This is a genomic window from Hymenobacter bucti, from assembly GCF_042681145.1.
Lineage (GTDB): Bacteria > Bacteroidota > Bacteroidia > Cytophagales > Hymenobacteraceae > Hymenobacter > Hymenobacter bucti.
Map to the genome: position 1 here is coordinate 1 of NZ_JBHUFD010000017.1, position 43,925 is coordinate 43,925.

Here is a 43,925-nt window from a genome sequence, read left to right on the forward strand (position 1 = left end):
CAGTTTAGCGACTCGTTTTCTTGCCGTTTGCAAGCCCTGTTTGTGATTGGGAGTGCAAAGGTAGCTAATTTTTCTGACTTTCCAAATTTGAAGTGAAAAAATTTTAAGCTTTTCTTTTCTTGTTTTTCGATCTAATCGCCTCCTGTTGAAGCGGGGTGCAAAGGTAAGGTAGCTTTTTCCGACTTTGCAAGAGGTTAAGAAAATTTCTTTTTTTAACCTCTTATGTGAGGGGCAAGGTGAGTAAGACACGTTGGCCAGCCGGGGAGTTCCGTAAGTTTTGCTTTTACTAGGAGACTTGCATTTTTCCAGGTTTCCAGTGGGCCGATTGCCGTTTGGGACTGCAAAGGTAAGGAGACTTTTTAGGCGGGCAAGCGGTGGATTACGAAATAAAACGGGCGAGGGTTGTAAGTGGCTGAGAATGGAAGAGAAAATTTTATATCATCTCCTACTTCCACTTTGAGAGCTCAACAATTCTCTAGCTCTTCCTCTAAATCAGCTCTAAACTTGTCTGATGAAACAACGAAACCAGTTTTACTTGGCTTCGAGAACACGTTTATCAAGAAGCCATTTTTCTCAAACGACTCTAAACGAGTCGATAGCAACTCATTGAGAGATATTACTAGTGTTTGGTAGTTCGCCCAAACGCCGGTTGCGTTAGCTTGTGCATATACCGCTGCTGGCCACAAGGCAACGATAGTTTTTCTTTCAACCTTTGCTAGTGCCCAAGTTCCATCTTCGTGAACGAGCGTATAGACTAGCTTAAAGTCAGCCACCTTCTTAGCAGTGTATTTGTACCTGTCAAACGGCTTTAGGGCTGATACCTTATCAACTTCTATCGGATTGGGATTATACTCCATTATGCCTGACTTGGCTACTAGGCTTCTAAATTAGAGGAAAAGCTAAAACGAATGTCATGCTGAGCGTGATGAAGCATCTCTACCGCTCCGCCGAACGTGCGGCAAAAGCGACCAAGATGCTTCACTACGTTCAGCATGACAATTGTTTACCAGACGCCTGATTTGAAGCCAGGCTGCTTATCGAAATAGCGTGCTCACTCTATCTGGGCCGACGCTGACGATGCGGATGGGCACTTGCAGCTCCTTTTCGAGGAAGGCTAGGTAGTCTTGAAGGGGCTGGGGGAATTGGGCAGCGTCGGTGACCTGGGTGAGGTCGGTATTCCAACCGGGGATGGCGACGTACTCGGGGGTGATGGTTTCGAGCTGGCCAGGGTCGGGGAGGTTGGGGGTGCTATCGCCGGTGGCGGTGCGGTAGTGCGTGCAGGCCTGGATTTCGGCGAAACCATCGAGCACGTCGGCTTTCATGAGGTGCAGCTCGGTGACGCCATTGAGCATGATGGCGTAGCGGAGCGCGGGCAGGTCTATCCAGCCGGTGCGTCGGGGGCGGCCTGTGGTAGAGCCGAACTCGCGGCCGGCTTGGCGGATTTGCTCGCCGACTTCGTCGTGGAGCTCCGTGGGGAAGGGGCCGCTGCCGACGCGGGTGCAATAGGCTTTGGTGATACCGTATACCTTATCTATATGACGGGGGGCGATGCCGAGGCCGGTGCAGGCGCCAGCGGCGATAGTGCTCGACGACGTGACGTAGGGATACGTGCCGAAATCAATATCTAGTAAGGAGCCCTGGGCGCCTTCGGCCAGGATGCGTTTGCCCTGGCGGAGGAGGTCGTTGAGCAAATATTCAGTGTCGATGAGCTGGAGCGTGCGCAGAAACTCAACGGCAGAAAAGAAGTCGGCTTCGAACTCGCCAATTTCCAACTCTTTATTATAGTGAGCGGCGATGCTAGCGTGATGGGCTACGGCTTCCTTATAACGCTCCTGAAAATCGGGGAGCAGGATGTGGCTGACGCGCAGGCCCACGCGGCCGATTTTGTCGGAGTACGTGGGGCCGATGCCTTTGAGGGTGCTGCCGATTTTGGTGTTGCCACGGGCTTCTTCGCTGATGCGGTCGAGGGCGCGGTGCGAGGGCAGGATGAGCTGGGCCTTCTTTGAAATGTAGAGGTTTTGGCTCCAATCCACTCCCCTATCGGTCAGTTTTTGCAGCTCGCCGCGGAAGACGACGGGGTCGAGGACGACGCCATTGCCCACTACGTTGAGGATGTGGGGGTGGAAAATGCCGCTCGGCACCTGGTGCAGCACGTGCTTCATGCCGTCGAAGGTGAGGGTGTGGCCGGCGTTGGGGCCACCCTGGAAGCGGGCTACGGCATCGTAGGTGGGGGCGAGCACATCCACGATTTTACCTTTTCCTTCGTCGCCCCACTGGAGGCCTACTAGTACGTCTACGGGCATTTTTTCAATTATCAATGAGCAATTAGCAATTATCAGGTTCTGCTTGATAACAGCTAACAGCTCGGGGATTGAGGTATTCTGATGGTTGGCAGCGGAAGCTACCGGCTATTTAGGGCAAAAAAACAGCCGCCTAGGAGGCGGCTGTGGTGAACTGTTGGCGGGCGTCGGCTTGGTCGGCGGCTACGGTGAAGATATTGCTTAGCTTGGTGAGGGCCAGCATTTTGCGGGGATGGTCGGCGGGATTGATGAGGACCATTTCGCCGCCGCGGCTGCGGAACTTGGTGAGCAGCGACACCAGCACGCCGATGCCGGTGCTGTTGATGTAGCGAATGCCCGAAAGGTCGACGGCGCAGTTGGTGACGGCGTCGCCTAGGTAGTCATTTACCGAATCGAGGAGCTGCTGGGTGTCGGGGCTGCCGATGAGGTCGCCGGTGAGGGTAAGGTAGAGAACGCCGTCGGCGAGGGTGCTGGTGGTGGTCATCTACTTAGTGGGCGCGGGGGCGGAGTGGGCGGCGGCTTTGGCGCGGCAGTCGCCGCAAATGCCGTACAAATTTAGGGAATGATGCAGAATATGAAAATTCAGCAGGTCGCCCACCATCGTTTGGATGCCGTGGATGCGGGGGTCGCAGAACTCGACCACCTTATGGCACTCGGTGCAGATGACGTGGTCGTGCTGGCGGTAGCCGTAGCTTTTTTCGTACTGCGCGAGGTTGCGGCCGAACTGGTGCTTGCTCACAAGACCTTGCTCGACAAGCAAATCCAGGGTATTGTAGACCGTGGCGCGACTCACCTGGAGGTTGCGCTCCTTCATGCCGGCGTACAGCTCCTCGACATCGAAGTGACCCGAGCGGGCGTAGATTTCTTCGAGGATGGCGTAGCGCTCGGCAGTTTTGCGGAGGCCTTTATTTTCGAGGTGGGCGGTGAAGATTTTCTTGACTTCTTCAAGGCGGTCGGTATTGAGCGTGGCCTGACTGGCGGCGCTGGGCGCATGGCGCGCGGCGTAGCCGGTTTCGGTCGAGCCGCCGAGGCTGGAGCCGGGGCCGCTGGTGGGCACCGGCATGGGTGGGGCGTGGAGGTCGGTTTTCACGAAATATCAGACGTTATATGTAGTATAAATTTCTGTTTGATTACTACAAAGCTACTACCGCTAAGATTCCTACCTAGGGCGCAGCTAATCGGCCGTGGCCGGGCGGGCCAGGGCGGCCACGGCCAGGCCCATCACGGCGATAATGGCGAACGACACCCGCAGGCTAGTCGCGCCCGCCACCAGCCCGATGAGCGGCGGCCCCAGCAAAAAGCCCGCAAAGCCTACCGTGGACACGGCCGCCAGCGCTACCCCGGCCGGCATGGTGCGCGACTTGCCGGCCGCGCTATACACCAGCGGCACTACCGACGATACGCCCAACCCCACCAGCATAAAGCCGATGGAAGCAATAAGCAGCGTTGGAAACGCCACGGCTAGCGCCAAGCCCACCGTGGTCAGTGTACCACTAAACTGTAAGGTGCGCGCCCGGCCAAACTTGTCGGTAAACCAATCGGCGAAGAAGCGGCCGGTGGCCATCATAGCCATGAAAGCCGAGAAACCGAGGCCGACCTGCGCTTTTTCGGCGAGAACTATCTTTTTGAAGTACACGCCGCTCCAGTCGAACATGGTGCCTTCGGAGAGCAGCGAGCAGAAGGCTAGCACCCCTAGGAGCATCAGGCTTTTATCGGGTAGCACGAACAGCGGCTGGTCGGCGGGGCTGGGGGCATCGGCGGGCACCAGGTAGGGGCGCATCAGGGCCACGCCCAGCCAGATGACGAGGGCCATAATGGTGAAATGCTGGAGCGGAGCAATGCCCCAGCCTATCATGGCCGTGCCTAGGGCGGCGCCCACGAAGCCCGCTAAGCTCCAGATACCGTGAAAGGTCGCCAGGATGGACTTGCCATAAATGGCCTCCACCCCTACCCCCTGGGTATTAACGCTAATATTGGCCATGTTGCTGCCGAAGCCAAATATCACCAGCGCGGCCAGCAGTTGCGGCACGTTTTGGGCCAAGCCTAGCAAGGGCAGCGCGCCCGAGTAGAGCAGCACGGCCAGCACCGTCATAGTGCGGCTCCCGTGCTTGGCCACCAGCCAGCCCGTGATGGGCAGCGACACGATGAGACCCACTGGCACCGCCAGCAGCACGCCACCCAGCTCGGTTTCGGAGAGGTGCAGCTTTTGCTGCACCGTGGGAATGCGCGAGGCCCAGGTTGAAAAACACAGGCCCTGCAGTAGAAAAGAGGCACTCACGGCCAGCCGATGAATGTGACGGGGCCGCGAGGCAACAACGGAAGCTTGCATACGGGGACTACGCCCGGCGGGCGCAGTGGCCTAGGTGCCGAAGCAACCTGAGGCTTTAAATAAACGGACTAATACAGGCTGAGAACGTGAGGGATGGGAATTCCTGCTACTGCCGAGCACTAGCGGGGGATGCGGCTACATTTCGAAATACAATGGGTAGTGGTTGGCGCAGCCGGGATTGAAAGCGGCCTGGCACGCCGGGCAGGTATTGTCGCAAGCTAAGTACTCCGCAATTGACAGCTGATTATGGCAATTACCGCACAGAATGGCCTCGGCGTCGCGCTCAGTTTTTGGCCATACAACCGGCGCGTGGTCGGCTAGTTCGGTGTGACACTGGATGCAGGCGTAAAACGTGCCGCAACACTTGTGCTTAATGGCGATAATATCGCGCTCAGAATGATAGTGGGCGCACTGCGTGCGAGCGTTGACGCCGAAACCATGGACTGAAAGATTTTCGTTACTCATTTACGAATCAAATCGCTCTACTTGCAGCACGCCGTTGACCCGGACCAGCCGCTGAATGAGCTTATTCAGGTGGTCGGTATCGTTAACAAAAACCAGGATTTGGCCTTCGAAAAAGCCATCGTTAGCTTCTACCGTGATGGAGCGCATATTTACTTTCAGGGCCGTTGAGATGATGCGCGTTATATCGTTTACGATACCTACGCGGTCGGAGCCTTTGAAGCGGATGCCGGCTAGGAAGGCTAGTTCGAGCTGGTCGGTCCACTTGGCGCGCACGATGCGGTTGCCGTAGTTCGACATGAGGTCGACGGCGCGGTGGCAACTGGTGCGGTGGATGATGAGGCCGGTTTCGGTTTCGAAGCCGAATACATCGTCGCCGGGGATAGGGTTGCAGCAGCGCGCCAGGCTGTGGTTGAACTTGTCGGTGCGCTCGCCGACTACCAGCATATTAGGGTGCAAGCCCCTGATTTTCTGAATTTCGCTGTCGAATTTCTTCGGCTCCAGCACCGAGGGGCGCGGCGTAATGATACCTTCCTGACGAAACAGATTCTCCCGGATTTCGCGGCCGTCGAGCATCCCCATTGCCAGGCGAAAGTAGAATTCCTGGGCGGTGGGCACGTTGAAATACGTGAGCAGGCGCTGAAAATTCTCGGGCGTGTTCTCGACGCCAATCAGCTCCAGGCGCTTTTCCAGAATGAACTTCCCGTCGTCAGCTTTCGAGCGCTTGTCGTCGCGCAGGTAGTCCTTGATGCGGTTTTTGGCCTTGCTGGTAATCACGTAATTGAGCCAGTCGGCGGTGGGCTTTTGCTTGTGCGAGGTCAGGATTTCGACCTGGTCGCCGTTGCGCAGCTTGTAGCTGAAGGGTTCTAGCTTTTGGTTGACTTTGGCACCTAGGCAGCGTAGGCCAATGTGCGTGTGAATGTCAAAGGCAAAATCGAGCGCGGTGGCTTTTTCGGGCAGGATGATGAGTTTGCCCTTGGGCGTGAAGGTGTAGACCTCCTTCACGAAGAGGTTTTGCCGGAACTCGTCCATGAATTCCAGCGCGCTGGAATTGTTGCTTTCCAGCATTTCGCGCACGCGGTTCACCCAGGCTTCGAGCGTGCTTTCGGGCTGAAGACTGCCGGTATCCTTGTACTTCCAGTGGGCAGCGTAGCCTTTTTCAGCGATGTCGTCCATGCGCCGCGAGCGGATTTGCACCTCCACCCACTGGCCGGGATGCGACATGACGGTGGTGTGCAGGCTCTCATAGCCGTTGGCTTTGGGCGTGCTCACCCAGTCGCGCAGGCGGTCGGGGTTGGGCTGGTAGAAGTCAGTGACGATGCTGTACACCTGCCAACAGGCGGCCTTTTCCTGGTCGTGCGGCACGTCGAGAATCACGCGGATGGCAAACAGGTCGTACACCTCCTCGAAGGTCACGTTTTGCTTACGCATCTTCTTGAGAATCGAGTAAATACTCTTCGGCCGGCCTTTTATTTCGTAGCTAAAGCCCTGGGCTTTCAACTCGTCATCAATAGGCTGCACAAACTCCTTGATGAAGCGATTGCGAGCGCTCTGGCTCTGCTTGACCTTGCCTTTCAGGTCGGCATAAATCTCAGTGTCGGTGTACTTGAGGTGCAGGTCTTCGAGCTCCGTCTTGATGGCGTAGAGCCCTAGGCGGTGCGCCAGCGGCGCGTAGAGGTAGATGGTTTCGCTAGCGATTTTGAGCTGCTTGTGGCGCGGCATCGAGTCGAGCGTCCGCATATTGTGCAGACGGTCAGCGAGTTTTATCAAAATAACCCGCACGTCTTCGCTCAGGGTGAGCAGCATTTTGCGGAAGTTTTCAGCCTGCTCGCTGGTGCCTTGCTCGAAGACGCCCGAGATTTTTGTCAGGCCGTCTACAATGCGGGCCACTTTGGGGCCAAAATCGCGCTCTACGTCACTGATTTCGGTGGGCGTATCCTCTACCACGTCATGCAGCAGCGCCGCCACGATGCTGGTGGTACCTAGGCCGATTTCCTCTACCGCAATTTGGGCTACGGCCAGCGGGTGCAGGATGTAAGGCTCGCCCGACTTGCGGCGCATGTCTTTGTGCGCCTCCAGGCTTTGGTTGAAAGCTTTTTTAATTATCTTGGTATCACCGCTTTGCAAGTAAGGCTTGGCGGTGCGCAACAGGCGGCGGTACTGGCGCAGGATTTCCTGGCGCTCTGCTTCGAGGTCGATAACGGGGGACATAGTACTACAAATAACAACTTGGCGGGCGGAAAGGTGTGTGGCGCGGTCCCTGCGAGTCCGTGCCGGACGCGGCGTAAGTAACGTACATAAAGCTAGCTATTCGCGGGCTCACGGTATCCGAGCTACATTGTTTGCGTACTTCCAAAATAATATGTACCTTTGCGGCCCCGCAGCGAATGGCGACGGGCAGCCAAACAAGCGGATGTGGCGAAATTGGTAGACGCGCCAGATTTAGGCTCTGGTTCCTTACGGTGTGTGGGTTCGAGTCCCTCCATCCGCACTTGTTTTAACAAAACAGGCCCCTGGCTAAGTAGTTAGGGGCTTTTTTTTTAACCTTTCTCGACTGGCAAGCACCAGCTTGCTCCCACCGTTTTGAATATTACGCTTGACCGCAATGAGGAGCAGCTAACCGGGCTGCTGAACGTGCATCTGGAAGAGGCCGACTACACTGACGCTGTAGAAAAGCAAATCAAGGAAACCACCAAAAAAGCGCAGTTCAAGGGTTTCCGCCCCGGTAAGGTGCCGGCTGGTCTGGTGCGCAAAATGTACGGCAAAGGCATTTTGGCCGACGAAATCAACCGCCTGCTGGGCCAAAGCGTTGACTCGTACCTGAAAGACAACAACGTAAAAATCCTGGGCGAGCCGATTCCGGTAGCTAGCGATGTCGATTTTGACACCGCCAAGGCGTTCGACTTCCAGTTTGAGCTGGGCCTGCTGCCCGACTTCGAGCTGCCCGCCGATGGCCAGCTGGAAGTGAAGCGTTCGGCCGTGAGCATCGACGATGCCACGCTGGCCGAAACCAACGAGCAGATTACCCGCCAATTTGGCGAAACCACCAACCCCGAGGCTTCGGAGGCCGACGATTACCTGTTTGGCAAGCTGAAAAAGGCCGGTGCCGAAGGCGAAGGCCAGACAGTATTGTTGCCCATCAACAAGGTGAAAAATGGCCAGGAGCGCTTCATCGGCGTGAAAGGTGGTGACACGCTGACGTTTGATTTGAGCGATGCTTTTGCGGGCGATGCAGGTGCTATCCGTAGCTTCTCGGGCCTGAGCAAGGAAGAAGCCGCCGGTGCTACCGGCGACTACGAATTCGAGGTAGAGAAAATCAACCGCACGGCTGCCCCGGAGGAAAACCAGGAGCTGTTCGACAAAGTATTCGGCCCCGAGACGGTGGCTTCGAAAGAAGAATTCGACGCCAAGATTCGCGAGACGATTCAGCAGAACTACGACCGCGAGTCGGATAACCTGGTGAACCGCAAGCTCATTGACGCGCTGATTGACAACACCACGATTCAGATTCCGACCGAGTTCTTCAAGAAGTGGCTGGTGCGCGCCAACGAAGGCAAGCTCGACGCCGCTACGGTAGAAGAGCACTACTCGGACTACGAGCGCGAGTTGAAGTGGAGCCTCATCCGCAATAAAGTGGTGGAAGACATGGGCCTCAAAGTAGAGACCGAAGAAATCCGCAACCGCGTGCTGGACAAAATCCTAGGTCAATTTGGCGGTGGCATGGCGCTGACCGACGAGATGCGCCAGGGCATGGCTGGTTTTGCTGACAACTACCTGAAGCAGGAGAACGGCAAAAACTACGTACAGGAGTACGAGGCCATTCTGGCAGAGAAAGTAGTGGAAGCCCTGCGTGGCAAAGTTGTTGTTACGGATGAGCCCGTAACGGCTGAAGAATTCCGCAACCAGAACGAGGGCTAAACCTTCGGACTAGTTGCCAGTTAAAAAAGCCTTTACGCCCCGCGTAAAGGCTTTTTTGTTGTTTATCCGTACCGTTTGTCATTGCGAGCGCAGCGAAGCAATCGCACCAGAGCGAGTCCGTTCGGGCACTACCTGGATACGATTGCTTCGCTACGCTCGCAATGACAGAAGATAGCATTTACAACATTCAGCCGCTGGGCTCGTCTTTTGTTTTTGAACACGGGCAAGCTAGCGCTTACCCTACATTTTTACCCACATGCTGAATAAACAAGAGTTTCGCAAATTTGCTGTAAAGCATCAGGGCCTCAACGGTTTGGCCGTGGACCAATATATTCATAACGTAGAAGGTCAGACGCGCGGTGGGCTCATCATGCCGAGCAACATGACCCGTTCGGTCATCGAGGAGCGCCCCCAGAACTTCCGTGAAATCGACGTATTCTCGCGCCTCATCATGGACCGCATCGTGTTCCTAGGTACGGCCGTGGATGACTACATCGCCAACATCCTGACGGCGCAGATGCTGTTCCTGGAGTCGGCCGACTCGAAGAAAGATATTCTGCTGTATATCAACTCGCCCGGTGGTTCGGTGTACGCTGGCTTGGGTATCTACGACACCATGCAGTACGTGAACCCCGACGTGGCTACCATCTGCACGGGCCTCGCGGCTTCGATGGGTGCCGTGTTGCTGGCCGGTGGTGCCAAGGACAAGCGTTCGGCGCTACCCCACGCCCGCGTGATGATTCATCAGCCTTCGGGCGGCGCGCAAGGCCAGTCGACGGACATCGAAATCACGGCCCGCGAGATTCTGAAGCTCAAGAAGGAGTTGTATGACATTCTGGCAAAACACAGCGGCAAAACATACCAGGAAATCTACGACAACTCGGAGCGTGACTACTGGATGCGTGCTGATGAGGCCAAGGAATACGGCCTGATTGACGAGGTGCTGGAGAAGAAAGCGGCCGCCTAGACCGCAGATTCAAACGGATTTTTAGGATTTAACGGATACGCCCGCCTGCGGCGGGCTGACTAAGCGATAATAAGAAAAGCCCTGGCTATGTAGCTGGGGCTTTTTTATAGCCTCAAAATAAAGACAAAAACCTATATAATCTGAACATTACGCAAGTCGAGCTACTTAGGCAACTCATAAGCCCTCGTGGCTCGCTGCAGTTTGCAACGAAGCCCTACGTGCGTCATCATTGCCCTGCTGCGCGGCGTATCTTTGAACCCGTTTCGCCGAAAGCAGCTTCTTACTGCTTGCGTTCATTTAGTTTGACCCGATGCCGGAAATAGCCTGCTCCTTTTGTAATAAGCCTAAGCGTGATGTCGCGGTCATGATTTCGGGCATCAATGCCCACATCTGCGAGAAGTGCGTGGCGCAGGCCCAGCACATTCTGAGCGAAGAAACCAAGCTGCAAGCCGAGGCTCGCCAGCCCAAATTCAACCTCATCAAGCCCCGCGAAATCAAGCAGCACCTCGACCAGTACGTGGTGGGCCAGGACGAAGCCAAGCGCGTGATGTCGGTGGCCGTCTACAACCACTACAAGCGCTTGATGCAGAAGCCCCAGCACGACGAAGTGGTGATTGAGAAGTCGAACATCATCATGGTGGGCGAAACCGGCACCGGCAAAACCTTCCTGGCCAAAATGCTGGCTAAAATCCTGCAAGTGCCCTTCTGCATAGCCGATGCTACGGTGCTGACGGAGGCCGGCTACGTGGGTGAAGACGTGGAAAGCATCCTCACGCGCCTGCTGCAAGCGGCTGACTACAACCTCGAAGCCGCCGAGCGCGGCATCGTCTACATCGACGAGATTGACAAAATCGCCCGCAAGAGCGACAACCCCAGCATCACGCGCGACGTGAGCGGCGAGGGCGTGCAGCAGGCGTTGCTGAAGCTGCTCGAAGGCACCCACATCAACGTGCCGCCCCAGGGCGGCCGCAAGCACCCCGACCAAAAGATGATTTCGGTGAACACCGAAAACATCCTTTTCATGTGCGGCGGCGCCTTTTCGGGCATCGACCGCATCATCAAGAGCCGTCTGAATACCAAGCCGATGGGCTTCTCCAAAACTAATCTGGAGGAGAACGTGGACACGCAGAATTTCTTGCGCTACGTATCGGCCCAGGATATCAAGAGCTTCGGCCTCATCCCCGAACTCATCGGCCGCCTGCCCGTGCTCACGCACCTCAACCCGCTGGACAAGAGCACGCTACGCCTAATTCTGACCGAGCCCAAAAACTCGCTCGTGCGCCAGTACAAGCGCTTGTTCAACATGGAGAACATCCACCTCGATTTCACCGAGGAAGCGCTCGAATACATCGTAGAGCGCGCCGACGAGTACCGCCTGGGTGCCCGCGGCCTGCGCTCCATCTGCGAGAGCATCATGACCGACGCCATGTTCGAAATGCCCTCCGAAGTCGGCACCGGCGAGCTAATGATTACGGAGAGCTACGCCAGAAGCAAGTTTGAGAAGTCACCGCTGCGGCTGATGCGGGCCGCCTAGGGCCGCGCCTGTCATTGCGAGCGTAGCAAAGCGAAGCGCGGCAATGACAGATGGTGGTCTACTTCCCCGTCACTTTAAACTCGGTGCGGCGGTTGAGTTGGCGGCCGAGCTTGGTATCGTTGGGCGCCACGGGGCGGGTGTCGCCGTAGCCGGCGGCGGCGAGGCGGTCGGCGGCGATGCCGTGCTGCGTGAGGTACGCCACTACGGCCTGGGCGCGGCGCTGGCTGAGGTCCTGGTTAGCGGCGGGCTTGCCGATGTTATCGGTGTGGCCGGCCATTTCGAGGCGGATGGTGGGCTGGTCGGCGAGCAGCTTTTGGAGGCGCTCCAGCTCGGCGGTGCTTTCGGGGCGCAGGGTAGCTTTGCCGGTGTCGAAGAAGATGTTGCTCAGCACGATAACAACACCGACTTCCAGCTTCTTGAGTGGAATATCCTTGGTCACCTCGGCGTATGCCGCGTCGGCGGGTAGGTCGAAGTTTTCGGAGTGGAACAGGTAACCCTCCTGCCGCACCACGATGCCGTAGTTGGTGCCCGAGGGCAGGCTCACGAGGTAGCGGCCCGAGGTGGCGTTGCTGTGGAAGGTGGCAATGCTCTGGCCGGTCTTGTTGTCAATCAGGTCGATAAGGGCTTCCACGGGCATCTTGGTCAGGTCGTCGGTCACGGTGCCTTTCAGGATGGTGACCTGGGCCGTGGCCACGGCCACGGGTGGCGCCAGCACCGTCTGGGTAATCGGGGCGAGGCGCGAGGCCAGCAGCTGGTTTTCTTCGCTGAGCACGGGCGGCTTTTCGGGACCTAGGAAGGTGATGCGGTAGATGTCCTTGCCGCCTAGTCCGCCCGGCCGGTCACTGGCGTAGTAGCCGTGCCGGCCCGAGGCCGAGGCCACGAAAAACACGTCGTCGTCGGGCGTATTGATGGGCCAGCCCAGGTTTTCGGGCTCGCTCCACTTGCCGTTCTGGTACACCGACTTGAAAATGTCGTAGCCGCCCATCGAGTTGTGGCCCTCCGAGGAGAAGTACAGCGTCTTGCCATCGGGCATAATAAACACGGCCTCCTCGCCGTAGGGCGTGTTGATAATCAGCCCCAGGTTCTCGGCGGGCCGGTTGCCGGCCAGCTCCACCTTATAAATATCGTGGCCGCCGCGCCCGCCCTCGGGTTTGTCGCTCACGAAGTAGAGGTAGCGCCCATCGGGCGAGTACGCGGCCGACGACTCGTGGTATTTCGAGTTGATGCGGCTGCCCAGCCCCTTGGGCTTGTCCCAGGTGATGCCGCGTAGGTTCGATTCGAGCAGGTCGCCGCCGCTCTCGTCGGCGTACACGAGCAGGCGCTGGCCATCGGGAGCGAGGCCCACGGTCGCATCGTGGTTTTTGGTATTGACGGGCGCGCCGAGGTTGGCGGCCGAAGTCCACTTTTTGCCCTGCCACGCCGCCTGGTACACGTCCTCAAAGTAGCTGTCGCCCAGTGGGTCTTTAGCCACACTGGCCGAGTTAGGCCGCCGCGAGGTAAAGAGCAGCGTCGTCTCATCGGCCGCTACTACCGGGCCGTAATCAGAGTAGGCCGAGTTGATTTCGGGGCCGGCATTGTCGATGAATACCCTAGCAGGACGCTTTTGCAGCTCCATTCCATTGCGGCACTCCCGCACGCGGCGCGACAAGTCCTCGGCTGTCACGGTCAGGGCACCGTCGGCAGCCTTGCTGCCGCCCATCGGCGCGCTCTGCTGGTATTCCTTGATGGCAGCGGCCCATTTGGCATTCAGGTGCAGCGCTTGGCCCAGCAGGTAGTGCGTGCGCGCATCGTTGGCGGGCTCTAGCTTCTGTGCTTTCTGCAAATACGGCAGCGCCGCCGCCTTCGTGCCCGAATGCAGGTAGCAGTCGCCAATCTTGGCGTTCAGCTCCGCATTATCGGGGTTGAATTCCTGCGCGGCTAGGTAGTGCGGCAGCGCCACGAGGTAACGCGCCGGGTCAGCCAGGTAAGCCTCGTCGCCGGCTTTCAACTCGCGCTGGGCCTCCTTCAGCCCATCCTTATTTTCCTTAAATTGGTCTTTGGTAAACAGGATGCTCTGCGCGGCGCTCGGCAGGCTGGTGGCCAGCAGCAAAGCCAGTGGCAAGCGGCGCAACAAGTGCGAATAAGTAGCCATAAATGGAATAGCGGTACTACGGATAACTATAAACACTATCAATTACTTAACCCTATTCTTTATCAGCAGATTCCTCAGCGGCCTGACCGGTGCAGCCCGCCGCGGCCGCGTAGCGATTGCCAATCAGCATACCTAGGGAGGCGGCCCGGCGCCAGTCTTGGCAGGCCTCGTCGGCTTGGCGCAGCATTTCGCGGGCGTGGCCCCGGTTGAGGTAGGCCTCGGCGTACTTGGGGTTGAGGCGGATGGCCTCGGTAGCGTCGGCGCTGGCTTTGGCGTACTGCTCTAGCTTTAGCTCGGCGGCGGCGCGATTGTTCCAGGCGTAGGCGTAAGCAGCGTCTAGAGCGATGGCGCGACCGAAATCGGCCACGGCGCCGGCGTAGTCCTTGTTATCGAAGCGGGCGTTACCCCGGTTGCTAAATGCTAGGGCATTATCGGTCTTTTGCGCGAGGTAAGCGTCATAATCACGCAGGGCTTCGGTGAGTTTGCCGGCGCGGCGCTCGGCGGCGGCCCGGTTTAGTAGCGCCGGCAGTAGCGTGGGCTGCAAAGTCAGCGCCCGCGAGTAGTCGGGCACGGCGGCGGCGTAGTTGCCCAGCCGCAGGCTGGCGCTAGCCCGGTCGTGGTAGGCGTAGGCATAGGTCGAATCGGCTTTTACCGCACCGCTAAAATCGTCGTGCGCCGCCTGGTACTCGCCGTGCTCGAAGCGCAGCACGCCGCGGTTGTACCAGGCCGGCGCGTAGATGGGGTTGGCTTTGAGGGCGGCGGCGTAGTCGGCTTCGGCTTCTGCGGCCTGGCCGGTGGCCTCCCGCGCTTGACCGCGTCCGAAATAGGCAGCATAGGCGCCGGGCTCCAGCCTCAGCGCCTGGTCGTAGTCGGTTACGGCGGCGGGGTATTCTTTCAGGGCCAGGCGGGTAGCGGCGCGATTGGCATAGGCGGCGGCAAAGTCGGGCTTGGCGGCTAGCGCCTGGTCGAAGCTGGTGAGGGCCGCCGCATAATTGCGGGCATTGAAGCTAGCCAGACCAGCGTTATAGGCTTTTTCGGCGAGTTGGCGGCCAGGCAGCGTGCTGGCGCGCACGCTATCGACCTGGGCTAGCGCGGGGGCCGCTTGCAGCAGCACCGCCAGCCCAAACCCACCTATAAGAAACGTACTATTACTGGACATATCTAATAGAAATAATAACTTAGGTAAGACGCGCTCGAATAGGCTCTATAACCTCCCGACTAAGGTAATAACCCAAATGGATTAGCTCTACTCACACCTGGCGCACAAATAAAATTTTTAGAGTTTCCAGGCTGCTTCGCAAGCATGAATACTTGTTATTATTAAATAATGCTATAAGCAAACAGCGCCTGAAATCAACTGATTTCAGGCGCTGTTTGTAACTACCGAGCAGTAGCTGCCTCAGCTCAATTCCTGCTCGGCAGCGGCGCGCTCGGCCGGCGTATTTATATTTCGCAGCACTTCGCCGGTGGGCGTAGGCAGCACTTCCACGTCGCTATTGATAAGCATCTTGCGGGGGCAGGAGTAACCCAGGCCTAAAAAGCGCAGCAACTCAGGGTAAGCGCGGGGCTCAAAAATGGTGATAAGCGGCTCGGGAAAATCGCTGCCGGGGCTCTGGAAAGCGGTGGCCAGGCGGCTGGGCTGGCGGCCGGCCACCAGTTGGCGCAGCGTGTCGGCGGTCATAAACGGCAGGTCACAGGCCAGCACCAGCCACGCCGCGTTGGGGTCGTGCCGCAGGGCCGACAAAATGCCCCCTAGGGGCCCCAGGCCCAAGAAAGTATCGGCCAAGGGTTGCAGGCCGGCCGGCAGCTCGGCCGCTTGGTCAGCGCGGCACGATACGAAGACATCCTGGCAGACTTCGGCCAGCAGGGCGGCGGCTACTTCGCGCTGCTCGCGGCCGTCGGGGCCGTAGCGGAGGCGGCCTTTATCGGTTTGCATCCGCTGGCTGAGGCCGCCGGCCAGCACCAGGCCGCGCAGTGGGGCCTGGCGACTTTGTAGCCATTGCTGCACCCAAGCGGCTAGGCCGGCCACGTCGGCTAGGGCGAATTTTGGGAGCTGGGCGTGGTGCGGCAGGTGCGCCTGCAGGTAATCCGGCAATTCGGCTACGCCGGCGGCAAAGACTATAGCCTGCACGTCGGCTAGCTTGTCAAGCTTGTGGGCCAGCGACTTGCGCGGGTCAATCAGCACGACTTGGTGGCGGGCGCGGAAGTGGTTGCCATTCACCAGCACTAGGTTGGTGCCGGCTAGTAGCTCGGGCTGCGAGAAGCGGTCGAGGGCCCGGAGCTCATCGCGGCGGCGGAAATGGATTTTGTCGGTTACTTCTACCGCCGCGCCGGCTTGCAGCAGCGCACTCATGGTTTGTTCGGCATCGGCGTCGCCGCTGGCGTGGTCGGCATCGACGTAGCCCACGCGGTGCCCGGCGGGAGCTAGAGCGGCCGTGAGGCGAGCGGCCAGCTGCTGGATTTCGCCGCAGGGCGCCCCTAGGAAGGCCAGCTCGTGGCGGGCAAATTCGCCTAGGTCGGGGCGGGCGAGGTCAGCGTGCTTGGTGCGGGGCGTGGGGGCGTTAGTCATAAGGCTGTAACAGCGTAGCGCGAACTTTGTAGTTCGCGTATGCAAATGGGTAGTGTGCCCATGCTGCACGTTGTCCGTCCACATACGCGAACTACCAAGTTCGCGCTACCTCGCCCCATGCTTTCCGTCGCTGACGCCTACCAACAGATTCTCGCCACCGCCCGGCCCCTCTCCTCCGAAACCGTGCCCCTGGCCGCCGCCGTGGGCCGCGTGCTGCACCAGACCATAACCGCCGACCGCGATTTTCCGCCCTACAACCGCGTAACAATGGACGGCATCGCGCTCAGTTTTGCGGCGCTGGCAGCGGGCCAAATCACCTTTCCCATCGAACGCACGCAGCTGGCTGGGGCGGTACCCGAGCCGCTACACAACCCGCAGGCCGCCATTGAGATAATGACCGGCGCGGCGCTGCCGCCCGGCACCGACACCGTCATTCGCTACGAAGACCTGGACTTTACGGACGAGCCCGCGCGCTGGGCCACCGTGCGCGTGGCCCCGCCCCGCCAGGGCCATAACGTGCACGCGCAGGGCAGCGACCAGGCGGCCGGCGCGCAGCTGCTCGCACCCGGCCAGCTCCTCAGCCCCGCCGAAATAGCCGTGGCCGCCACCGTGGGCGCGGCCACGCTGGCCGTGGCGCGGCGGCCCCGCGTGGCCATAGTGAGCACTGGCGACGAGATAGTAGACGTAACTGAGACACCCCTCCCCCACCAGATTCGGCGCTCCAATGCCTATATGCTGCAAGCCGCGCTGACCCTGGATGGGGCAATAAGCACGGTTTTTCACTTCAACGACGACCTAGACACGCTGAAAGCCAGCCTGCCGCCGCTGCTGGCCAAGTACGATGCCGTGCTGCTAAGCGGCGGCGTGTCGAAAGGCAAGGCTGATTTTTTGCCGCAGGCGCTGCGCGAGTCGGGCGCGGCGGAGCTGTTTCACCGGGTGGCGCAGCGGCCGGGGCAGCCGCTGTGGTTTGGGCAGCGGCCGGGCGGCGCGGTGGTGTTTGCCCTGCCGGGCAACCCGGTGGCGACGTTTGCGGCGTATTACCGCTACGTGCAGGGCTGGTTGCGGGCATGTCAGCAGGCGATACCTAGGCCGTTGGTTTTTGCGGAGCTAACCGAAGCCGTAGAATTCAAGCCCACGCTCACGTACTTTCTGGCCGTGCGGCTCGAAAACGCGCCCGGTGGCCGTCTGCTGGCCCATCCTGCTCCAACCGCTGGCTCGGGCGACCTAGCGGGCCTGCTCACGGCCGACGGCTTGCTGGAGCTAGCGCCCGAGCCGACGCATTTTGCGGCGGGCACGGCATGGCCAGTTTGGCCGTATCGGCAGGGTCTGTAACCCATCCGTGCAAACTCCCATCACAAAAAAAGCCGCCCGATTCACTAGAATCGGGCGGCTTTTTTATTTGCTATTACCGTTATTTAAACAGCGCCAGCGCTTTGATAAACGTCTGCGAGACGCCCCACGCTAGCGGAATGCCCACGTAGAGCCAAGCCAAAATGGTCGAGCCGCCGGCTGATTCTTCAGCAACGGGAGCAGTGGAATTTGCTTTTGGATTCATTATCGGATAGAATTAAGAATGATGGGCAATGACTTAGTGGCCGCCGGCTTCGGCAACCACGGGGCCTTTCTCCTGATACTTTGCGTTGACGGCCGTCACGGCCAAGTCGGCCAGAAAACCGACGGCCAGCAGGCCCGCCATGGTGTAAAACACCGTTTGGTAAGCAGCTGCGCCAGTGAAGCCGGCAGCCTTGCGGCCTTCCGACAAGCTGTGCACGATGAGCGGACCTAGGACGCCGGCCGTGCTCCAAGCCGTGAGCAAACGCCCGTGGATGGCCCCTACCTGGTACTTACCAAAGAGGTCGGACAGGTAGGCCGGCGCGGTGGAGAAACCACCGCCGTACATACTGATAATCACGCAGGCCACAACTACGAATAGCGTGAGCTGCCCACCAAGACCCAGCGTTGGAGCCAGGGCGTACAGAATCACCCCCAGGCCGAAATAGACGAGGTAGATGGGCTTACGACCTATCTTATCCGAGGCCGACGACCAGAAGAAGCGCCCCAGCAGATTGAACAAGCTGAGCAGGCCAACGAAACCAGCGCCAGCCGCCGCGAGCGCGGCGGTGTCCATGCCCTTGCCTTTCTCGGTGCCGGAAATAACGGCTTGGATGAGTGGTGAGGCAGTTTCGAGCACGCCAATACCGGCCGTTACGTTGCAGAGCAGCACCACCCACAGCAGCCAGAATTGCGGCGTTTTGATGGCGTTGTCGGCCGATACGTTGCCGGTCGTAATCATGGCGTTGTGGTCGGTGCTGGGCACGTAGCCGGCGGGCTTCCAGTCATCGGCGGGCACGCGGATGGTCCAAACGCCCCACTGCATAAACAGCAAGTAGATGATACCCATTGCGATAAACGTGGGCGCCACACCCTGCGGCGCCGAGCCTTTGAAGTGGTTCATGAGCGCCACGGCCAGCGGCGAGCCTATCATGGCGCCGCCCCCAAAACCCATGATGGCCATGCCCGTAGCCACGCCTTTACGGTCGGGGAACCACTTAATCAGCGTGCTCACCGGCGAGATGTAGCCGATACCCAGCCCGATGCCGCCCACGAAGCCGTAGCCGAAATACAGCAGCGGCAGGCTGTGAATGTGCACGCCATACGAGCCAATGAGAAAACCACCGCCGAAGCACAGCGCCGAGGCCAGCATGGCCTTGCGCGGCCCTACGCGCTCAAGCCATTTGCCAAAAATGGCCGCCGATAAACCCAGCAGCACAATGGCGATGGAGAACGTCCAGCCAATCTGGCCGGGCGTCCAGTCGGTGGGCGCGGGATGGGCCGGGTCACCGCTGATGAGTGAACCCAGAGGCTTATTAAACACGCTAAAGGCGTAGGCCTGGCCGATGGCCAGGTGAATGGCCAGCGCGGCCGGCGGCACCAGCCAGCGGTTGTAGCCGGGGCCGGCAACGGTACGGCTGCGGTCAAGCAGCCCAGCGGAAGTGTCGGGCATAGAAGGGAATTTTAAAGATGAACGGGAGGTGAATAATTGACGCTTAAAGCGCTACTGTAATGCAAGGTAGAGGTAGTACGTAATCGCACAAGCCGGCGGCGTAAGAATTTTGCTAATCTACTATAGCTACGCGCTGGCGGGGTACTTGTTGTGGACTTGGCGCAATTACCCCCAAAAGAAAAAGCCCCTGGCGCAACGCCAGAGGCTTTTCTAAAACGACAGTGGCACCTAGGCAGGCACGGCCTCAGCACGTTGCTTCTGGGCCGGCTGAGCCTTTTCGACTTTGGCCGGTACTACCGTCACGACCACGTACTTGGAGGTAGGCGTATTGCTCACCTTGGCCACGCTCGTGATGGGCACCAGCGGGTTAGCCTCGGGGAAGTAGGCCGACACGTTGCCCTTCGGAATATCGTAGGGCACTACGACGAATTTCTCCACCGTGCGCTGCTCGCCCTCGTAGTGGCTCGTGATGTCAATGAGGTCCTTGGCCTTAAGGCCGCGCGAAGCAATGTCCGCCTTGTTCATAAACAGCACGCGGCGCTCGTTGTGGATGCCCCGGTAGCGGTCGTTGTACTCGTAGATGGTCGTGTTGAACTGGTCGTGGCTGCGCACCGTCATCAGGATGAGCTGGTCGGGCTCCAGGGTGTACTTCTCTAGCTCGGTGGTGGAGAAGTTGGCCTTGCCGTTCTTAGTCGTGAACTTGCGCTCGCGGGGGCCGTTGGGCAGGTAGAAGCCGCCTGGCTGCCGCAGGCCCTCGTTGAAGCGCTCGAAGCCCGGAATAACCCGCGAAATATGGTCGCGGATAACGTCGTAGTTCTCCGTCATGGCCACCCAGTCGGTGGTGGTTTTCTCACCGAGCGTGGCAATGGCTACGCCGCTGATGATGGCGACTTCGCTCAGCATATCGCCGGCCAGCGGCACCAGGATGCCTTTGTTCTGGCTCACGACGCCCATCGAGTTTTCGCAGGACGTCATCTGGTGCCCCGATTTCTGCATATCGATATCGACGTGCGCGAAGGTGGGCAGCAACAGGCTGGTTTTGCCGGTCACGAGGTGGCCGCGGTTGAGCTTGGTACCCACGAACACGGTTAGGTTTTGCTTGCGCATGCCCTCGGCGATAAACTCCGTATCGGGGCCGGCGGCCAGCAGGTTGCCGCCCAGGCTGAAGTACACCTTGGTTTTGCCGGCGTTCATCATCTTGAGGCTTTCCACTACGTCGAAGCCGTCTTTGCGGGGCGACTTAAACTGGAATTCCTTGTCGAGCGCGTCGAGGAACGGCGCGTGCATCCGCTCCCAAATGCCCATTGTGCGGTCGCCCTGCACGTTGGAGTGGCCACGCACCGGGCAGGTGCCCGCGCCGGGCTTGCCGATGGCGCCCTTCATGAGGTGCAGGTTCACGATTTCCTGAATCGTTTGCACGCCCTGGCGCTGCTGCGTCACGCCCATCGCCCAGCAGGTGATGATTTTTTGCTTGGTAGCCAGCATATTAGCGGCCTCCAGCAGCAAGGCGCGGCTGATGCCGCTAATCTCCTCGATTTCTTCCCAGCTGGTGTTGCGGATGTTCTGCTCAAACGACTCGAAGCCGGTTGTAAACTCTGCTACAAAGGCCCGGTCTACCACCTGGCCGGGGTTGCGGTCTTCGGCCTCAAACAGGTGCTTCATGATGCCGCGCAGCAGGGCCATGTCGCCATCGACCCGCACTTGCAGGTAGAGGTCGGTGATGGGCGTACCGTCACCCATCAGCGCACCGAGGGCGCGCAGCGGGTTCATGAAATCTTGCGGGTTTTTGAAGTGGTTCAAGCCCGCTTCAATCAGCGGATTAGCGCTGATAATCTTGGCCCCGTTGCGCTTGGCGTGCTGCAAAGCCGAGAGCATCCGCGGGTGGTTGGTACCGGGGTTCTGGCCGATGACGAGAATTACCTCCGCCTCGTAAAAGTCGTTGAGCGTGACGGAGCCTTTGCCCAAGCCTAGGGTTGGGCTCAGGGCCGAGCCGCTGCTCTCGTGACACATGTTGGAGCAATCGGGCAGGTTATTGGTGCCAAACTGCCGCACGAAGAGCTGAAACAAGAAGGCCGGCTCGTTCGGAATTTTGCCCGAAGTGTAGAACACCGCCTCGTCGGGCGAGGCCAGGGCGTTCAACTCATCAGCCACAATCTGGAACGCCTCGGGCCACTCGATGGGCTCGTAGTGCGTGCCGCCGGGGCGCTTCACCATGGGGTGCGTGAGGCGGCCGGCGTTGTTCTGGTCGCGGTCGGTCAGGCGCGAGAGGTCGGCCAGGCTATGCTGGGCAAAAAACTCAGGGCCCGCGGCTTTGTCGTCGGCATCGGAGGCCGTAGCCTTCGCGCCATTTTCGCAAAACTCGGCTACCGAGCGGTGCTCGTCGGGGTCGGGCCAGGCGCAGGACGAGCAGTCGAAGCCGTCCTTCTGGTTGAGACCCAGCAGCGCCTTGGTGCCGCGGCCCACGCCGCCCTCAGTCCAGCTAAACTGCATAGACTTGATAACGGCCGTGACGCCGGCCGCAATTTTGGCGCGCGGCTCCAACTTGAGGCCGGTGAGGGCTTCGGGGGGCTGGGCCAGCACCGGGTACAGATACTTGGCCTCGGCCGTGGGCGGGGCCGGAATGTGCTCGTGGGCCGGCGGCGCGCCGGCATTTTCCTCGTGCTCGTCCTTAGTAGGGTTGTCGGAGGCAGTGTGTTCGTAGTCAGCCACGGGGGCCTCGCCCTGGTCGGGGCGTTCGCCGCTCACGGGGGCTATTTCGGCCTTTTGCTGGTGAAGCTGGCCAGACTTGCTGGCGTCGGCGATGGGAGAATCTTCCATATTCATAGAGGTAGTAAGGGTGGGATGCGTGACGATACCAAAGCTAATCAGGAATGCTGCTAGCGACCAGGTAAAAGGCTAGTGGCGACAGTCCAGGTCTTTTTCAACCAGGATACGTAACTGTCGACCTTCAGCGACAATGATTTGCGCCGAGAAGCCATTTTTTTCGGTTTCCGTCCACTCCTGGGCCAGGGTGGCGGGTACCTCCACGGCCAGCGCCCCGGCGGCATAGCGCACCTGCACAGCAGTAGTGGCAGCGGTAGCGGGCAGCTTTTCGAGGGCGTAGTGCAAAGTCTGGTCAGGCGCGGGGCCAAACACGATGGTGTAGGCCACGCGCCCGGTTTGGGCAAATTGCTGGACCTCAGCGGCCGAAAGCCGCAGGCGCAGCGAGTCTTCTTCTAGTCGCAGTTTCATACGTCGGTGATGCGCTGGGCGTGCGAGTAAATATTGAAGCGCTCATTGCGCACGAAGCCCAGCAGCGTGAGGCCGAACTCGTCGGCCGCCTCCACGGCCAGGCTGCTGGGGGCGCCCACCGCCGCCAGGATAGCGACGCCCGCCATTGCGGCCTTTTGCACCAGTTCGAAGCTAGCCCGGCCGCTCAGCAGCACCAGGTGCTGACCTAGGGGAAACTGCCCGCTCAGCAGCGACGCGCCCACCACTTTATCAAAGGCATTGTGGCGGCCCACGTCTTCGCGCAAGAGCAGCAGCTCGCCGGCCGCCGAAAACAGCGCCGTGGCGTGTAAGCCGCCCGTTTGCTCAAACACGGCCTGGGCCGCTCGCTGCCGCCCCGGAAGCGCATGGATGAGGGCGGCCGACACCCTAGGGCTGTCCAGGGCGGGCGGTACCGGGCACGCGGTGGCGCGCACAGCCGCAATACTGGTTTTACCGCACACCCCACAGCTGGAAGTGGTGTAAAAATGCCGCTCCAGGCGGTCTAGTTCCACGGCTACGCCGGGGGCTAGCTCAGCGCGTATCACGTTGCCGCGCTCCTCGGGCCGCCTAGGGTCGGCGCGGTGCTCGATGTGCAGGATGTCCGTGGGTTGTTGAATGATGCCCTCGCTCAACAGGAAGCCCGCCACCAGCTCGGCATCGTGGCCGGGCGTGCGCATAGTCACGGCGAGGCTGCGCGTCTGGCGCTGGGCGGCGGGGCCGTGCAGCAAGCTGATTTCCAGCGGAGCCTCCACGGCCAGCAGGTCGGTGGCGTGGGTGGTGGCCGCGCCGGCTACGCGCGCCACGGTGGTGCGGGTGGCACTGGCGGCGGGTGGGGGCTGGAGCGGCAGGGTCATTGGCGAAGTACGCTCGGCCAGCCGCAGCGGCCCACCGATTTATCGCTGTTTTAACCGCCAAAGGGGGTGAATGTTCAGCCGTAGTGCGGACTCTGTGAGTCCGCGAATGCTTGTCAATGAACACTTCTACTCGCGGACTCACAGAGTCAGCGCTACTTCCCTTCCCGCAAATACTTCACCATCAGCGTCGCCGTCTGGCGAGCAGCGTTGTGCTGCCCTAGCTTGGCGCGCAGCTCGGCGTAGCCGGCTTTTTGGCGGGCAATGTAGTCCTGGTCAGTAAGCAGGCGCTTGAGCTCATCGAGCAGGTTGCGGGCCGTGAACTTGCTTTGGATGAACTCCTGCACCACCTCGCGGCTCATAATGAGGTTGACCAGCGAGATATAGGGTACCTTAATCAGTGCCTTGCTCACCTGGTAGGTTACTGCGCTGGTGCGGTAGCACACCACCTGCGGCACCCCAAAAAGGGCCGTTTCGAGCGTGGCCGTGCCGCTGGTCACGAGCGCTGCGCTGGCGCGGCTCAGCAGGTCGTAGGCTTGGTCAAAAACCAGCTTGATGCCATTGCGCTCAAAGTGCTGGTAGTACGCGCGGTCGAGGTTGCTCACGCCGGCCACCACAAACTGGTACTCCTGAAACGCGGGCAGCACGGCCAGCATTTCGTGCAGCATTTCTTCGAGTTCCTGCTTGCGCGAGCCCGGCAGCACCGCGATTATCGGCTTCCCGGGGTCGAGGCCGTGCTGGGCCTCAAAGCCGGGGTTGGGCACGAAGTCGGCCACCTGGTCGACCGTGGGGTTGCCGATGTAATCAACCTTATACTCAAAGCGTTGGTAGAACTCCTCCTCAAACGGCAGGATGACGAACATCCGGTCCACGTGGGCCTTGATTTTCTCGACGCGGCTCTGGTTCCAGGCCCAGATTTTAGGCGAGATGTAGTAGAACACCCGCACGCCGTGCGCCTTGGCCCAGGCCGCCATCCGCAGGTTGAACCCACCGTAATCGACCAGCACCAGCACGTCGGGCTTATACTCCAGAATGTCGCGCTGGCACTCCTTCAGATACCCCCGAAATTTGAGAATACTCGTGGCCGTTTCCCAAAACCCCATCACGGCCAGCTCGCGGTAGTGGTGCACGAGGTGCCCGCCCTCGGCCTGCATCAGGTCGCCGCCCCAGTAGCGGAAGTCAGCGGCCGGGTCCTGCTCTTTCAGCTCGTGCAGCAGGTTGGCGGCGTGCATGTCGCCGGAGCGCTCGCCGGCAATGAGATAGTATTTCATGGAAGAGTTATGAGTTGAGAGTTATGAGTTAAGAGTTGAATAAGCAGACTCGGCTCGGGACGAAGAGCTAATCCATAACTCTTAACTCATAACTCTTAACTCGGCGCTAGCCGTAGTATTCCACCGCGTTGCGGGGCGTTTCGTAAATCTTGATGCAGTGCAGCTGGGCCGGCGTGAGGGCGGGCAGCTCGCGCACCAAGATTTGCCAGAAGGCCACGGCCAGGTTTTCGGTGCTGGCGAGCTGGCCTTGCAGGAAAGGCACGTCGAGATTCAGGTTTTTGTGGTCGACCTGGTCGGTGATATGCACCTTGATGAGGTCGCTGAGGGCCTTGAGGTCCACCACAAAGCCGGTGTCGGGGTCGGGCTGGCCCTTCACGGTCACTATCATTTCGTAGTTGTGGCCGTGCCAGTTTTCGTTGGCGCAGGGCCCGAATACTTCCTTGTTGCGCTCGGGCGTCCAGGAGGGGTTGTAAAGTTTGTGGGCGGCATTAAAGTGCTCGCGGCGACTAACGTATAGCATAGCGGATAGGAAGGTGGGCGGCAACGGCGGGCGGGCTACATACCCCCCGACCATCGGTTGCGGCACCAGTTTTGGGGGCGGCAAAGATACGCCGACTCCCTGCGGCGGCCCGGCCTCCGCTTTTGGGCGAGCCAGCACCGGTAGCCGCTACTGCCCCAAGGGTAGCTCGCCAGCGGGCGCTACCTTTAAGGCCAAATTTGCTTTCTTATGATAGTTGTAACCGGTGCGGCCGGCTTTATCGCCAGCTGCTTAGTCTCGCGCCTCAACGCCGCCAACTTTAACGACATTGTGGTGGTCGACAATTTTGCCGTGGAGAAAAAGCTCCCCAACATCCGGGGCAAAAAGCTACGCGAGTACGTCGACCGCCTCGAGTTTTTTGACTGGCTCGACCAGCACCACGAGCAGGTGGAATTTGTGTTCCACCTAGGGGCCCGCACCGACACCACCGAGCAGGACTACGCCGTGCTCGACTTGCTTAACCTCAACTACAGCAAGCAGATGTGGCAGGCCTGCGTGCGCTACCAGCTGCCGCTGGTGTACGCCTCGTCGGCGGCCACCTACGGCGACGGCACCCTAGGCTATTCCGACAACGAGGCGCTGCTGCCCGAGCTGCGCCCGCTCAACCCCTACGGCGAGTCGAAAAACGACTTCGACAACTGGGCCGTGCAGCAGGCCGAAAAGCCGTATTTCTGGGCCGGCCTGAAGTTCTTCAACGTGTACGGCCCCAACGAGTACCACAAGGGCCGCATGGCATCGGTGATTTTGCACGCCTTCCATCAGATTCGGCAGCACGGCAACATGACGCTCTTCCGCTCGCACAACCCCAACTACATCGATGGCGGCCAGATGCGCGATTTTGTGTACGTCAAGGACGTGGTGGAAGTGTGCTTTTTCCTGCTCAACCACCGCACGCAGTCGGGCATCTACAACCTAGGTAGCGGCCAGGCCCGCACCTTCATGGACCTCACGCTAAACACCTTCGCGGCCCTAGGTGCCGCGCCCGACGTGCGCTTCCGCGACACGCCCGAGGACATCCGCGACAAGTACCAGTATTTCACCGAGGCCGACATGAGCAAGCTGCGCAGCATCGGTTACGCGCTGCCCTTCACCTCACTCGAAGACGGCATCCGGGACTACGTGCAGCAGTACCTGCTGCCCGACCGGTTTTATTAAGCCAGCCCTATCGTTTTCCTAGGGCGCTAAAAAAGAAGCCGCCGTTTGCGTAAGCAAACGGCGGCTTTTGTGTGTGGGCACGGCCCTAGGCGGCCAGTGGCAGGCCTTCGGGGTACATGGGCACCACCGGCGTTTCGGGCTGGCGCTGGGGCGCGGCCAGCGCGGGAGTGGCTAGCTCGTCGGCGTGGCGGCGCAGGGCGCGCATGAGCAAGTATTTGTATTTCTCGGCATCGGCCAGGGCCTGCTCTACGGCGTGGAGCGCATCGGCGTAGCCCACTACGGGCTGCAGCTCGCAGCGCGGGCGGCGGGCTTCAAATACGTGCGGGGCGAGGTATTCGGCGGGGCTTTTCATAGTAGTAAATAGCTAGGTAATCGGTGCTTATACTGTCAACGCCCGGCCGGTTGGCAAAATTCACTTTTTGACGGTTTTACACCGAATTAAAACTGCTGTATATCAAGCATTAATAAAATATTTTCAACTTAATTTTGCTGCCATCAGCACGCAGCAGAAAGCAGTCTTTTGTAGGTTAAATAGCCTCGAAAGCTGACCGCTCCCGGTACTGTTGGCCGTAAAACTTGGCACGGCTTTTTCTAGTAAATGTCCTAGGTAGTTACCTGCGAGAACCCGGCGGCTTGCGCCTCGCCACCGCTTACATTTCTGCGGCGACGGGCTTTAAACCCAGGGACCTTAATCGCGTCTAACTCGTGTTGTTCGAGTATCCATCTAGAATTAACCAAAGCGCTTCGGCGCTCCAGCTATGCGACTCAAATCTTTGTTTGCCCTGTTTTTTGTAGTGGGCTTTAGCTTGCTGCTCAGCAGCTGCACGCCCGGCGTGTACGTGGGTGCCAGCACGGGCTACGGCTACCCGTATGGCGGCGGTGGCTACGGGTACGGCTATGGCCCCAGCTACTACGGCCGCCCTGGCTACTACGCCCCGCCCGTGCGGGTGCGGCCAGCACCCTACTACGGCCCCGGCCGGGGCCGTGGCGGCTACCGCGGCGAAGGTGGCTACCGGGGTGGTAACGGTGGCTTTCGCGGCGGTAATGGCGGCTTTCGCGGTGGCCCCGGCGGGGGCGGCCGGCGCGGTGGGCGGTAGCACCCGGCCCTGGTTGCCAGCACACCTCACCCACTGATTTTTAGGTACAGCTCTCGTTTTTCACCTTCTAACCCAGCGCGCTACGGCGCGCCCCACTCATGCGCCTTCAACCTGTGTTATTCGCTTTGCTGCTGAGCCTAGGAGTGCTCGGCGCCGAGTCGGCCTCCGCCCAAGTAATCATTAATGCCCAAATCGGACGGCCCTATTACGCTCCTCGCCCACGGGCTTACTACGGGCCGCGCTACTATTACCCGCCGGTGGCAGCGCCGGTGGTGGTGGCGCCCCCGCCCGTAGTGGTATATCCGCAACCTTACTACTACGCTCCTCGCCCCTACTATGCCCCGCGTGGATACTACAATGCGCCCCGTGGGCGGGGCTATGGTCGCCGGTGGTAGTTTACTACGCTAGTAGCCTTTATCCTTAGCCAAAGCGGCCCCGATAGCAGTTGTCTATCGGGGCCGCTTTTTTAGTAACCGCAACCCTAGGGCGCCAGCGGGTGCCTACTCGCCGCCCAGCTCGTGCACCTTTATGCCGCCACCATCGTCTTCGGCGGCGCGCAGCATGGCTTGGGCCACGGCGGTGGCCGCAACGGGCCGGTACTTCTGCCAGCGGCCGCGCAAGAGGGGACGCGCCAGCGCCAGCAGCCAGCCCCCGATACGCTCGCCCAAACGCGGGGCCGCGCGCGTGCCTAGCAGCAGCGAAGGCCGGAAAATGTGGATGGCCCGAAAGGGCGTTTGGCGCACGGCAGCCTCCATTTTGCCCTTGACCTGGCTGTAGTAGAAGCGCGATTCGGTGTCGGCGCCCAGCGCCGATACCACCAGAAACTGGGTCGCAAAATTGGCCGCCGTAAGGGCCGCCAGCTTTACAACGTGCGAAAAATCAACTTCAAAAAAAGCCTCTTTGGAGCCGGCCTGCCGCCTGGTGGTACCTAGGCAGCAGTACACATCGTCGGCAACGAGGCGCAGGCGCTCGGCGTCGAGCTGCCCCAGCTCCGTAACCACCTGCGTGAGCTTGGGGTGCTGCACGGCCACCGCCCGGCGGCCCACCACTATCACTTTGGCGTAGCGCTCGGAGGCCAGCAGCAGCGGCAGAAGCGCCTGGCCCACCAGCCCGGTGGCGCCGGCGAGTAAAGCTGTCTTTTTCATTTGAAAGCGGGGTGAGAGAGCGGTAAAAGACGCTTGTCGTTGCAAGCGCAGCGCAGCATTTTATGGCTTACGCAAAAAATCGCTTGTCATTAATGAGCGCAGCGAAGTAATCGCACCCGAACGGCGGTACTGAACAGGTGCGCTTGCTTCGCTGCGCTCGCAATGACGAGCGATTTAGACTATCTCAACTCGCTTCTGGCTCAGCGCTTACCCAACTCCTCGGCGCGGTCGCGGGCGGCGGTGGCGCCGGCCATGAGGCCTTCGCGCACGGACGCTTGGCCGAAGGCCCGCATGGCGGCCTCGGTGGTCCCGCCCTTCGATGACACGCGGGCTATCCAGTCTTGGCAGCTGAGGCCGGCCTGGCTATAGAGCTCCACCGCGCCGCGGAAGGTTTGGCTGACGAGCAGCTCGGCCTCGGCGGGCGCGAAGCCCATTTGGGCGGCGGCCGCCATAAGGGCTTCCATGCAGTAATACACGTAGGCCGGGCCGCTGCCCGAAATGGCAGTGCTGGCGTCGATGGCGCTTTCCTCCTCCACGTACACCGTTTTGCCGGTAGTTGAGAGTAGATTTTGTACCTGCACCAGCTCGGCGCGGGTCACTTCATCGGTGCTGGTAAAAGCCGTCATGCCCATGCCAATTTGGGCGGGCAGGTTGGGCATGGCCCGGATGACTTTGGGCGTACCTAGGGCTTCACGCAGGGTCCTGATTTGCACGCCCGCCATGATGCTGATAATGACCTGCTGCGGCTGCACCAGCCCGCGCAACTGCTCAAACAGCGCGCCCGAGTCCTGGGGCTTCACGGCCAGAATGATGATGTTGGCGCCGGGCACGCAGTCTTCGGGCTGGCCCCAAGCGGTGCCGATTTCGTGGGCCGCCAAGGCCGCCACCCGCTCGGGCGAGCGGGCAAGCAGCCGCAAATCGAGGCGCGAGGTAACGTGGGCACGCACAAAGCTGCGGGCGTAAGTGAGGCCCATGTTGCCACCGCCGATGATAAGAATTTTCATAACCTAACGCAGGCTAGCGCTTCCGGGCGAAGAACTAGCTTGTCTAAAATTTACGAGTTACTTAAAGGCTATCAATGAGTTGCGTATAATGCAACTAAGATGCAATTTACACAGTACTGTATTTGCAACATTATTGCACAGGGATTACCACTAGCTTTTGCTCACACTCTCCATACCCAGCGCCGATGGTATAAAAAGTTCAGCACCGCCGCCCAGATAAGCAAACATACCACTGCGCCCGCTAAAGAAGCGTTGCGGGGGTCGCTGAAAAACGGCACGATGCCGCTTTGATACAGCCACTCCTCTAGGCCCATTTCTTTGCCGCCCGGCCCCGCCAGCCGCATCAGTCCGAAGGTGCGCGAGAGCAGCGCCGAGCCCACAAACACCGCAATGGCATTGACCCCGAACGCGATAGCGGGCGTGGCCCAGCGCCGGTAGCCGCGCACATCGCACAGCCAGTAGAGGCCGGCCAGCACCACCAGCGCCAGCCCACCGGTGAAGAGCACGAAGGAACTCGTCCACAGCGCCTTGTTGAGGGGGAACCAGTGGTTCCAAAGCAACCCCAGGAGCACGGCCAAGACGCCCGCGCCCAGCAAGCCCCGCACTTTGGCCAGCGCGCCTAGGTCGGGGCGGCGGAGCCACTGCGCCGCCAGCAGCCCCAGCAGCCCGGTGCCGAGGGCGGGCAGCGTGCTCAGCAGGCCCTCGGGGTCCCAGGTGCGCGACTGCTTCCAGAGGTGCGGCTCGGTGAGTACCAGGCGGTCGAGCCAGGCGCCGAGGTTGGTAGTAGGCTCTAGGTTAGCGGGGCCAACGCCGGGCACGGGCACCAGTTGCAGCAGCGCAGCGTAGCCGAGCAGGAAGGCGACCAACAGCAGCACCTGCGTACGCCAGCTGGTGGTCAGGTACAGCAAGCTGCACCCTAAGTACACCAGCCCGATGCGCTGCAACACGCCCAGGATGCGCACCGTCGAGAAGTCGAAGTGCGGGTAGAGCGACGTCAGCAGCCCCAGCCCAAACAGCACCGCCGCGCGCCGCAGCACCTGCGCCAGCACGGGGCCCTGCGGCTCGTGGCGCTGCTTCACGCCGGCCAGGGCGTACCCTAGGCTAACGCCCACGATGAAGAGGAAGAACGGAAAAACCAGGTCGGTGGGCGTGCAGCCGTGCCAGGCGGCGTGCTCCAGTGGCGGGTAGATGTGGCCCCAATCGCCGGGGTTATTCACCACCACCATCGCCATCACGGTAAGGCCGCGGAAAACGTCGAGACTGATGAGGCGGGCGGTGGCCGCGGGAGTAGCAAGGGACATAGGCAACGACGCGAGGTGAGCGAAAGGCTCGCAAAGTAGTTTAAAACGCCTGGCCTGCTAGCAACGACAGAACAGAAGGAAAAGTGACTGTCATGCTGAGCGTAGCGAAGCATCTCTACCAAACGGCACCTGAACGGTGCAGCAGAGATGCTTCGCTACGCTCAGCATGACAGTCACTTTTCTGCATCTTTTTTCTGCCTCTCTCAAAACTCCAGAGCAAGCCCAACCAGCCTACCTAGGCTACCTCAACCCAAACAGGCGGGCGAAGAAGCCGCGGCGGCGGCGCTTGACCGGCTCCTTGGTTTTGACTTTCACTTTGGCGGCTTCGGCGCGGGCTATCTCGCCGGCTACTGGCGAGGCCGGGCGGGCGGCGGGCCTAGGCGCGGTGGCTACCGGGCGCGACGCCGGGCGGTGGTCCTGGGCCGGCATATTGACGGGCGCGGCGGCCAGTATCTCCACCGGCAGCTTGCCTTCGGAGAACACGCGTAGCGGCAGGCTCTCGTTGTGCAGGCGGTCGGCGGCGGTGAGAAAGTAGGCATAGGCCGTGCCGGGGCGGGCCGTGGTATCGGCAAAAGTAGCGGGCTGCCCTAGGCCGGTGGGCCGCACCACGGCTAGGATGCGGCGCGGGTCGGCAGGCGACATTACTTGGCCGCGCTCGAAGCGGTAGAGCACGTAGTAGGCGGCCAGGTCGCCGTCGGGGGCGGGCACGGGGTCGGGCGCCCAGGTGAGGGTGGTTACGCTGCGGGTGCGGTTGAGCACCATTTCGCGCACCGGGCGCGGGGCTAGGCTGTCAAGCCAGGGCATGGTGGGCACCAGCGCCGGGGCGCGGTAGAGGTTGAGGCGCAGCGAATCGGTGGTGTGCAGCGGGTTATTGAGCAGCGAATTGGCCGAGAAATACACGCTGCCCTGCACATCGTCGGGGTGGCTGCGGTTGATGCGGATTTGGGTGGGCAGCTCGCGCGGGTTGCGCCAGGCGGTGTCCGAGCGGGTGCTTTCGCGCATGCGGTACATGCCGTGGCCGATGTAGAGGTGGCGGTCGAAGCGGTTGCGGGTCCACCACTCCACCATCGTGGCGTAGGGCACCAGCTTGAACTTGGTGCTCCAATAGAGTTGCGGCACGATGTAGTCTATCCAGCCCTCGCGCAGCCACAGCCGCGAGTCGGCGTAGAGGTTGGAGTAGCTGGGCTGCCCGGCGCGGGTGTCCGAGCCATCGGGGTGGCCGCTCTTGTTCATCCACACGCCAAAGGGCGAAATGCCGAATTTTACCCAGCGCTTGGCCGCCCCAATGCTGTCGTGCAGGTCGTGGATGAGCGTATTTACGTTTTGGCGGCGCCAGTCGGCCAGCCCTAGGTTGTCGGGGTTTTGCTCGGCAAAGGCTTGCTCGTCGTGGAAAACCTGGCCCGCCTCTGGGTACGGGTAGAAGTAGTCATCGAAGTGCACGCCATCAATATCGTAGCGGCGCACCACGTCGAGTATCACGCGCTTGATGTGGGCGCGTACCGGGGGCAGACCGGGGTTGTAGAGGTACTGCTTGGCGTACTTGATAAACCACTCGGGGTGCTGGCGCAGCGGGTGGTTGGGGGCCAGCGAGCGCGTCACGGTGTCCATAGTGGCGCGGTAGGGGTTAAACCAGGCGTGGAACTCCATGCCGCGCCGGTGCGCCTCCGCGATGAGGAAGGGCAGCGGGTCGTCGCCCTCGCCGGGCGCCTTGCCCTGGCGGCCGGTGAGGTACTTGCTCCAGGGCTCTAGGTCCGATTTGTAGAAGGCATCGGACACGGGCCGGATTTGCACGAATACCGCGTTGAGGCCGGCGCGCTGGCCGGCGTCGAGCAGGCGGCGGTACTCGCGGCGGTACACTTCGGGGGCTTCGCCGCGCTGGCTGGGCCAGTCGATATTAGCCACCGTGGCAATCCAGAAGGCGCGCAGCTCGCGCTTGGGTGGGGCGGGCACCTCGGCTGCTTCGAGCAGCACGGCGGCCCGCGTGAGCCTAGGGCTGGGTGAGGTAATAGCGGCCTGCGCCCGCAGCGCGGCCGGGTAACTCAGCAGGAAAGTGGTAAATAGAAACCAGTAAAAGGGGAAGGCAGAACGCATCAGGGCAACAAAAGTCAGGCTGCAAGTTACGCCCGCCGGCCGGGGGCGGGTGGGCGCCTGTCCTTGCGAGCGCAGCGAAACAATCGCATCAGAGCAGCATTTGGCGAGCAACCTGCACAGGTGCGTTTGCTTCGCTACGCTCGCAAGGACATGCATTTTCCTACCCCAAAAACCGCCCAAATGACCTCGCTCCTATCCCTATTTCGGGGCCGCGCCAGTCTTGGCCGGTTCAGTCGGCGCGGGGGCTGGGGCCGGGCGGGTGGCCGCCGGGGTACCACCGCTGCCTTGGCTACCGCCACCGTTTTCGTCGGTTTTCAGGTCGTCGTTGCGCACACTTTTGCTGGGGCGGGCGTCGGCGGTGAGCTTGCCGATGCGGTAGCCGAAGTACACTTTGAAGCTCGTGATGTGCTGGATGGTGCTGGTGGTTTGGCTGAGCAGCGGGCTATCGATGCTAGTGCGCACCGTGTTGCTGGGCGAGAAGAAGTTTTCGGCCCCAAACCCTAGGCTACCTTTTTTCTCGGCAAAATCGTGCTTGATGCTCATGCTGTACACTGCAAAGCTGCTTTGCGCGCCTTGCAGCTGCACCTGCTGGCCGCGGTAGAAGCCAAACAGCTGCACGTTCCAGTTTTTGGGCAGGGCGTAGCTGCCGTAGAGCCGGCCACTCACCACGAGGCCCGCGTTGCGGGCGGCGTACAGCGGGTCGGCCACGTTGTTGCGCAGCACGGCGTAGTAGGTGTCTACCCCGCCACTCACGCTGAACTTGGTGCCCACATCGAGGCTGGTGTAGGCGCTGCCGCCGTAGGCGTCTTCCTGCCCCACGTTTTGGTACGTGATGCGCACCGCACCGGGGTAAGCCGCCTCGCCCAGCGGCGTGCGCATCGACTGGATGGAGCCGCTGGTGTTGCGCACAAAGGCGCTAAAATTCAGATTGGCCTGCTTGAGCAGCGTGCTGTAGCCCAGCTCGTAATTATTGGTGTATTCGGGCCGCAGCACGGGGTTGCCTAGGGTCTGAATAAGTGGGTTGGCAGCTTGCAGATTGGGGTTGAGAAACTGCAGCGAAGGGCGCTGGATGCGGCGGTTGTAGGCCAGTTTCAGCACATTGCCGCTGGGCAGCTTGTGCAGCAGGTTGGCGCTGGGCACCAGCACGCCGTAGCTCGGAATATCGCCCACCGTGCCTCGCCCAAAATCAGCGGCGATGCTGGTGTATTCGTAGCGCACGCCGGGCTTCAAGGTAAAATTGTGGGGCAGCCCTAGGGTGTAGGCCACATAGCCGGCCGCCACGTTTTGGTCGTAATGAAAGGAGTTATTGGGCTGCGTCAGCGCCAGTTGGCCGTAGTAGCGGTAGTCGCTCTGCACGGTGCGCTTGATGTCCTTCACGCCCACTTCCAGCAGCTGGTCCTTAGCCGTCGGCACCTGGTAGTCTACCTGGGCGGTCAGCTCCTGGTTGGCGCTGGGGTTGTCGTTGCCCGCGCGGCCGAGCGCGGCCGCTTCGCTGGCCGCGTAGGTATCGTTGTCGAACTGATAGGTGCGGTCGTTGCGGCTGTACAGCGCCAGCACACTCAGTTCCTGCTGCGGCTTGGCGAAGGTGTGCAAGTACGCTAGGCTGGCATCCACGGTGCCCGAGTCGTCGGTGGTGGTCACGTTGCGCACCGAAGTGGTGGCGGCGCCCGTGGCCAGCGGGGTAGTGCGGGTGGCCAGCGCATCCTGGTAGAAGGTGGCATTGCGCGTGCCGTAGGTCAGCGAGGCCGCCAGCGCATCGTGCTTGGTGAGGTCGTAATCCCAACCTAGGGTGTAGCGCCCAAACAGCTGGTTTTGGCGCGTGTCGGCCGTTTGGGCGGTGCGGGTTTGGGCGCCGGTGGCGGGGTTGGTGGTCAGCTGGTTGTTGCTGAAGCTGCCGGGCGTGTTGTAGCCCGCCCGCCCGAAGCCACCGAGCGCAAAGCCCATTTTGCCGGTGCGGTAGCCACCGTTCAGGTTCAGCGTACCCGAGCGGGTGCCGCCGCTGCCATCGAGGCTCAGCTGGCCGCCGCGCAGGTCATTGCCCTTCGTAATGATGTTGATAATGCCGCCCGTGCCCTCGGCATCGTACTTGGCCGAAGGCGAGGTAATGACTTCGACCGTCTTAATCTGGTCGGCAGGCAGCTGCCGCAGGCCGTCGGCAATGCTGCTGGCCATGATGGTCGAGGGCTTGTTATTAATCAGCACCCGAATATTCTGGTTGCCGCGCAAACTCACGTTGCCGTCTAGGTCTACGCTCAGCAGCGGCACCCGCTTAAGCACGTCGGTAGCATCGCCGCCGCGGGTGGTTTCATCGTTTTCGGCGTGGTACACCGTGCGGTCTACTTTTTCTTCTACCAAGGGCGGGCGGGCTATCACCTCCACTTCGCCGAGCTGCTGCGCACTAGGCAGTAGCGCCAGGGTGCCTAGGTCCACGGTGCCGCCGCTTTCGGGCACCACTACGGCCACCCGGCGCAGCTCTTGGTACCCTAGGAAGCTGATGCGCAAGGTGTAGGCACCGGGCGCCACGCCAGGCAGCACAAACTGCCCATCGCCGCCGCACGCGCCGCCACTCACTGGCGCATCCGCCGCGCCCAGCACGGCCACCGAGGCGTAGGCCACGGGCTTGCCGGTGGCTCCGTCGAGCACAGTGCCAATGAGGCGACCAGTCAGCCGGGCCGTTCCTTCGGGCAAAACAGCTGGGCGGCTGGGCGCCTGCTGGGCGTAGCTAGTAAAAGTGGTGCCGGCTATAGCCGCTGCTGCTAGCCGAGTGAATAGCGTAAATCGAAGGGACATAGGCGGTAAATATCCTTCGAAAGGCACCGGCCGCCCCGAAGGGTTGCCCCGCCTGCTTGCTATGCAGCAAAAAGCCGCCGTGCTACTTGGCACGGCGGCTTTTTCTAGGTAGCTTCTGGCAGCGCTATTGCGCTGCGTTGGTCGGGTTTTCGCCGGCGCGGTCGGGGCCAGCGTCGGCGGGCGTTTGCTCGCCACCTTCGAGGCCGGTGGTCTGGTCCGAGTCGCCGTAGTCGCCCCGGATGCCGGCGCCGTCGCTGCCGGCCAGGTCCGACTGGGTCACGGTTTCGGGGTTGCCGCTGGCATACTGGTCGCCATCGGCTTCAGCGTCCTGGTTGGTGATGGGACCAGCGGTGCTGGGCACTTTATTTTCGTCGATATCGGCGGGGCTGCCGGCATCGGGGGTGGGGTTTGGGGTAACCATGAGAAGGGGTAATTGGAGTAATGAGAGTGATTTAAGTACTGAAAGAACGGGCTCTAGGATTGCTCCCATTGCCCATTACGCTCATTACCTATAAATTAACCTGGCCGATGCTGGTGCCGCTGCTACCAGTGCCGCCGCTCACGCCGCCGCCTTTGATGGCGCCCTCGTTTTGGTCAGCCGACTCGATGGTGCCATCTTCCTTGTTAGCGGGCACAGCGTCGAGGTTGGTGGGACCGGCGTTGCCGCCGCTGCCCGAGTTGTCGTCGGCGTTGCCGCCGTACAGGGCATCAGAGTTGGTAGGCGCCTCTTGGCGGCCGGTGGGCTGGTATTGGTCAGACTGCGTAGGCTGGGTAGCCTGGTCTTGCTCGGAGCGGGTGGTAGACATGGGAGGGAATCAGAAAAAGTGAACTACTACCTAGGTGTACGCACAGCGGCGCGCCTGGTTCCGGCCGGGCAGTATTCCATTTTTGTCGCCAACTTGGCCGCAGCAAATCCTATTCATTGCTTTAGAATCCACGATATGTCCTGGTTAACTAGTTATTATTTCGCTACTATTTTCCCCGGCTCGCCGCCCCTAGGGTCGGGCTCTCCTAGGTCTGCCGGGGCGGCGGCCAGCCAGCCCCGGCTGCGGCCCCTGGCCTACCTGCTGCTCGCGGGCTTTGGCCTGGCGCTGGGCCAGTGCCAGCCCGCCGCCCCCACCGAGCAGCCCGCCGCGCGCACCATTTCGCCCGATTCGCTCAAGCTCGAAACGGCCGTGGCCGCGCCCATCCCCAAGTTCGACGTCGAAGGGCCCATTCTGCGGCAGCTGGCGCTGCTGCCCGCCGCCGAACGCAGCGCCGACCCCGCCGCCATGCGCCGGTACCAGCAGCTCACCCGCCGCTTCTGGCTGGCGCAGTACTCGACGGAATATCTGCTGAAAGAAGCCCAAAAAGGCCACCCCAACCTGCCGGTGTTCGCGCAGCAGCTGGCCACCACCCAGGGCCACTGGCGCGTACTGCGCGAAGGCCTAAGCCAAGCCCAGGGCATGCCACCCACCATGGCCGACCACCTGCGCCGCATGCAGCAAACCGAGCAGCTCCAGCAAGCCGCCCTCGCCGACCTGCAGGCCGACGGCGCCAGCCAGCGCCCCCCCGCGCTCGATGCGGCTACCTTGGCCGCCCAGTCGCAAGTAGCCAAGCTGCTGGCCCCGCTACGGCGCGAGCCCGCGCCCCTCAACGTGCGCATCCGCTAGCCCGCCCGAGCTACTGTACCATCCCATGGCGGCTACTCCCGATATTCTGCACTCCAAAACGGCGGCCGAGCTGCGGTTTTTTGTCGATAACCCCTCCTACTATCAGCCCGAGCTAGTGGCGGCGGCCCAGCGCGAGCTCCGGCGCCGAGGCCCCGAAGCCGTAGCGCCCGCAATACCCACGCCACCTGCGCCCTTGCCCGCGCCACCGCTCGCCGGGGAGCCCGCCGCAGTAGCACCGCGCCCGCCGGCACCCCTAGCGGCCGCTGCCCCCGCCGCCTACTACCCCGCGGCGCAAGAAACTGCCGGTCAGTACGACTATGCTGAGCCCGCGCAGCGGCCCTGGCTATTGGTAGGCTCGGTGGCGGTGGTACTGTCACTGGCCGGGCTCGGGTTTTGGTTTAAATCGCCTTCGCCCAGCGCGGCGGCCACGCAAGCACCGCCAGCTGCCACGGCACCCGCGGCGACCTCACCCGGGCTCGAAGCAACCCCGGCCTCGCCCATCCCCTACTACAATGCCGAGAGCTACGTCGATAAAGCGCTGGCGCAAGTGCCGGCGGCGGAGAAGCGCGACGAGCAGCGCCTGAACCAGTACCGCGCCGTGAGCCTGCGCTTTTGGGCCGCCCAAAACCCCTCGGCGCACCTCATCGGGCAGGCGCAGGCGGGCCAGGCCAACCCGGTGTTTGGGCCGCAGGTGCAGCTGGTGCTGGGGCTGTGGCACGATTTCGACCGCACGCAGGTGTACAGCTACTCCTTTGGCCCCGTCATGGCCGACCACCTGGCCCGCATGAAGGTCATCGCCCAGTACCAGCGCGAAGCCCTCAAGGAGCTAGCCAACGACGCGGAGGCCCAGCGCCCGCCCCACCTCGACGACGACCAGACGCTAGCCCACCAGCAGGCCCTCCCGCCCTTGCTCGCGGCCCTGGAGCGCAAGGCCGGTCCCATCACGGTACACCTGTAGCCTAATAAAGGCAGCGCCCGCAGTAGCGCCTTATTCAGTACCTAGCATGTTAACTTTCAGCATTTCTACACCTAATTTGTCGCGCTTATCCCAGAGAACAAGCCGTTTGGAACGGAAGTTGATACCGCTTAGCTTTACCGCAGAATCTAACAAAAGGTGTTAATATTTCAATTCCTGACCCGTTAGCTTTCGTTTAGCAACCACCTCCATCCTTTTTTTCACCAATTCACCTTGCTTGCCATGAAAAACCTGCTGCTACTAGCCGCTTTGGCCGTTGCTACCATCGAGGTCTCCGCCGCGCCCAGCCAAACGACGCCCACGGGCACGATGACCAAAAAGGAGCGCAAAGCCGCCCGCCAGGCCAAGGCCCCCCAAGTGTACAAAGGCACGGTAGCGGAGCAGCGCCGCGTGGTCACCGACGCGCCCGGCGCCGAAGAATCGGACAACGGCGACAACACGACCACTAAGTCGAAGAGAAAATCGAAGTCTAAAGAGTAGCCTTAGCTGCTACCCACCTAAAAAAGGCCGCCTTACTTACGTAGGGCGGCCTTTTTTCATTTTGCTAGCTGCTAGTTAACCTAGGCGGCGGCGCAGCAGGCCATCTACTTTTTCGGCCAGGCGGCGGGGCTCGTAGGTGCGCCAGGGCAGGTCGTCGAGCTCGCCCCCAAAGTTGATGTAGTGGTCGAGGCTGTACTGGCTCATCTCGCGGCGCACGTGGTCCTGGAAATTGATGCCCGCAATCCAGCCGTCTTCCACTTCCTCAAACCACTCCTCGTAGTAGCTGTCGTCGGAGCCGTGGAAGTTGAACACGTTTTCGCCGATGAGCACGAAGCGCTTGATGCCCTCGTGCAACAGCACGTCGAGGATGTTGCGCTTCAGGTTCATGATGTCGTTCTCGATGGCGTCGTTCCACTCGCCGATAAACTCCAGAATGGCGATGCCATCGTCGTAGTCGGCCCACAGAATCTTGAAGAACAGCGTCTCCGATTCCAGGCTATCCCACTGCGGATGAATGTAGTAGCCGTAGATGGTATTGGAAAAAGTATCGAGGCTGTACTCGGCCCCGTAGAGCGGCGAACGCTCGTCCTCGGTGGCCGAATACTGGTCAATCCAGTTATAATGAGGTTCGATGGTGTGCATGGCAACGGGGCTGGCTAGGGCCAGCCTAGGTGCAAAAACGCTGTTTAAGCTAAATCGTTCGGTTCAGCCGCAGTTCGGCTACCCCTGCTTAGCCAGCAGCGCCGCCCGCACCGAGCCGTGTTGGCGCAGTAGCTCGGCGGCCTCGGGCTGGGCAATGCCGAGCTCGTCCATGAGCATGCGCTGGCCGCGGTCCACGAGCTTTACGTTGCTGAGCTGCATGTCCACCATCTTATTGCCGCGCACCCGACCTAGGCGGATGAATGTGGCCGTAGTGAGCATGTTGAGCGCTAGCTTCTGGCCCGTGCCGGCCTTGAGGCGCGTGCTGCCCGTAATGAATTCGGGCCCGGTCACGACCTCCACCGGAAACTCGCAGGCCGCCGCTACCGCCGAGCCGGCGTTGCAAACGATGCAGCCGGTGGCCAGCCCCGCGGCCCGCGCCGCTTGCAAGCCGCCAATCACGTAGGGCGTGCGCCCCGAGGCAGCGAGGCCCACCAGCACGTCTTTCTCATTGACTTCGAACTGCGCCAGGTCAAGCCAGGCCTGGCTAGCATCGTCCTCGGCGCCCTCCACGGCTTTGCGGATAGCCCCGTCGCCCCCAGCCATAATGCCCACCACCAGCCCAGCCGGCACCCCAAAAGTGGGCGGGCACTCCGAGGCATCCACCACCCCCAGCCGCCCGCTCGTGCCCGCCCCGATGTAGAACAGCCGCCCACCGGCACCTAGCCGTGCCACGGTGGCTTCAATCAGCTTTTCGAGCTGCGGCAGCGCCTTTTGCACGGCCAGCGGCACGGTCATGTCGAGTTGGTTCATGCCAGCCAGAATGGCCGCAGTAGAGAGCGTTTCGAGGTTGTTGTACTCAGAAGGGGTTTCGGTAGTCACGACGCGAAGAGAGTTTAAAGCAAGGAATTAGGTTTTGAGCGTGCCAATAACCGGAAATTTATCGAATACCGTGGCCAGGTGGGGCGAGTCTTCGTCGAGCTCGCGGGTCAGGTCCTGGCCGGCCCAGTGCTCGTAGTGGTTGCCGCGCTGCCACAGGCGCGAGCGCGTCACATCGTAAATAACACCTAGGTAGGCCACCCAGATTTCGTCGCGGTCCTGGCCGTTGCGCAGGGCGAGTTGACTGCGGGTGTAGGCTTTTACGTCTTCGGGCATCGAAATAAAAGGGTTGGTAGGGTGCGGGGCTTGCCCCCGCCCGGCGTTGTTAGCAATAGAAGCTAACGCCGGGCGGGGGCAAGCCCCGCACCCTACGTCAGCTTTAACCTAAAAGGGCCTGCGTCCGAATCCAGCGCTGCGGCAAGTCGCCCTGGGCGGCGTGCAGGTAGTCCTGGTGGGTGCAGGGCACGATGCGCTTCACCGACTGGTCGGCCAGGCTTTCCACTTCCATCCACCACTTATCAGTGTCGGAGCGGCGCGATTTGTAGAATATCAGCTCGGTGGGCTCGCCTTTGCCGGTGCCCGGTAGCACCAGCGTGTAGGTGAGGAAGCGGTAGGTACCGAAGCCCGTTTCGGGCTTGCGGTGGTAGTAGCCTTCGATAAAATACCAGAGCATGGCCGCCAGCGTGCCCGCCGCCAGGCCGTGGGGGTCGTGGTCGGGCCGGTAGCCGTAGAGGCCGATGGAGGTGAGCTGCTCGTTGTGGCCCGCGTACCAGCAGAGCTGCGCGGCGTCCTCGTTGCTAAGGCCAAACGGGCTGGCGGGGTAGTAGCCAGGCGCATCCTGCCAGCGAATGGCGGCAATGTCAAAGCTCAGAAAATTGGCCTGCCGCAGCACCGGCTCGGCCAGGCGGCGGTCGGTGCGCAGCTCGCCCACGCTCATGGTCTCAAAGTGCAGCTTCTCGAACGCGGCCAGGATGTCGGGCGGCGTGAGGTACTGCTGGTGCCCTAGGTGCGCGCAGCTGAACACGAAGTTGGGGTGGTGCAGCAGCAGGCGGCGCAGGTGGCTGTCCTCGGCCGGGGTGCCGGGCATGGGCAGCGCCATGTCGGGCCGCGAGTCAACCACGGCGAAGTTGATGGCCGGCGCCGGCTCGTCGTGCGCGGGCTCGTAGGCCAAGAACTGGCCGTAGTCGAGGTCGTGGCCGCCACCCAGCAGGATGGGTATCGTATTAGCCTCCAGCAAAGCACCCACTACCTCGCGCAGGCGCTCGTAGGTGTCTTCCAGGCTGAGGCCGGGGCGCAGGTTACCTAGGTCGACCAGGCGCAGGGGCCCCGTGCTGCGCTGCAATTGGTAGAAGCGCTGGCGCACGCAGTTAGCCCCGTGCTGGCCCGCGGCGGGCGCACCGGCCGCCGTGCCCCGCCACTCATCAAGGCCGATGAGGGCGAGGTCGGCGGTGCGCCAGTCGGGGAAGGCTTCGGCAAAGCGCGTGGCGTAGGCGGCTACCGTGGTGGGCGCAGCCGAAGGGGCGGTCAGCTCGTCGGGTAGCGAGTCAAAAAATAGGGCCAGATTCATTCGTCAGCGCGGCGGGGCGCGGCCAAATTTACGCGCTGCACCGGCCAGATTGATCCGGTTAGTCGGTATGCCTACCAATGCGCGGAAATATTTCGCAAAAAAGCTTGTTTCTTTAACGCCACATTCCCACGCTCCCACGCTCCCTGTTATGGACGTCCGCCGCTCCTTCGATATTCTAGCTCACCAACTCGCTACGTTTCCCCAACCCGACGCTCTGGCCGCCAAAATCAACGGCCAGTACCAGCCGCTCAGCAGCCAGCAAGTGCAGGACCAGGCCAATCTGGTGAGCCTCGGCCTACTGGCCCTAGGGCTAAAGAAGGGCGATAAGGTCGCCATTATCAGCATGAACCGGCCCGAGTGGCTGCTCGCCGATTTTGGCATTGCCCAAATCGGCGGTACCAGCGTACCGATGTACCCCAGCATCACGGTCGAAGACTACAAGTACATCTTTACCGATGCCGGCGTGCGGGCCGTATTCGTGGCTGACAAGCAGCTGTTTGATAAGGTAAAAGAAGCCACCACGGGCCTCGATATTCCGGCCGAAAATGTCTTCACGTTTGATAAAGTAGCCGGCGCCCGCCATTTCGACGAGCTGCTGGAGCTGGGCAAAAAAGGCAGCCCTGCCGACCTAGAGCCGCTCAAAGCTGCCGTGCAGCCCGACGACCTGCTCACGCTTATTTATACCAGCGGCACCACCGGCGCGCCCAAAGGCGTGATGCTCAGCCACGACAACCTGCTCAGCAACTGCCGCGGCTCGGCCCGATACGTGCCCGTAGGCACCAGCGACAAGGCCCTGAGCTTCTTGCCGTTGTGCCACATTTTTGAGCGAATGGTGACGTACCTGTACATGATACACGGCGTGAGCATCTACTACGCCGAGAGCATGGAAACCATTGCCGACAACCTGCGCGAGGTGCAGCCCAGCATCTTCACCACGGTGCCGCGCCTGCTCGAAAAAATCTACGATAAGATAGTAGCCAAAGGCCACGAGCAAACCGGTATCAAACACAAGCTCTTCTTCTGGGCCCTGGACCTAGGTTTGAAATTTGACCCGCAGAGAAACCAGGGCTTCGTGTACAATACCGAATTGGCACTGGCCAATAAGCTCATCTTCAACAAGTGGCGCGAGGCCCTAGGTGGTAAGCTGCGCTGCATCGTGAGCGGCGGCGGCGCCTTGCAGCCGCGCCTGGCCCGCGTGTTTTGGGCTGCCCAAATCCGGGTGATGGAGGGCTACGGCCTCACCGAAACCTCGCCGGTAATCGCGGTAAACGGCTACGAGCCCGAAAACAACATGATTGGCGCGGTGGGCCCGCTCATCGACAATATGGAGGTGAAAATTGCCGCCGACGGCGAGATTCTGACCCGCTCGGCCTCCGTGATGAAGGGCTACTACAACAAGCCCGAGCTCACGGCCAAGGAAATCGACGCCGACGGCTGGTTCCACACCGGCGACATCGGCGAGTTTGTGAACGGGCGGTTTCTCAAGATTACCGACCGCAAGAAGGAGATGTTCAAGACGAGCGGCGGCAAGTACATTGCCCCGCAAGTCATTGAAAACAAGCTCAAAGAAGACCCGCTCATCGAGCAGATGATGGTAGTAGGCGCCGACCGCAAGTTTCCGGCCGCGCTCATCGTGCCGGCCTTTGATGAGCTGAAAAAATGGGCCGAGAAGAACGGCGTCGCGGCCAAGTCGAATGCTGACCTAGTGAAAGACGAAAAGGTACTCAAGCTCTACCACGACCTAGTGAAGCAATATAACCAAGGCTTTGCGCAGTGGGAGCAGGTGAAAAAAGAGGTGCTGTTACCCGAGCACTGGACCGTGGAAAGCGGCGAAATGACCCCCACGATGAAGGTGAAACGCAAGGTGATAACCGAGAAAAACAAGGATATTATTGAGGATTTGTACGCGAAGGCTGAGAAGGAGCCGCACGAGCGTACGGCGCATTAGTAGCTTATGCCGCTGCTTCTCCACGTCCATCATGCCCATCTGGCGTCTGCTTGTCGAAGCATCTCTACCGCACCGTTG

Annotated in this window: 39 protein-coding genes and 1 tRNA gene; 11 read left to right on the forward strand and 29 right to left on the reverse strand. The window is 60.9% G+C overall.

All coding sequences use genetic code 11. The features are described 5' to 3' along the window. Positions 1–464 precede the first annotated feature (464 nt). From ACFSDX_RS18975 to ACFSDX_RS19005, 7 genes are all read right to left on the reverse strand, one after another. Positions 465–857 (reverse strand): DUF2750 domain-containing protein, encoded by a 393-nt coding sequence (locus ACFSDX_RS18975; RefSeq protein WP_382316415.1) that lies wholly within the window; start codon positions 855–857, stop codon positions 465–467. 177 nt (positions 858–1,034) lie between these two features. Beyond that, the gene (locus ACFSDX_RS18980; RefSeq protein ID WP_382316417.1) at positions 1,035–2,303 is read right to left on the reverse strand and encodes an adenylosuccinate synthase; all 1,269 of its coding nucleotides are present in this window, start codon (positions 2,301–2,303) and stop codon (positions 1,035–1,037) included. A gap of 130 nt (positions 2,304–2,433) precedes the next feature. Continuing rightward, positions 2,434–2,784: an STAS domain-containing protein gene (locus ACFSDX_RS18985; RefSeq protein ID WP_382316419.1), complete on the reverse strand. Its 351-nt coding sequence runs from the start codon at positions 2,782–2,784 to the stop codon at positions 2,434–2,436. Further along, positions 2,785–3,363, reverse strand: a complete 579-nt coding sequence (locus tag ACFSDX_RS18990) for a Fur family transcriptional regulator (RefSeq protein WP_382316486.1) — start codon at positions 3,361–3,363, stop codon at positions 2,785–2,787. Between the two features lie 111 nt (positions 3,364–3,474). Next, positions 3,475–4,629, reverse strand: a complete 1,155-nt coding sequence (locus ACFSDX_RS18995) for an MFS transporter (RefSeq protein ID WP_382316421.1) — start codon at positions 4,627–4,629, stop codon at positions 3,475–3,477. Positions 4,630–4,764: 135 nt separating this feature from the next. After that, on the reverse strand, positions 4,765–5,094 hold the full coding sequence (locus ACFSDX_RS19000; RefSeq protein WP_382316423.1) for a CHY zinc finger protein: 330 nt from the start codon (positions 5,092–5,094) through the stop codon (positions 4,765–4,767). Continuing rightward, positions 5,095–7,302: a RelA/SpoT family protein gene (locus ACFSDX_RS19005; RefSeq protein WP_382316425.1), complete on the reverse strand. Its 2,208-nt coding sequence runs from the start codon at positions 7,300–7,302 to the stop codon at positions 5,095–5,097. A 198-nt stretch (positions 7,303–7,500) separates the two neighbouring features. Between ACFSDX_RS19005 and ACFSDX_RS19010 the strand changes: the two genes are divergently transcribed. From ACFSDX_RS19010 to clpX, 4 genes are all read left to right on the forward strand, one after another. Then, positions 7,501–7,582: transfer RNA gene (locus ACFSDX_RS19010), tRNA-Leu, on the forward strand. A gap of 92 nt (positions 7,583–7,674) precedes the next feature. Beyond that, on the forward strand, positions 7,675–9,009 hold the full coding sequence (gene tig, locus ACFSDX_RS19015) for a trigger factor (RefSeq protein WP_382316427.1): 1,335 nt from the start codon (positions 7,675–7,677) through the stop codon (positions 9,007–9,009). Positions 9,010–9,265: 256 nt separating this feature from the next. After that, positions 9,266–9,976: a ClpP family protease gene (locus ACFSDX_RS19020; protein WP_382316429.1), complete on the forward strand. Its 711-nt coding sequence runs from the start codon at positions 9,266–9,268 to the stop codon at positions 9,974–9,976. A gap of 310 nt (positions 9,977–10,286) precedes the next feature. Then, positions 10,287–11,510 (forward strand): ATP-dependent Clp protease ATP-binding subunit ClpX, encoded by a 1,224-nt coding sequence (gene clpX, locus ACFSDX_RS19025; RefSeq protein ID WP_382316431.1) that lies wholly within the window; start codon positions 10,287–10,289, stop codon positions 11,508–11,510. A gap of 58 nt (positions 11,511–11,568) precedes the next feature. Here the strand turns inward: clpX and ACFSDX_RS19030 are convergent, their stop codons facing one another. The 3 genes from ACFSDX_RS19030 to ACFSDX_RS19040 form a co-directional block, all read right to left on the reverse strand. Beyond that, positions 11,569–13,641 carry an OmpA family protein gene (locus ACFSDX_RS19030; protein ID WP_382316433.1) on the reverse strand — a complete coding sequence of 691 codons (2,073 nt, stop codon included), beginning with the start codon at positions 13,639–13,641 and terminating at the stop codon, positions 11,569–11,571. Positions 13,642–13,693: 52 nt separating this feature from the next. Then, the gene (locus ACFSDX_RS19035) at positions 13,694–14,800 is read right to left on the reverse strand and encodes a tetratricopeptide repeat protein (RefSeq protein ID WP_382316435.1); all 1,107 of its coding nucleotides are present in this window, start codon (positions 14,798–14,800) and stop codon (positions 13,694–13,696) included. Positions 14,801–15,040: 240 nt separating this feature from the next. Next, entirely contained in the window at positions 15,041–16,210 is a 1,170-nt protein-coding gene (locus ACFSDX_RS19040) for an NTP transferase domain-containing protein (RefSeq protein ID WP_382316436.1), read from the reverse strand. Positions 16,211–16,327: 117 nt separating this feature from the next. Here ACFSDX_RS19040 and ACFSDX_RS19045 point away from each other — a divergent pair, with 117 nt between their 5' ends. Next, entirely contained in the window at positions 16,328–17,542 is a 1,215-nt protein-coding gene (locus tag ACFSDX_RS19045) for a molybdopterin molybdotransferase MoeA (protein WP_382316437.1), read from the forward strand. A 79-nt stretch (positions 17,543–17,621) separates the two neighbouring features. Here ACFSDX_RS19045 and ACFSDX_RS19050 read toward each other — a convergent pair whose 3' ends face one another. The 7 genes from ACFSDX_RS19050 to ACFSDX_RS19080 form a co-directional block, all read right to left on the reverse strand. After that, positions 17,622–17,765, reverse strand: a complete 144-nt coding sequence (locus ACFSDX_RS19050; protein WP_382316438.1) for an MFS transporter small subunit — start codon at positions 17,763–17,765, stop codon at positions 17,622–17,624. A gap of 33 nt (positions 17,766–17,798) precedes the next feature. After that, positions 17,799–19,214 (reverse strand): OFA family MFS transporter, encoded by a 1,416-nt coding sequence (locus ACFSDX_RS19055; RefSeq protein ID WP_382316440.1) that lies wholly within the window; start codon positions 19,212–19,214, stop codon positions 17,799–17,801. Between the two features lie 228 nt (positions 19,215–19,442). Then, entirely contained in the window at positions 19,443–22,031 is a 2,589-nt protein-coding gene (locus tag ACFSDX_RS19060) for an FdhF/YdeP family oxidoreductase (RefSeq protein ID WP_382316442.1), read from the reverse strand. Between the two features lie 78 nt (positions 22,032–22,109). After that, the gene (locus tag ACFSDX_RS19065) at positions 22,110–22,445 is read right to left on the reverse strand and encodes a DUF7009 family protein (protein ID WP_382316443.1); all 336 of its coding nucleotides are present in this window, start codon (positions 22,443–22,445) and stop codon (positions 22,110–22,112) included. Continuing rightward, entirely contained in the window at positions 22,442–23,317 is an 876-nt protein-coding gene (gene fdhD / locus ACFSDX_RS19070; RefSeq protein ID WP_382316445.1) for a formate dehydrogenase accessory sulfurtransferase FdhD, read from the reverse strand. Before fdhD ends, ACFSDX_RS19065 begins: the two co-directional genes overlap by 4 nt. A gap of 152 nt (positions 23,318–23,469) precedes the next feature. After that, a complete protein-coding gene (lpxB, locus tag ACFSDX_RS19075; RefSeq protein ID WP_382316447.1) occupies positions 23,470–24,585 on the reverse strand; it encodes a lipid-A-disaccharide synthase in 1,116 nt (371 codons plus the stop codon). 106 nt (positions 24,586–24,691) lie between these two features. Then, positions 24,692–25,105, reverse strand: a complete 414-nt coding sequence (locus tag ACFSDX_RS19080; protein ID WP_382316449.1) for a 6-pyruvoyl trahydropterin synthase family protein — start codon at positions 25,103–25,105, stop codon at positions 24,692–24,694. Positions 25,106–25,312: 207 nt separating this feature from the next. Here ACFSDX_RS19080 and rfaD point away from each other — a divergent pair, with 207 nt between their 5' ends. After that, positions 25,313–26,278 (forward strand): ADP-glyceromanno-heptose 6-epimerase, encoded by a 966-nt coding sequence (rfaD, locus tag ACFSDX_RS19085; protein ID WP_382316451.1) that lies wholly within the window; start codon positions 25,313–25,315, stop codon positions 26,276–26,278. An 85-nt stretch (positions 26,279–26,363) separates the two neighbouring features. Here the strand turns inward: rfaD and ACFSDX_RS19090 are convergent, their stop codons facing one another. Then, a complete protein-coding gene (locus ACFSDX_RS19090; protein WP_382316453.1) occupies positions 26,364–26,630 on the reverse strand; it encodes a hypothetical protein in 267 nt (88 codons plus the stop codon). A 406-nt stretch (positions 26,631–27,036) separates the two neighbouring features. Here ACFSDX_RS19090 and ACFSDX_RS19095 point away from each other — a divergent pair, with 406 nt between their 5' ends. After that, positions 27,037–27,375 carry a hypothetical protein gene (locus ACFSDX_RS19095; protein WP_382316455.1) on the forward strand — a complete coding sequence of 113 codons (339 nt, stop codon included), beginning with the start codon at positions 27,037–27,039 and terminating at the stop codon, positions 27,373–27,375. 500 nt (positions 27,376–27,875) lie between these two features. Here ACFSDX_RS19095 and ACFSDX_RS19100 read toward each other — a convergent pair whose 3' ends face one another. The 7 genes from ACFSDX_RS19100 to ACFSDX_RS19130 form a co-directional block, all read right to left on the reverse strand. Further along, positions 27,876–28,520, reverse strand: a complete 645-nt coding sequence (locus tag ACFSDX_RS19100; protein ID WP_382316457.1) for an NAD(P)H-binding protein — start codon at positions 28,518–28,520, stop codon at positions 27,876–27,878. Positions 28,521–28,720: 200 nt separating this feature from the next. Beyond that, a complete protein-coding gene (gene proC, locus ACFSDX_RS19105) occupies positions 28,721–29,524 on the reverse strand; it encodes a pyrroline-5-carboxylate reductase (RefSeq protein WP_382316459.1) in 804 nt (267 codons plus the stop codon). A 161-nt stretch (positions 29,525–29,685) separates the two neighbouring features. Next, complete coding sequence (locus tag ACFSDX_RS19110; RefSeq protein ID WP_382316461.1) at positions 29,686–30,825, reverse strand: acyltransferase family protein; 1,140 nt, start codon at positions 30,823–30,825, stop codon at positions 29,686–29,688. A gap of 240 nt (positions 30,826–31,065) precedes the next feature. Further along, the gene (locus ACFSDX_RS19115) at positions 31,066–32,916 is read right to left on the reverse strand and encodes a glycoside hydrolase family 10-like protein (protein WP_382316463.1); all 1,851 of its coding nucleotides are present in this window, start codon (positions 32,914–32,916) and stop codon (positions 31,066–31,068) included. A 198-nt stretch (positions 32,917–33,114) separates the two neighbouring features. Continuing rightward, a complete protein-coding gene (locus tag ACFSDX_RS19120; RefSeq protein ID WP_382316465.1) occupies positions 33,115–35,706 on the reverse strand; it encodes a TonB-dependent receptor in 2,592 nt (863 codons plus the stop codon). 124 nt (positions 35,707–35,830) lie between these two features. Further along, positions 35,831–36,127 (reverse strand): hypothetical protein, encoded by a 297-nt coding sequence (locus ACFSDX_RS19125; protein ID WP_382316466.1) that lies wholly within the window; start codon positions 36,125–36,127, stop codon positions 35,831–35,833. Between the two features lie 88 nt (positions 36,128–36,215). Beyond that, positions 36,216–36,512, reverse strand: a complete 297-nt coding sequence (locus ACFSDX_RS19130; RefSeq protein ID WP_382316468.1) for a hypothetical protein — start codon at positions 36,510–36,512, stop codon at positions 36,216–36,218. Between the two features lie 135 nt (positions 36,513–36,647). On the opposite strand from ACFSDX_RS19130, the gene ACFSDX_RS19135 reads away from it, so the two are divergent. The 3 genes from ACFSDX_RS19135 (at position 36,648) to ACFSDX_RS19145 (ending at position 38,814) form a co-directional block, all read left to right on the forward strand. Then, positions 36,648–37,358, forward strand: coding sequence for a hypothetical protein (locus ACFSDX_RS19135; RefSeq protein WP_382316470.1), 711 nt, complete (start codon positions 36,648–36,650; stop codon positions 37,356–37,358). A gap of 25 nt (positions 37,359–37,383) precedes the next feature. After that, positions 37,384–38,316 carry a hypothetical protein gene (locus ACFSDX_RS19140; protein ID WP_382316472.1) on the forward strand — a complete coding sequence of 311 codons (933 nt, stop codon included), beginning with the start codon at positions 37,384–37,386 and terminating at the stop codon, positions 38,314–38,316. A gap of 240 nt (positions 38,317–38,556) precedes the next feature. Next, complete coding sequence (locus tag ACFSDX_RS19145) at positions 38,557–38,814, forward strand: hypothetical protein (RefSeq protein ID WP_382316474.1); 258 nt, start codon at positions 38,557–38,559, stop codon at positions 38,812–38,814. Between the two features lie 75 nt (positions 38,815–38,889). On the opposite strand, the gene ACFSDX_RS19150 is transcribed toward ACFSDX_RS19145, so the two are convergent. From ACFSDX_RS19150 to ACFSDX_RS19165, 4 genes are all read right to left on the reverse strand, one after another. Beyond that, a complete protein-coding gene (locus tag ACFSDX_RS19150; protein WP_382316476.1) occupies positions 38,890–39,456 on the reverse strand; it encodes a hypothetical protein in 567 nt (188 codons plus the stop codon). 78 nt (positions 39,457–39,534) lie between these two features. Next, on the reverse strand, positions 39,535–40,335 hold the full coding sequence (murQ, locus tag ACFSDX_RS19155; protein WP_382316478.1) for an N-acetylmuramic acid 6-phosphate etherase: 801 nt from the start codon (positions 40,333–40,335) through the stop codon (positions 39,535–39,537). Positions 40,336–40,362: 27 nt separating this feature from the next. Further along, positions 40,363–40,608 carry a cytochrome b5 domain-containing protein gene (locus tag ACFSDX_RS19160; RefSeq protein ID WP_382316480.1) on the reverse strand — a complete coding sequence of 82 codons (246 nt, stop codon included), beginning with the start codon at positions 40,606–40,608 and terminating at the stop codon, positions 40,363–40,365. Between the two features lie 103 nt (positions 40,609–40,711). Continuing rightward, the gene (locus ACFSDX_RS19165; RefSeq protein WP_382316482.1) at positions 40,712–41,899 is read right to left on the reverse strand and encodes a formimidoylglutamase; all 1,188 of its coding nucleotides are present in this window, start codon (positions 41,897–41,899) and stop codon (positions 40,712–40,714) included. 148 nt (positions 41,900–42,047) lie between these two features. Here ACFSDX_RS19165 and ACFSDX_RS19170 point away from each other — a divergent pair, with 148 nt between their 5' ends. Then, complete coding sequence (locus ACFSDX_RS19170) at positions 42,048–43,847, forward strand: AMP-dependent synthetase/ligase (RefSeq protein ID WP_382316484.1); 1,800 nt, start codon at positions 42,048–42,050, stop codon at positions 43,845–43,847. Positions 43,848–43,925 lie beyond the last annotated feature (78 nt).

Bases quoted from the DNA above. Each gene is read 5' to 3' on its own strand.
- ACFSDX_RS18975 (WP_382316415.1), bottom strand. From the start codon at position 857: ATGGAGTATAATCCCAATCCGATAGAAGTTGATAAGGTATCAGCCCTA.
- ACFSDX_RS18980 (WP_382316417.1), bottom strand. From the start codon at position 2,303: ATGCCCGTAGACGTACTAGTAGGCCTCCAGTGGGGCGACGAAGGAAAA.
- ACFSDX_RS18985 (WP_382316419.1), bottom strand. From the start codon at position 2,784: ATGACCACCACCAGCACCCTCGCCGACGGCGTTCTCTACCTTACCCTC.
- ACFSDX_RS18990 (WP_382316486.1), bottom strand. From the start codon at position 3,363: ATGCCGGTGCCCACCAGCGGCCCCGGCTCCAGCCTCGGCGGCTCGACC.
- ACFSDX_RS18995 (WP_382316421.1), bottom strand. From the start codon at position 4,629: ATGCAAGCTTCCGTTGTTGCCTCGCGGCCCCGTCACATTCATCGGCTG.
- ACFSDX_RS19000 (WP_382316423.1), bottom strand. From the start codon at position 5,094: ATGAGTAACGAAAATCTTTCAGTCCATGGTTTCGGCGTCAACGCTCGC.
- ACFSDX_RS19005 (WP_382316425.1), bottom strand. From the start codon at position 7,302: ATGTCCCCCGTTATCGACCTCGAAGCAGAGCGCCAGGAAATCCTGCGC.
- ACFSDX_RS19020 (WP_382316429.1), top strand. From the start codon at position 9,266: ATGCTGAATAAACAAGAGTTTCGCAAATTTGCTGTAAAGCATCAGGGC.
- clpX (WP_382316431.1), top strand. From the start codon at position 10,287: ATGCCGGAAATAGCCTGCTCCTTTTGTAATAAGCCTAAGCGTGATGTC.
- ACFSDX_RS19030 (WP_382316433.1), bottom strand. From the start codon at position 13,641: ATGGCTACTTATTCGCACTTGTTGCGCCGCTTGCCACTGGCTTTGCTG.
- ACFSDX_RS19035 (WP_382316435.1), bottom strand. From the start codon at position 14,800: ATGTCCAGTAATAGTACGTTTCTTATAGGTGGGTTTGGGCTGGCGGTG.
- ACFSDX_RS19040 (WP_382316436.1), bottom strand. From the start codon at position 16,210: ATGACTAACGCCCCCACGCCCCGCACCAAGCACGCTGACCTCGCCCGC.
- ACFSDX_RS19045 (WP_382316437.1), top strand. From the start codon at position 16,328: ATGCTTTCCGTCGCTGACGCCTACCAACAGATTCTCGCCACCGCCCGG.
- ACFSDX_RS19050 (WP_382316438.1), bottom strand. From the start codon at position 17,765: ATGAATCCAAAAGCAAATTCCACTGCTCCCGTTGCTGAAGAATCAGCC.
- ACFSDX_RS19055 (WP_382316440.1), bottom strand. From the start codon at position 19,214: ATGCCCGACACTTCCGCTGGGCTGCTTGACCGCAGCCGTACCGTTGCC.
- ACFSDX_RS19060 (WP_382316442.1), bottom strand. From the start codon at position 22,031: ATGGAAGATTCTCCCATCGCCGACGCCAGCAAGTCTGGCCAGCTTCAC.
- ACFSDX_RS19065 (WP_382316443.1), bottom strand. From the start codon at position 22,445: ATGAAACTGCGACTAGAAGAAGACTCGCTGCGCCTGCGGCTTTCGGCC.
- fdhD (WP_382316445.1), bottom strand. From the start codon at position 23,317: ATGACCCTGCCGCTCCAGCCCCCACCCGCCGCCAGTGCCACCCGCACC.
- lpxB (WP_382316447.1), bottom strand. From the start codon at position 24,585: ATGAAATACTATCTCATTGCCGGCGAGCGCTCCGGCGACATGCACGCC.
- ACFSDX_RS19080 (WP_382316449.1), bottom strand. From the start codon at position 25,105: ATGCTATACGTTAGTCGCCGCGAGCACTTTAATGCCGCCCACAAACTT.
- rfaD (WP_382316451.1), top strand. From the start codon at position 25,313: ATGATAGTTGTAACCGGTGCGGCCGGCTTTATCGCCAGCTGCTTAGTC.
- ACFSDX_RS19090 (WP_382316453.1), bottom strand. From the start codon at position 26,630: ATGAAAAGCCCCGCCGAATACCTCGCCCCGCACGTATTTGAAGCCCGC.
- ACFSDX_RS19095 (WP_382316455.1), top strand. From the start codon at position 27,037: ATGCGACTCAAATCTTTGTTTGCCCTGTTTTTTGTAGTGGGCTTTAGC.
- ACFSDX_RS19100 (WP_382316457.1), bottom strand. From the start codon at position 28,520: ATGAAAAAGACAGCTTTACTCGCCGGCGCCACCGGGCTGGTGGGCCAG.
- proC (WP_382316459.1), bottom strand. From the start codon at position 29,524: ATGAAAATTCTTATCATCGGCGGTGGCAACATGGGCCTCACTTACGCC.
- ACFSDX_RS19110 (WP_382316461.1), bottom strand. From the start codon at position 30,825: ATGTCCCTTGCTACTCCCGCGGCCACCGCCCGCCTCATCAGTCTCGAC.
- ACFSDX_RS19115 (WP_382316463.1), bottom strand. From the start codon at position 32,916: ATGCGTTCTGCCTTCCCCTTTTACTGGTTTCTATTTACCACTTTCCTG.
- ACFSDX_RS19120 (WP_382316465.1), bottom strand. From the start codon at position 35,706: ATGTCCCTTCGATTTACGCTATTCACTCGGCTAGCAGCAGCGGCTATA.
- ACFSDX_RS19125 (WP_382316466.1), bottom strand. From the start codon at position 36,127: ATGGTTACCCCAAACCCCACCCCCGATGCCGGCAGCCCCGCCGATATC.
- ACFSDX_RS19130 (WP_382316468.1), bottom strand. From the start codon at position 36,512: ATGTCTACCACCCGCTCCGAGCAAGACCAGGCTACCCAGCCTACGCAG.
- ACFSDX_RS19135 (WP_382316470.1), top strand. From the start codon at position 36,648: ATGTCCTGGTTAACTAGTTATTATTTCGCTACTATTTTCCCCGGCTCG.
- ACFSDX_RS19140 (WP_382316472.1), top strand. From the start codon at position 37,384: ATGGCGGCTACTCCCGATATTCTGCACTCCAAAACGGCGGCCGAGCTG.
- ACFSDX_RS19145 (WP_382316474.1), top strand. From the start codon at position 38,557: ATGAAAAACCTGCTGCTACTAGCCGCTTTGGCCGTTGCTACCATCGAG.
- ACFSDX_RS19150 (WP_382316476.1), bottom strand. From the start codon at position 39,456: ATGCACACCATCGAACCTCATTATAACTGGATTGACCAGTATTCGGCC.
- ACFSDX_RS19160 (WP_382316480.1), bottom strand. From the start codon at position 40,608: ATGCCCGAAGACGTAAAAGCCTACACCCGCAGTCAACTCGCCCTGCGC.
- ACFSDX_RS19165 (WP_382316482.1), bottom strand. From the start codon at position 41,899: ATGAATCTGGCCCTATTTTTTGACTCGCTACCCGACGAGCTGACCGCC.
- ACFSDX_RS19170 (WP_382316484.1), top strand. From the start codon at position 42,048: ATGGACGTCCGCCGCTCCTTCGATATTCTAGCTCACCAACTCGCTACG.